Source organism: Alkalilimnicola ehrlichii (genome assembly GCF_003399765.1).
Taxonomy (GTDB): Bacteria; Pseudomonadota; Gammaproteobacteria; order Nitrococcales; family AK92; genus AK92.
In genome coordinates, this window is sequence record NZ_NFZV01000001.1 from 57,408 (window position 1) to 114,571 (window position 57,164).

The following is a 57,164-nucleotide window of genomic DNA, read 5'->3' on the forward strand; positions in this document are numbered from 1 at the left end:
GCGTGGCGGTAGCGCTTGATCAATGACTCATTAAGCAATAGCTAAAGGCGAGAGTGGTGCCTTCTTTTGGCGGCCGACAGTGGAGCTCAAGGATGAATAGGAATCTTGATATCGATGCCGTAGTGAGTCGCGGCGATGCGCCGAGCCGATTTTATCTCGACGGGCGTAGGGTGAAAGTGACGGAAGTGCGCTACCATTGGCTTGAGCGCGGGCAGCGCTGTTTTCAGGTAATTGGCGACGATGGGGTCAGTTACCTCCTCCGCCATTGTTGGGCTTCTAATCGGTGGACCTTGAGTCCCACGATGCAGGGGGCGGGCACGGGCGGTCACTGACCGTAGCGCAGCCTTTACTCTGTTTCCAGAATATCCTTTCGAATAAAGCGCGCAATGGCGTCGGGCGCGTTAATATCGAGGATAGGTAGCGATGTGTCGAGTTGTTCCGGCGCATCGGTGGCAACGGCGACGATAGCCGGATCGCTCGGGTGCCTTGGCGGGTGGCCGAGTTCGGGGCGCCAGAGTTCGATTTTGGGGAAGTGTTCGCTTTTGAAGCCTTCAACCAAGATGAGGTCCGTGCCGGTTTGATCGAGTCGTGCTAATTGGTCGGCCAGTCGCGGTTCGGTGGGTTGCGGATGCTCGGTAACCATTGCAGTGCGATAAGCGGAACATACGAGTACTTGACTGGCGCCGGCTTTACGAAGTTCGTAACTGTCTTTACCCGGTCGGTCGATATCGAAATTATGGTGGGCGTGCTTAATCAGGGACAAGCGTATACCGTGCGCGGTGAGTAGTGGGATAAGCTCTCGCAGTAGCGTGGTTTTACCCGTACCGCTATAGGCGGCAAAGCCGAGCAGCGGTTTGAGAGCGGTTGCCGGCCATAACGGCTGGTACTTATAGCGCTGACTTGGCATATCTGTAACACCGTAAAGTGTGAATGATGGTTTTAGAGCCTGCGATCAGGGGGTGTACAAAGCTTTGACAGCACCCCGATAGTAAATGCCGAACGATCGTGCCTTTTATGCTAAAGAAGAAGGCTCAACGGTATCTGGCGTTTACTGTCTTAGGTTGTAGGTACCGTTTGAATGAATCCCATACTAAACGAGGTGCTCGTTATGACCAATTATCTACCTTCGGGGCCGGTTACTTAGCCGAGACCTATCCCGAAATTTGGGAGGCTTATGAGCAGCTGGGAGAAGCTTGCGCGAATGTGGGGCCCCTGGATCCGCATGCTCGGCGTTTGATCAAGTTGGCGCTAGCCGTCGCGAGTCGTTCGGAGGGCGCGACGCATTCCCATGCCCGCCGTGCCCTCGCCGAAGGGCTTGACCCCGAAGAGCTTCGCCAAGTTGCCCTGATGGCTATACCGACTATCGGTTTGCCGCAGTCGGTGGCCGCTTTGACGTGGATCGAAGACATCATCGAGGAGCAAGAAGACGGCGGGGCCGACGCTTAGGAGCGGAGCCGGTCGCTAGCTCCTGCCCGCCGTCAGCCAAACGGCCAAGGTTGCTTGGTAAACGCTACCGCTAAAATGTAGCCAAACGCTAACAAAGCGCCGATAAAGGCTGCAATGCGGATTTTCTGCGTTTTTCCTCGTTTTAGGGCAATCATGCCTAGTCCGATATAGACCAGGAGGCCGAGCACTTTGGCGCCTAGCCAGCTGTGCGGCATCGACACAATGGCAACTAAGCTAAGCGCGCTGAGCAGTAGCACCGTGTCGATAACATGCGGAACGATTTTTACCCAACGCTGCTGTAACCGTTCGGGGCTAAAAAACATCCAGCTGCCGCGGACGATGAAAAATGCCAAAGTGAGCACTGCCGTGCTCATATGGAGGTGTTTGATGAGGCCGTAGTACTCGAACATGCGTTAATCTCGTCGCTCTTCTTTCAGCCCGCCTATCTTTGCCTTGTTTACCTATAAAAGCAATATTGTTTGTAGGGTTTTGCTGCCGAATTTGTGAAATTCGTCGAGCGGGCTTGGATGCTCGGTTTGCTTCTCGGCAGTGTTGCTGCTCGCGTTACAGCCCCATATCGCATTTGAAGGCAGGCGATCTGCGGAGTGTCATATCATGGCAATGAGTTTTAACGATGTGGTTGAGGCGGGAATGATGGCGGAGGCGCCGGTGCGCTTATTGTTCCTGTTTGTGAAAATCGAAGAAATAGGCACTCAAAACGCCGCCGGACCGCGCAGCCGCACCTTAGAGCCCGTTATGGTCACCGATAAACTGGCTGCGCCTGATCTGGATTTCGACGGTCTGATCGAAGAAGCAGATAAAATCAGCCCCGGCTGGGATTTCGTACTGATCTCCAGCCTCATGCGGGGCGATGGCAATATTCCCCACTCCGACGAAGCCGAGCCGCATTTGCAGCAGATGGCGAACTCGGTAGTGAGCGGAGGAGACCTGTCGCACTATCTCGTGTTCGACCGCGAAGAGAACCCCATCCGTATCGAGACGAGCCCAGTGGGCGGGACTGCTTAACGGGCTTAGCCAACGGGTTACATTACACCTCGGGTGTGGCTATGTGACCCTTTTGGCATCTTTAACTCGCTGATTCAGCGCCCCTTTTATTGCCTTTCCGTTTTGTGACGCTGCCCTCGGTGTTGGCAGCAGGCTCCTTCCTATACTCGCTCTCACCGCAAGGGGCTACCGAATCCGGTTTCTTTCGCCCTTGCAAGTACGGTGAAAGGGCCGGGAGGGAGCGTGGTTCGTCGATTTTCTCAGTATCTTAGGGCAATTGCGATTTGGCCCTTGGCGGGCGGTGCGCTTGTCCTGCTGATGGCAGGAGCGCCTGCCGTTGTTGCCGAGCAGTCCTTATCCTCGGAAGTCGTAGAAGCTTTGGAGGCGGGCAACTGTAAGCAATTGATGCGGTTGAACCGTCGGTATTGGCGGTTAGCCGAGTCGACGCCCTCGGAAGCTATGTACCAGCACACTGCGTTGGCGTTGGAATCCGCCATCTTGGGCGACCCGCTATGCGGTCGCGCCGATGCCGAGTTGATACGGGTCGAGCCTCAACAGGGCGTTAATTTCTTTAATCCCCACGAGTTCCATGTTTTCCGCTCCGGGAGACCGTCCCGATGAGCGGTTTTAGTCGCCGTTTACGGTTGTTGATTCTGGTATTGAGTGTGGCGCTGGCTGTGCCGGTAGCGGCTGCCCCAGGTGATGTGGTAAATCGCTCTGCGGCGGACTTGCCGCCTGTGGCCCCCGAAGTTGCCGAAGCGTTTATCGACGCTTTGTTTAGTCGTTGGAACGGACACAACTTGGGTGGCTTGTTAGCTGCCGACTTTCCCGATCGTCAGCTCCTGCTCGATGCTTTCCCGAACGGTGTCCCGGCGGATGCTCGGTTACGGGTAATCGACGTCAGTGCGGTACGGACCTTATCGCAGGCGCGGATAGAAGGGGGCGTTGAGAGTACCGTTTCGGCGGTTGTGCGCGCTCAGCTCGAATATGAAGATCCGCGGCAAGGCTTTCAACGGCACGAAAGCGTGGGCGAGTACACCTTTAGGATCGTGCGTCGAGCGCCGCGATGACGAAGTCGTTGCGTCTCCTCTGTGTGCCGCTGATATTGGCGGCGCTCTCCGGCCAGGCGTTGGCGACGGAGTGGCGATTAACGGGAAGCAATACGCTGCGCTTCGAGCATTACCACATCACAGGCGATGAATCCTCCAGTCCGTACGCCCACAGTGGCAGCCATTTCTTTAATGATCTGAATCTAAGCCTCACGCGACAACAGGCGTCGGGTTCCCTATGGCGATTTAATTTTGCCGGCGTTGCCAATTATTCCGACTACCGGCATTCCGAAACGGGCTTGATCCCCGAGCGGATGTCTATGTTGTACGAGCGCACTGACGTGGCTTTGCCGTTTCGCGTTGAGCTCGGCGACCAGTACATGAACGTTAGCCGGTTGACGTTGCAGCGCTCGATGAAGGCAATGCGTCTGGAGCTAATGCCTCTGTCCGCGGTCGATGGGCGTAAGCACAGCTTGACCTTATTCGCCGGCGCCGCCGAAACCGATTGGTTGTCTTTCGATGCCAGTGCCAGCCAGTATCGGGGGGCGTCATGGGCGATGGCCGACAATGCTTTAGGCCGGTTAAGCGCAAATGTCGTTTATCATAGTCGAGAGAACGACGAAGGCGTGGTGGAGCATAGCGAATGGGTAGGTAGCTTACTGGCCGAGCGCTCGTTCAACTTCTCCCACCAACGTTTGCACGCCCAAGGAGAATGGGCGCGCCATTTTACCGACCATGAGACGCATTGCGATCGCAACGGGCAAGATCGTGCGGTGACCGCCAAGATCAGCGGCCAGGACAGATTGCGCCCTTTGAGTTACGAAGTCAGCTACGAGCGGTTCGGCGAGGACTATGCGCCGGCCGGTACAACGCTTAGATCGGACTACCGGGGAATTGCAGCTCAGGCGGGGCTTGGTCTAGGCGGCGGCTATGAAGTGAGCGGTCGCGGTCACTGGGTTACCTATGGCGTCGATAGCCCGAACCCGGTGCATGCGGAAACCTTTGGCGTCAGTATGAGTGGTCCGCTCAACCGCTGGGCGCCGCGGCCGATACTGGGGCAAGGCGAGGTTACGCTGCAAACGCGCAACAGCGAATCGGGCCATATTGACACGCAGGCGACGACTACGCGTTTGAATTTAACCCTCCCGAACCGGGGGGAAACTCGGATTGGGTTGTTGTGGTCGGAGTTTGATAGTCGGCATACGGTTGGAACGGATCGGATCACTCGGAGAGTAAGCGTCAACCACGGTCGGAAAGGCGTTTTTGGTCGTACCGAGCTGGATCTACGGGCCGGTTTCGCTTACCAAGAGGTTAAAGGGAACAACCCGCAGCAGACCCTAAACCCGACGCTGTCTTTAACGGCAGCCCGTGCCGGTCACAGCATCGGAGCCAATCTCGGGTACCACCGCTTCGATACGGATGTGACGGCCGATGCCGGTGTCGATACCTACACCTTCGGGATGAACTACCAGTACCGCGACGGCCCCCATACGGTCGGTATTCAGGTCGATCACCACTTACGCGATCCGGAAGCCGGCGAGGAGACGGAGTCATGGCGTGCTGGGGTGTTCTGGCGCTATAGCTTCGATCATGGTTGGTAGGCGGCTATTTTTTCGGCACCGGTAGTTGGTTGTTGCTGGGGAAGGCGTTGACCGAAAGGGCCTTCGGCTGACGCTAAGCATCGCTATAGGCAATAGCGTCTGGGCCCAGGCCCCATAAGCAAATTCCCGCTAACGCACGATGAAGCCAAGAAAACGCCGTTCAATGAACCGCAGTCGTTTCCGGTTGCAGCATGACCTTGATGCAACCGTCCTGTTTGTCGCGGAACATCTCATACGCCTGTGGCGCTTGTTCGAGCGACATCCTATGCGTAATGACAAAGCTTGGGTCGATGTCCCCGGTAGCGATGCGTTCCAGCAGCGGTTGCAGGTATTTGTGAACGTGGGTCTGGCCGGTTTTTACGGTCAGCGCTTTGTTCATCAAGGCGCCGACGGGTAGCTTGTCGGCTAAGCCGCCGTATACCCCGGGAACCGATACCGTACCGCCCTTACGGCAGGCCATGATGGCTTGACGTAAAGCCGTAGGCCGTTCGGTTTCCAGCATCATCCCCTGTTTTACCCGATCGTACCATCCTTCTAAGCCTAAGCCGTGAGCTTCCATACCGACGGCATCGATACACGCATCGGGGCCGCGCCCGGCTGTCATATCGCGTAAGGCTTCGACTACCTGCAAAGTATTGCCTACATCGCTTGGTCGTAGCGGTTCCGCTCCCGATTCGCGCACGGCCATCGACAGGCGCTCGTCGACGTCGTCGATAGCGATGACGCGAGCACCCAGCATCTTAGCGCTGGCAATGGCGAACTGCCCTACCGGGCCGCAACCCCAAACTGCAACGGTGTCGCCCGGTTGGATATTGCACTGCTCGGCGGCTTGATAACCGGTGGGGTAAATATCCGTCAGGAATAACACTTGCTCGTCGCGCAGGTGATCCGGAACCTTCATCGGCCCAACATCGGCGAAGGGGACGCGTACAAATTCCGCCTGACCGCCGGCATACCCGCCTAGCGCGTGAGAATACCCGAACAGGCCGGATGGCGAATACCCCCACATCTTTTCGGCGATGACCGCATTCGGATTAGAGTTGTCGCACAAGGACCATAGGTCATGCTCGCAGTAATAGCAGTGTCCGCAAGCAATCGGGAAGGGGACGACGACCCGATCGCCTTCTTTTAGATTGCCGACCTTATCGCCAACGGCTACCACCTCGCCCATAAACTCGTGGCCGAGAACATCGCCTTTTTGCATGGTGGGAATGCAACCGTCGAACAGGTGTAAATCCGAGCCGCAAATAGCGGTGGCCGAGATTCGGACCACCGCATCCCGCGGATTGACGATGCCCGGATCCGGCACCGTATCGACACGGACGTCGTTTGATCCGTGCCAGCAAACCGCTCTCATGTCGATCTCCTCTCTTTGGCTTAATGGCGCAATGTGCCCGACGTCGGCGGAGCGGCCGGCGTCGGTTCGGCAGTCGGCATCTCGCCGGCTTCCATGAGCTGTTTAAAGCGCCGTATATCTTCCTGAATCTCCTGCTTCGTAATGCCATTGAAGTAGCGCGCCATCGTGGTCCCGAGTTTGCCCCCGGGTGGGCGATAGCACATATCGACTTCGACTTCCGTGCCGCGACCTTCCGCTAAGGGCCGAAAGCGTATTTCGCCCTCGTTTTGGAGTTGCGAGCCTTCCATGGAGCGCCAAGCGATTTTCTCGTTCGTCCGGTCTTCGATTACTTCTGCATCCCATTCCAGGGTTTTGCCGAACGGGGCTTCGGCGACCCAGTGCGAACGCCGCTCATCGAACTGAGTGACATCGACGATGTGACGCATAAACTGCGGTAGGTGCTCGAAGTTTCGCCAGTAGCTATAAAGCTCGTCGGGCGAACGATCGATGGTTATGCCGGTGGTGACGCGTATCTCGCTGTCGCCGATAAGCCCCTTATCGGAAGGGCTGGCGGAGCTGCGGCCGAGTTGCTCATACATGGCGCAATGGCCGCTCGCGCCGCGATATATCAGCACCCCGCCGATGGCGCCCATGGCAAGCCCGAGCAGCCCTCCTCGGCGCATGCCCCAAATCGCGGCAAGTGTACCTCCGGCCAGCGATGCCCAGCGCTCGGTATCGCCGACGTTGTGGCCGCTTTGTTGCATTCGGTCGGCTTGTTCATGCGCCATTTCCATACCCTGGTTGGCGAGATCTTGTATCCGGTCTTTGTCCATACGTGAATCCTCCCGCGATTAACACGCTGGCGCCGCCCGGTACCGCATAACGCATTACCGAGAGTGGCGCATTCAGGGTGGAGTTAGGGACAGGGACGCGGATTGCAAGCGAAGTCAGCAGCTTGGCAGAAAGAATAGCGTGCGGCGATGGATTTCCAGTCGCCGCACCTTATCGGATTGTTTGGAAGCGATTACCGATGGCGCTTATCGGCACTGTTCTGGCCGCCGTATTGAAGTAGAAAACCGCGCAGTCGTGTGACGATTTCCAACAGGTTCTCGCCGGTTCGAGTCGTTTGACGCGCGGAGTCCGCCGTTTGTCGAATATGATCGCTAATCTCAGTAATGTTCTTATCGATTTCTTCCGCGGCGGTGGATTGTTGTTGCGTGGCGGTGGCGATGTGAGCGCTCATGTCGTTGATGTCCTGCATCATACGTTCCGTGGTTTCGATACTGGTGCCGGCCTCGGAGGCCAGCTCGCGCACGGTGAGCGTTGTCTTGCGGCCAAGTTCCATGGCGCTAACGGCGGCTTGTGCGCCCCGCTCCAGCCGTTCGATCATCTCCGCGATCTCGTTCGTCGAGGTGCCGGTGCGGTTGGCTAAGGTTCGGACTTCGTCTGCGACGACGGCGAAACCGCGCCCTTTGTCGCCGGCTCTTGCCGCTTCGATCGCTGCATTGAGTGCCAACAAGTTAGTTTGTTCGGCGATACTGCCGATCACATCGAGAACGCTTCTGATGCGTTCGCTTTCCTCGCTAAGATGATTGATAGCGTCGGCGGCTTGTTCGACCTCGTTGGCCAAGCTTTCCATAGCTTGCGCTGTGCGCAAGACAACGGATTTGCCCGCCTGCGATCGATGTTTTCCTTCAGTCGCTAGATTCGCAGCCTCCGCTGTTTTGGCGGCAATTTCTTGGACCGTAGCGGTCATTTGGTTCATCGCCGCAGCGGCTTGTTCAAGCTCGCCGCGCTGAATGATGATGGCGTTACCGGTTTGTGCCGCACCGGCTTCCATGGACTCGGCGGCCTTTTGTAGGTGATCGCTGATATCGCCTATCCGGCCCAGAACGGTTTGCGCTCGCGCTTCCGTCATCGCAAGTGCCAGTTCGAATTGCGCCACTTCGTCTTGTCCGCGGCCGTAGACCAAGCGCCCGATAGCATCGTCGAAAATAGGCTTCGTGGCCGCCGCGCGTTTGCGCAAGCGCTGGGTCAGCAGATGGGCGCCGACCCCGGCGAGTCCTACGCCGCCGAGCGTTAAAAGCAGCGTTAAGCCGCCGGAGAGCTGCGCGCTGCCTAGGGCAAGCCCAAGCAGTAAAGCACTGGCCAGGCTGGCTGCCGTTTTGTTTCGCTGATCGAGCAGTGTGTCGAGCCGGAAACGGCGGCCCCGGTTGATGTGTTGGTACAAACGTTCGGCGTAGATCACTTGGCTACGGGCCGGGCAAGTTCGGACCGACTCGTAGCCGATACAGCGGCCGTTTTCATAGATAGGAGAAACGTAGGCGCTAACCCAATAGTGATCGCCGTTCTTGCAACGGTTTTTCACCATGCCTATCCAGGGGCGGCCTGCTTGTAGCGCGGTCCACATCGCAGCGAATGCCGCCGACGGCATATCCGGGTGACGAATAATGTTGTGCGGTTGGCCGAGGAGTTCATGCCGACCATAACCTGCGACCTCGCAAAAGGCGTCATTGACATGGGTTATAGTCCCATGCAAATCCGTGGTACTGATTAAGCGTATGTTGGGAGAATACAGACGCTCTTGGCCGGTCACAGGTAGGTTCTTCCGCATGAAATTTCGAGGCTCCTCCGCTGAAAGGACGGATAACAGGGTTTTACTTGCGGCGAGAGCGCGAAGCTGCTTTCTACCTATTAAGGAATAATTGATTATAATCAAATAATACCAAGGAGGTAGTCAAGAATGTCACAGCTCTGCTAGCCGAATCCGCTACTGGGATCGGCCGATTGCCCCAACTCCATAGGGCTATGACGACCGTTTGTGGGAGAGTCATGAAGATGGGGTATGGAATGAGAGCAGCATTGCAAGGGCTTGTGGCGCTTGCATTGGCGGCCGGTTGGTCCGGAGGGGTTGTCTCTGCTGTGGCTGATGAGGTGCGAGATTCGCCGCAGGACGTTGCCGATTCGGCGGCGCAACTGGAGCAGCTATTGGCTAGACAGGTCGGAAATCCTGTCGTTAATCCGCGGGGAGAAGAACTTGGCGAAGTCCGAGAGGTGGTTCGAAACCCCGTCACCCAGCAGCTGTTTGTCGTTGTTACCACCGGCGGCGTACTTGGGATCGGAGCGCGAGATGTCGTGGTGCCGGCTGACGCGTTTGCCGTGACGGAGGGAGAACTGCTGCTTCGCCAGGATCTGAGCCAGGAGCAGTTTGAGCAGTTTGCCGACGATCTTGCGGAGCACTACGAGGAGATGGCGCAAGGCCAAAGGCCCTAGTGTCCCGGCTGTCCAGGGCGCACTTCATGAATCAAGTGCTTGCGTGATTGGCCTCTAGCAGGCTCCAATCTTCGGGTTCAGAGCCATGCCTGCTTGTGGCGTCGAGGCCAGGGGGGTAGCATCGCTGAAAAACACGAGCAACTGATGGACGGCGCAACGCATGAATACTGAGGTCTCCGGCAGCGAGCGGCGCTTTGTGGTATTTCCGCCCGTTATCACAGCTCTGCTGGTGTTGAACGGGGCGATTTTTTTATTCAACCGTATTTTGCCGATTTTCTGCTCGCTCACTTCGCGCTTTGGCCGCTGGGCTCGCCTGAGTTGGTGATGTCTCCCGCAGGGCCTGCTCTGATCCCCGAGTTTCAGCTCTGGCAGTTGGTTACCTACAGTTTTTTGCACGGCGGTACTTTTCACCTGTTCGTCAATATGTTTGCTATGTGGATGTTTGGCGTCCAGATTGAGAACCTATGGGGGTCTCGGCGCTTCGCTTTCTATTTCTTCGTATGCGTGATCGGGGCTGCTTTAGTGCAGTTGGTCGTGGCAACGCTTGCCGCAGAACAAGGCGACGTCTACCCAACCGTAGGCGCCTCTGGCGGCGTATTCGGTATTCTGCTTGCCTTCGGGGTGTTGTTCCCCAACCAGCGGATTATGTTGCTATTTCCCCCTATTCCGCTGAAAGCGAAGTGGTTCGTTATCCTCTTTGGCTTGTTTGAGCTGGGTGCAGGTATTTCCGGCTCCAGTGCCGGCGTTGCCCACTTTGCTCACCTTGGCGGCATGCTCTTTGGTTTGTTGCTATTGCTGCTTTGGCGACGATCTTGATGTACGCACCGACGAAGACCGACGCACGATTTAGGTGACAATTTGTCGAATATAGCGATAGCCTCTTTGCTTGTTTCCGCTTGTCCCCATGTAGCCAAAGGTGCAATCTCGATGACTGATGACTCCGAGCTGGGCGCGCTGGCGTTGTCGGAAAGGGGCGGTGTTTTCCTCATGCATTCGGGAAGCGGTTTCCCATGCAATTTATTGTCTGTGTTCTTTCAGGATGAAACTTCGGCTCAAAGGAGGGCCTGTTATGGCAGAGCAGACGCAAACGGTACGTGAATTTAATCAGCAAATGGATCGAATGGTTTTGCCGGCCCAGCGGGTTGGCGCGCTGATGATGAATAATATTGAACGAATGGCGCAGTTCCAGCTTAACACTATGCAGGCTTACAGCCATATTGCCTTCCGGCAATGGCGCGATGCGCTGGAGATTCGCGATCAACAAAGCTTGCGCGAGTTTTTTGGTAAGCAGAGCGAATGCATGCGCGAAGTCGGTAAGAAAATGGCCGAAGATACGGAAGTGTTGGCGAGTATCGGCCAGGAGTTTGCGCGTCAGGCGCAACATGTTGCCGAGGAGAACGTACGCACGATGACCGACATGACGCATGCGCTAGAGCGCGCGGCCCAACAAGATGCGCAGCGGGCAGCGGAACGGTCCGGCAGCCGGCGTTCGGCGAATGCTTAATGGAATGAGGGCTTAGCGGTTGTGGGGGAGCGATCAACGCGGTTTTTCGCGTTGCTCCCTTGAAGATCTGGATCGGCAGCCCTATAACCTAAAATAGGTTGGGGAGTGGGAAGTTTTGTCTAAAGAAGGGCGTCCCTTTGTAGCTGTCTCGCTGCTCCCCGTCTGCTTTTCCAGATAGAAAGGACCGGCTCACGCTTTCGCGTAGAGCCGGCCAACGACAGCAGCCCATAGGAGAAAAAGTGTCCCCGGCACGCGGGCCTTGACCCGCCTTTCAAGTGCCCCGTGCCGGAGACGGGGAACGCTATTCCTGTCTATACATCAGACAGCCTTACCGTTTTGGGAGGGCTAACCTCCCGCTTCGTCTATAGGAGGTAGCTTGGCCGTGTTCTGGCTGAGCGTGCCTCCTTGCACCTGGTTGGGTTCCGGCTGGCTTGTCAGCCGCTTGCCGGCACCCTGCTTCCCAGTCGTATTTTGTATAAAGCAGGAATGATGCCAACTCGTGTGATTCGTGTGGTTATGCGGGTTTCCGGGCATCCATTGTCTAGTGCAGCAGCTAAAAGCGTTGTCTTTGCGCGACAGAGACCACAGATTTCACCAGGAAGCGCTTGATCTGGTTGAAAAAGCAACTGTCTCTAAAAAGCGACAGTTGTGAGGTGGGGCTCTCAACGCCACCTCGGGGGTGACCTTAAGAGCTCCGCCGACCGCGAGCGCTCCGTGGGTTGTGGAGTTCTTGTCATGGAACCGAAGCCGGCTAGTTGGCAAGCAAGCAGCCCAGGTGAGGCTTGAGGTGGCTGATCGGCTTCCTGCCTATGATCCGAAGATGTAATTAACGTAAGTGGACAAGGAGCAAGTCCTATGAAGAAGTATCTTGCAGTGGCAGCGGCGATGGGCTTTGCACCCGCGCTTGTCTCCGCTCAGGTGGCGCATGGCGGCGGTGCCGCTACTATGACGGGCCCGGTGGAAGGTGATAGGGAGATTACTCTCTTCGGTTCCGGTCGTAGCGACGTCGATTTCGATAACAATACGATCTCGGTGAATGGCTCATTTGCCCAATACCTGACGGACGAGTGGTCGTTAGGGGTCCGTCAAGGTATTGACTACATCGACCGGCCTGACGAGAGTTCGATCTGGCAGGGCTCGACGGCGTTGTTTACACAATGGCACTTCGGTGCACCCGATGCGATGGTGCGGCCGTTTGTCGGAGTTAACTTCGGCGGTTTCTACGGCGACAATCTTACCGACACGTGGGCAGCTGGTCCTGAGGTCGGTGCGAAATGGTATGTCCAACCGCAGACGTTTATTCTGACCCAAGTGGATTATCAGTTCACTTTCCGCAATGCGGATGATCTGGACGAGGACTGGGACGACGGTCGTTTCAATTATCACATAGGGGTTGGTTATAACTTCTAGTTCATTGTGGCGGGTGCTCAGGGCGGTTCTTCCTCGCATTGGGCCTCCGCTGTTTTAGGTGCCCCCGGGTATCCCCAACCCTCCGAAGGGGTAAAGGATATCCGAGGGGCTCCTTATGCGACGTTCTAAGCGCGAAGGCATACTAGTAACTAGTAGGGTTGGCTACGCACTCGTGCTGCATATAGGAGAATGGAGAGGCTTAGGTCGACAACGACAAAAATTGCCACTACCAGGATGACCTCCGCAAAGCTTAATCCTAGTACCGGCATGAGTATCAGAGCCGGGAGCAAGGCCTCGGGGATCTGATCCAACCCACTGGCAAAGCTGCTAGGGGGGTAGCCAAGACGCCTTTTGACAAAGCTTGAGAACAGATCGCCTAGCATGGCTGTAGCAGCTATGAGCAGCCCGATGGCGACCGAAAAGCCGAACAAGCTTGCGGCCAAGGTGGTCAACAGGGCGGAAGCGACTACCCCGAGGATGGTTTTTGAGGGGCCGAATAAAGGTCGTCCGTCATCATATAGCCGTCCTCCATCCAGAGCGTATAGGAAACGTGTGCCCGCGATATTGCGAGCCAGTATCGGTGCGCCGTTGGCGATTAGCAGTAGTAGCAGAACCTTTAACGCAAGCATGTTTCGTCACTCTGCCTCGGTCAGCGAACCAGAACGAATACCATAGGGGCCGCGGGCGGCGTCCCATAGTCGTCTGTAACAGAAACATTGGGTCGCTTAGGCTTTGCAACAGTATTTAAGGAAGTGCTAGATGTCTCTTCGTGTTGTTTGGGCGCAAGGATTTAATTCTTGTTCGATCTTTTCTTGACAGCCCGTTTGTTGGGAGAGCGAGCTATCTTCAAGCCGACTTTGGTGATTTTGCCGGCCTCCAGTTCTCGTACTACCAGCTGGAAGCCTTCAAATCGGATGCGGTCGCCAACAACCGGCTGATGCTTGAAACGGCTGTATAAGTGGGGGCCGATCAGCTCGGAGGCAGCGCCTTTGTAAGGCAGTTTTAAGCCATAAGCATCGGCCAGATCGCCCAGCGGCGTATCGGCGCTAATGACGAACTCCCCGAAGAAGCGGTGTTCTTCCAGGCGCTCCTGCTCGGCGCTGGCGCCAAACAACCGATCTAGTGCGGGAAGTTCCCGCGAGGTGGTTAAAAGGTATACGTAGTCGCCGACTTGTAGGGTTTGATGGTGCGGTTTATCTAGCGGCTCCCCATTACGAATTAGGGTTAATAGGCGCGCCTGTTTCGGTAACGGAACGCGGTTGGCTGGCCAGTTGACGACTTCGGAGCGCGGTTGAAGCTGATAGCCGACGAATTCATGATCGTGTTGGCCTGGAATGTCTAACTCCATGCGCTGCGATGCGCCGGTAACATGAGGCACTTCGATGCGTAAGAACCGAGCTAAGGGCGCGATGGTCCAACCTTGGGCGATGAGCGAGACCAAGACGATAAAGAAGGCAATGTTGAAGTAATCGCGCGCACCTTCGACGCCGGCGAGAATGGGGAAAAGGCCTAACAGGATCGGTACGGCGCCACGTAGGCCCACCCAGCTGATAAAGACTTGTTCTCGCCACGGGAAACGGAACGGCAGCAGGCAGATAACCACGGCCAAGGGGCGTGCCACCAGAATCAATACTCCGGCAACTAACATGGCTTGACCGGCTACCGGTAATAACTCCGAGGGCGTGACGAGCAGCCCGAGCATGAGGAACATGCCGATTTGACTCAGCCAGGCAATGCCGTCATGAAAGCGGCGGATGTTTTGTGCTGCCTGATGGGGGCGGTTGGCAAGAATAATGCCCGCTAAGTAAGCCGCAAGAAAGCCGCTGCCGCCGATAACGGCAGCGATGCCGTAAATGAGTAGGCCGCCAGATAGGGCGAGTAGCGAGTACAGCGAAGGCGTTAACGGCAAGCGGTTTATCAGTGCTGTGAGGCCCCTTCCGCCGATAATGCCAATCAAGGCGCCAATGCCCATCTGGCTGGCAAATTCGATTGCCATGCCCCAGCCGAAGCTTGTGTACTGACCGAGCAAGAAGTCGATGAGTGCAATGGTCAGGAAAATGGCCATCGGGTCGTTGCTGCCCGATTCGATCTCCAAGGTGGCCTGCACCCGCTGTTTGAGTTCAAGCCCACGGGAGTGCAACAGGTTGAAGACTGCGGCCGCGTCGGTAGAGCCGACGATAGCGCCGATCAGCAAGCCAGCCATCCAATGAATGTTAAATAGCCAACTGACGAATAGGCCGGTTACGGACGCAGTTATAACGACGCCGACGGTGGCCAGCGACAAAGCCGGTTTGAGGCCGACGCGGAAACTGCTGGTCTGGGTGCGTAGGCCGCCGTCAAACAGAATGATGGCAAGCGCCAGGCTTCCGATCAGATGCGCGCCCTGAATATCGTCAAAGTGGATGCCAACTGGCCCTTGCTCGCCGACCAGCATCCCAATGACGAGGAATACCAATAGCAACGGGGCGCCAATACGGCTGGAGACGACGCTCGCGAGGATGCTGACCGTTAGCAGTAGTCCAACACCGAAAATGAATTGGTTGGTGAGCTCCAAGAAAACCGCCTTTCGTCTCTAATGCCGTCTGCGCTGACCGGGTTTGCCGTGCATTGTTTTAGACGTCGACAAGAGAAAGATTATAACAGGAAAAGCGACAGCCTTATCTTCAGCCCATCATGAGAGTCTGACGTACGTCTTCGGGTTCCGTATAGGGCGCGATTAGGGCTGTTTCTAGTAAGCGATTAGGTTTATCGGTGCGGATCAGGGGGAGGGCAGGAGCAAAGGGCGGTGAGCTTACTACGCGCCCTTGTCTGCCTTCAACCGACATCCAGGCTTCCGGTCGCATAGCGCATGCGTTCGGCCCCGACTGGGGAGGGGGTGTTCGCCGGAATGTTAGATGGCGTTGTTTTTTCTTGCGCCCGCTGTTGTTGGTTGGTGAATAAGCGATTGTCGGCAGCTTCGATTAATATCTCCGGTAGATCGCCATCTTCCGGAAAAGCGGCTGCGCCTATGCTGGCCGTCAAGTCGAAACTGTGACCGTCGACTTCAAATGGATCTTTCAACGCCTCCTGAAGGCCAATTTTCAGTTTTGCCAGTGCTGTGCCGACATCGGCATCGCTGAAGATGATCATAAACTCGTCAATGCCGGCACGAGCGACTGTGTCGCAGCGCCGCAGCCGTTTCTGTAACCGTTGCGAAACCGCTTTTAACACCTTGTCTCCCGTCTCGTAGCCGTGCTGCCTATTCAATAAGCCGAAATCGTCGATATCCAGCAAGATGACAGCGGCACCTATGCGGTGTCGTTCGGCGTACAGCAGGGTTTGCTCCAGGCGATCGAAGCCTAGGGCGCGGTTAGGAAGTCCGGTCAGTGGATCTCGGTGTGCCATGAAGCGCATCTGCTCTTCCGTTTTGCGTAACATAGCTTCTACGGAGTGGCGTTCGAGCACTTCCCTGCTAAGCTCGGCACTGCGTTTGGACAGTCGTTCTTCGGCGTCGGCCAGAATCGCGCGCGAGACGCCGAGAATACTGCCAAGGGTAAGCAGACTGAAGCCTAAAAAGATTAAGGCCGTTGTGCTGTGATCGGTCATTAACCAGTTGGCATGTTGAGCGGCGGCGAACGCGAATAGCAACAGCACCATTAAGCTGACCAGGACACCGCCCGTTTTTACTCCTTTTATAAAGAAGGCAGCAGCCGGAAACAGGGCGAACCAATAAGGCCCTGTTTGATCGATACTGGCAAAGACGCCTTTCATAAGGACGATGAACAACACGGCGAGCACAATATTCTCGCTAGCATTTATGCGACGGGTTTTATGGAGAAAGACTAAGTTGCCGACGATGCCGGCTAGCATGAGGCTGTTGATCAGCGCTAACCAGTAGATGCCTTCGATGATATATAGGGTGCCGAGTACCGGGATGAGGATAAGACCCATGCCGGAGAAACCGACGACGAAAAGGTACTGTCGTAACTGGGCATCGGTGACCCCACCGTAGAGGCTACCGAAGAATCGATGAAAGAGCTGTGCCGCCTGCATGGTCTAAGTCCTTGACTCTAAAGGCTGTGGTGTGCTGAGTTGCGTCCCGTAACTCGGAGGCCGGTTATCTTTTGACCTTAATTTAATACTTAGTATACCAACTACATAACTTCTTCTGGCAAGTACTGTTTTCAATTGCGTGTATCCGAAAGATACTCATGAGTCTTAAAGTGGCCTTTGTTTCTAGTCAAGGAGTTATGGCAATGTGGAGCGATATGGGGCGCTGCCGTGATAGCCTGACAGCGCATGGCAACGAGCAAACGACGAAACAACGGGGTAACTTATGGCGCAGGTGAGCCGCGAGGTGGAGCGGCAGGAGTCGACCGCTTTAGTGGATCGGTTCGGTCGTAGTAAGCAGAAGTTACGTATTTCGATTACCGACCGGTGCAATTTCCGTTGCGGCTACTGTATGCCGGAAGATCCCGAGTGGCTGCCGCGAGAGGCTTTGTTGAGCTATGAAGAGTTGCTGCGTCTTGCCAAGCTGTTTGTAACGGAGCTGGGGATCCGGCGAATTCGCGTAACCGGGGGCGAGCCGCTGCTACGTAAAGGCGTCGATCGGTTTGTGGCGAGTTTATCGGCATTGCGCGAGGCGGGTCTTGAGCGGATTTCGATGACGAGCAACGGGGTCTTGCTAAGGCGTTATGCGCCGGCGTTGGTTGCGGCCGGTTTGGACGATGTGAACGTGAGCATCGATGCGATTTCCCCAGCGCGTTTTCAGGCGCTGACAAAAGGAGATCTGCAGCCGGTGCTGGCCGGCATCGAGGCGGCCCAAGCGGCGGGTTTGCCGGTCAAACTCAATGCCGTGGTTATCCGCGATCATAATGAAGACGAGATACTGCCCTTAGTGCGCTGGGCGTACCGCCAGCGTGTCCCCTTGCGGTTCATCGAGTTCATGCCGTTGGACGGCAATGGGGCCTGGTCGCCACAGAAGGTGGTGCCGGAGGCAGAGATTATTGAGCGTCTGTCGCCTCACTTCGCTATTGAGCAGCTACCCAGGACGCGCGAGCCCGCGCGCTATTATCGCGTTAACGGCGACTATCGCTTGGGCGTGATTTCCACGGTCTCGAATCCATTTTGCGAAAGCTGCGACAGAGTGCGGCTAACCGCAACGGGCGAGATTTTTCCCTGCTTGTTCTCGCCGGTTGGGGTCGATCTGAAAGCGCCGCTACGTGCCGGTGCGGGCGATGCGGAACTGGTTGAGCGGATTCGCGCAGCCGTTTGGCAGAAGGGGCGGGGGTTTGCAGTCTCGGCCGGTTATGTGCAGCGTTCGGTCAGTATGCACTCACTAGGCGGTTGAGCCCGCCGCACAGGCGATTAATCGGCCATGGCTTGTCGCAGCACCTCGATAACGGGTGCCGTATCCGGGCTAATGCCGCGCCAGATAAAAAAGGATTCCGCAGCTTGCTCGACGAGCATGCCCAAGCCGTCCAGCGCTAATGCCGCGTCATGCTCAAGAGCCCATTGCTGGAAGACGGTGGGTATATCGCCATAGACCATGTCGTAGCAGCTTGCCCCTTCTCGTAGCAGCGTGTGCGGTAAGGGCGGTAGTTCTCCCGTCAGGCCGGCCGAAGTGCCGTTGATCACGATATCGAAGCGCTCGCCGAGCGCGTCATAGCCGCAACCTTTGACCGGAAGCTTGGCATTAAACAGTGCGGCGAGTTCGATCGCTTTGGTTTCGGTGCGATTGGCGATCGTGATGCTTTCCGGCAGCTCTCCCAGTAACGCTGGTAATACTCCGCGAACTGCTCCGCCTGCGCCGAGTATCAAGATCCGCTTTCCGGCCAGGTGGACCGCGTGATTGTTGCGGAGGTCACGAACAAGCCCTGTTCCGTCGGTATTGTCGCCGAAGATTCTCCCGTTGCTCTCGAACAAAAGCGTATTTACCGCCCCTCCGGCACGGGCTCTTTCGCTTACGCTGTGGGCAACTTCTCGGGCATCTTGCTTGAAAGGAACCGTGATATTAAGCCCCTTGCCACCGCTGTCGCGAAAGGCCTCCAACGCTTGTTGGAATTCGCCGAGAGGAACGAGGATCTTTTCATAGCTCAACGCCTGCCCGGTTTGCTCTGCGAACAGCTGGTGGATTTGCGGCGATTTGCTATGAGCAACAGGGTTGCCCATCACAGCGTAGCGATCGCTCATAAACACTCCCTCCGAGCAGTTAGTTGCCGAAAACGGCGCGCAGGATATAGAAGAAAACGATAGCCAGAATCCCGCCCGCCGGCAGCGTGACAACCCAGGACATAAAGATCATCCGGACCACGCCCAAGTTCAAGGCGGCAATGCCGCGAGCCAGACCCACGCCTAGTACGGCGCCGACTAAGGTATGGGTCGTAGAAATGGGTAGCCCTAGCCCGGATGCGAACACGACGACGCTTGCTGCCGAGAGCTCGCAGGCAAACCCGCGGCTCGGTGTGAGCTGGGTAATATTCTTGCCCACGGTGGCGATGACTTTGTGCCCCAGCATCAGCAGGCCAAGCACGATACCAACGGCTCCTAACACCAATACCCACAACGGCATGACGGCCGCTTCTTGAACCTGCCCGGTGTGGACCGCGCTGACGATGGCCGCGACCGGACCGACGGCGTTGGCCACGTCGTTCGAGCCATGGGCGAAGGCCATCGCACAGGCTGTAACCACCATGAGGATGCCGAACACGCGCTCGACATTCGCATAATGGAACTCGCGATCCGCCTGCGGATCGAGTTGCAGGCGTTGAATGAAGAATTTGCCGATAAGCATAACGACCAGGCCGACGGCGAAGGCGTAGGCATAGGCTTGCCCGGTGCTTAGCTCAAGCCCGACATGAGCCAGCCCCTTCAGCATGGTCATCAGGGCCATAACGAAGCCGGCCAGGAACATATACAGCGGAACGTAGGTTTTCGCCGCTTGCAGAGGATCTTTGCGGTCGAGAATCAGCCACTGCACGCTGCGGAACATCGCATAAGAAACCGTGCCGGCGAGTAACGGCGAGACGACCCAGCTCATCGCGATGGTGCCGATTTGCCCCCAATGAACGGCGTGCCAACCCAAGGCTGCAATGCCGAAGCCGACGATGGCGCCGATGATCGAGTGGGTGGTGGATACCGGCCAGCCCATCCGTGACGCCACCAGTAGCCAAACACCGGCGGCAAGTAGGGCGGCAAGCATGCCGAATACGAGGGTCTCGGGTGTGCCAGCGACCAAATCGGTATCGATAATGCCGCCGCGAATCGTGGAAGTGACGTTGCTGCCGGCCAGTACCGCCCCGGCAAATTCGAAGATGGCGGCGATGATGACCGCTTGCTTAATGGTCAGGACGCGGGAGCCGACCGAGGTGGCCATGGCGTTAGCCACATCGTTAGCGCCGATCCCCCAGGCCATAAACAGGCCAAACGCAGCGGCCAAAATCAGATAATAAATGCCGAATTCCATGGGAGCCTTTTATTTTGCGAGCATCAGCTGTAGGCGGCTACCGACTTTCTCGGCCGCATCGGCAAGATCGCCCGTCCAATCGAGGATTTTATAGAGGAACATGACGTCGACGGGCGGGAGATCCTTTTCCAGTGTGCGCAAGGTCGCCCGCAGGGCGATCTGCATGTTGTCGGTATCTTTTTCTATTTTCGACAGCTCCGCCAACATGCTCTGTACCAACTCGACTTCCGAACCGCGAAAACCGGTTTCCACCAGCTCGTCGAGTTCGTTAACCGTTTTGGTCGCCTGTTCGGAGGCATCGATCGAGCGATGCAGATAGGCCATGAACGGCTCAACCATCGGCTTGGGTAAGTACATGTCGCGGCCGCGTACCAAGCGGCGATGTCTTTCGCCTTGTTGGCGATCTTATCCTGCGCCCGTAGTTGTTCGAGCAGATCGCGCCGGTCCATGGCAAGAAAAAGCGTCCGGGGGAGATCTAGCCGTAACGCGCGTTTAAGATCGTCCGCCTCATCCTCAAGCTGGGAAACTCGTTCCTGTGCCTTGGCAACGGCGTCGTAATCGCCTGCCGCGACGGCCTCGAAGAGCGGAACCAGTTGCTGAGCGCATTCCAGCACCTTGCTCATGTGCTTTTGCAAAGGGCGAACAGGCGAGGTGCCGAAAATCCCGGAGAAATAGCTCTTAGGACTCATGGGGTATCCCCTGACGGTATAGTTAGGGCGTTCGCAACCAATGAGCTGCGCGCTTTGCGAAGTAGGTGAGAATACCGTCGGCCCCGGCGCGTTTCATCGCCAGTAGCGCTTCCAGCGCACACTTGCGCTCGTCGAGCCACCCGTTTTGAGCGGCGGCCATCAACATGGCGTATTCTCCGCTCACTTGGTAGACAAAGGTTGGCAGTTGAAACTCGTCTTTCACCCGGCGTACGACATCCAGGTACGGCATTCCCGGCTTAATCATTACCATGTCGGCGCCTTCCTCGAGATCCAACATGACTTCCCGCAACGCTTCGTCGCTATTGGCCGGATCCATCTGATAACTTTCCTTGCTACCGCCCTTGAGATTGGCGGCAGAGCCTACGGCATCGCGGAAGGGGCCGTAGAAGGCGGAGGCGTACTTTGCGCTATAGCTGAGGATGCGAGTATTTCGGTGGCCGGCACTTTCTAGTGTGTCTCGGATAGCCCCGATGCGTCCGTCCATCATGTCGCTGGGGGCAACGACATCGGCGCCGGCTTCGGCGTGACTTAAGGCCTGTTTGACGAGGACGGCAACGGTTTCGTCGTTGAGAACATAGCCTTGATCGTCGATAAGGCCGTCTTGCCCATGGACGGTAAAGGGGTCGAGCGCGACGTCGGTGATTACCCCTAATTCCGGAAACCGCGCTTTCAGCGCCTTGACCGCCCGTTGCGCGAGGCCATCGCTATTGTAGGCTTCGCGAGCATCTTCGGTTTTACGTTCCGAGGGCGTGACCGGAAACAACGCTACGGCAGGTATGCCAAGCTCCATCAGCTCTTCGGCTTCCTGGAGCAACAGATCGATCGAGACTCGCTCTATGCCGGGCATGGAGGCGACGGGTTGCCGTTGTTTAACGCCCTCAAGCACAAACATCGGATAGATCAAATCGTCGACGCTGAGGCTGCTTTCTCGGACTAATCGGCGTGAGAAAGCATCCTTTCGCAGGCGCCGTGGGCGCATTCGTAACTGACGGTTATGGTTACGGGCGGTCATAGACGACCTCCTAGTCGCATTCATCGGCAGTGGCCGATTATGCCGTGCAATCGTCGCGGGTCAAGCAGTAAATGGCTGTATCCGCTGTCGACAGAGGTAATCGGCGGCCTTTACACAAGCTTCTTTGGCCTAAGGCGGGGTTCCGGACCCATATCAAACGAAGACGTAATTGGTCTTGGAGAGGTTATCGAATGTCCTGGATCAACTATTTTCGGTTGATCTTTTTAGTTCTGCTACTGAGTGCCTTAGCGGTCGGTGTGTTGTTACTACGAGAATACGACATTACCGACGTCCGCGACCTGTTTGCGGCGATGGGAGCGTGGGCGCCGAGCGTATTTCTGCTGGTTTATATTGTGGCGACGATCATCTGGCTGCCCGGGCCTGTGCTCACTATGACGGGAGGCATGTTGTTCGGGCCCTGGTGGGGAACCCTCTACTCGCTCATTGGTGCGACCGTGGGGGGCGTCTTAGCGTTCATGATTGCGCGCTATTTAGCTCGCGATTGGTTCGAGCGCTCGATAGGGCCACGTCTGCGACCGGTCAAGCGCGGTGTCGACGACGAAGGTTGGCGGTTTGTACTGGTGGCCCGAGTGACCCCGGTCGTTCCCTATGCGGCGTTGAACTACGGTCTTGGGTTAACGCGGATTAAGTTACTGCCTTATACCGTTGCTAGCGCAGTAGGGATGGTTCCGGCGACCTGGGCTTACTCCTACCTAGGAGATGTCAGCGCGCGTATTCTAGGAGAGGAGCCGGCAGGCCCTCAGCCTATTTTACTGGCGCTAGCCGTGTTAATGATGCTGCTTTTCCTGCCCCGCTTCGTGGGTCGGATCCGTCATCATATGCGCGAAGAAGCGGAGCGTTCCAATGACGATCTTTCGTGAAAACGCACGCTTTGTGGTAGCAGGCGAAAGTCTTTAGCAATTCGGTGCCGTAGTGTGACGGTGGGCACGCGCTCGGGCCATAAAAGAAAGAAGATCAACTACTAGATTGACTCCCGTCAAGGGGTCTTTGCGCAGGAGCACCTATGCTTAATACATGCCATAGAGACCCCGGCTGTTGTGGCGGACGAAGAACGGCAGTCATTGGCCGCCGCAGCTCATGACAAGTGGCTGAAAGGGATGCCAGCCCTTCGATGTTATCGCGACCGTAGAGGGTTCGCCGCGCGGGTTAGGAGCGCCCGAGCTTGTGGGTGGATCAGCTTTTGGTAACTGCTAGGGGGTGATGTCCCCCTCAATGACAGCGAGAGTCAATCATGAAAAACATTTACTGATCGTCATTGCGCTCCCCCTATTGTTTTCCGTAGGCCTGGCTCAGGCCGCCAGCATTGAACGGGGGCAGGCTCGTTCAACGTCCTGCGCTGCGTGCCATGGTGCAAAGGGCATCAGCGCCCTGCCGACCATGTACCCCGACCTTGCGGGGCAGTCGGTGGAAGAGCTGAAGCAGGCTTTGCAGGACTTCCGCAGCGGAGAGCGAAGCGATGCCGTTATGCGCGCTCAGGCGCGCGGGCTATCCGACCAGGATATCGCCGACCTCGCTGCGTACTATGCCAGCCTAGAACCGCGTAAATAATAACCAGAACGCGGTGTTGTTCGGTGGCGGAGAGTGCTTGCGAGTTCAGCTCTTCCGCCGCCGCTCCTTTTTCTCTGCGGCCGGATAGGTCGTCGTTCTAGGTGACTCCGGATCGTCGGAGAGATCTTCTGCTAGGCGTCGAACAAGCGCGGTTTCGCCCACTCTAGCACTCGACGTACACGAGGGGCTGCCAGCGCATAGGCGTGATCGTAGTCGACCCAGCGGTATTCGTGATGCTCAGGCCGGCCAAGTTCCGGTGCAATTCCCATAACGACTTTATCCGAGCGTGTTTCGGCGATGTAGTACCGAGCCAGTTTGCCGCGAGCATAGGGCCCGGTTTCCACGAAGTCGTACCCCCAGCGGAAGTCGAGATCATGCAGCCCGGTTTCTTCTTCCACTTCCCGTAAGGCCGCTTGCAGAGGGGTTTCTCCGGCCTCCGTGCGGCCTTTGGGAAAATCCCAGTATTGGTAGGCGCGGAGCATAAGCAGCAGCCATTGGTCACGCTCCCGGCGTACGGGAATAACGCCTGCAGAGAGCACCTTGACCTTCTTCACCCGCACGCCCTCTCAATTAACTCGCTTGGTGGTAGGCGGGGCTAAGCTCGTGTACCGCAGCGATCATCGCCCCGGCGTGCTCTGGGTTAACCTCCGGATGAATGCCGTGCCCCAGGTTAAAGACATGGCCCGAGCCTTTGCCGAAGCTGGCTAAGATGGTCGCGACTTCTTCGCGAATAACCGCGGGTGAGGCATACAAAGTCGAGGGGTCGAGGTTACCTTGCAAGGCGACGCGATCGCCGACGCGTCGGCGCGCGTCGCCAATATCGGTCGTCCAGTCAAGGCCTAGGCCGTCGACGCCAATCGCCGCCATGTCTTCCAACCATTGGCCGCCGCCTTTGGTAAAGAAAACAACCGGCACTCGCCTGCCGTCGCGCTCCCGAATCAGGCCGTCGGCTATCTGGTGAGCGTAGCGTAAGGAGAATTCGCGGTAAGCGCTCGGCGACAAGGCTCCGCCCCAGGTGTCGAAAATCATAAGCGCTTGGGCGCCGGCTTCGACTTGCGCATTGAGATAAGCGATGACTGCCTGCGCAGTTTTGTCGAGCAGCGTATGCAGTGCCTGCGGCTGATCGTAGAGCAGGCCTTTGATCGTGCTGAAAGTCTTGCTGGAACCGCCTTCCACCATGTAGGTGGCGAGCGTCCAGGGGCTGCCGCTAAACCCGATCAGCGGTACCCGCCCGCCCAGTTCGCGTCGAATCAAGCTAACGGCGTCGGTCACATAGCGCAAGTCGCTGCCGACGTCGGGCACCGGAAGGGCTTGAATCGCGGCGGTATCGCGCACGGGACGCTCGAATTTCGGGCCTTCGCCTTGTTCGAAGTAGAGCCCCAGCCCCATGGCGTCGGGGATGGTCAGAATGTCTGAGAATAAGATGGCCGCATCCAGCGGAAACCGATCCAGCGGTTGCAGCGTGACTTCGCAGGCCAGCTCGGGATTTTGGCACAGATCCATAAAGGAACCGGCTTGGGTACGCACGGCGCGATATTCCGGCAAGTAGCGGCCGGCTTGGCGCATCATCCAAACCGGGGTGCGTTCGACGGGTTGGCGCAGTAGCGCCCGAAGTAATAAATCGTTCTTGAGTTCAGCCACAATCGGGTCCGTTCGGCGGAGGCGCGAATAGCGCCGTGACAAGCAGATCAACGTTCACCGCAGTGTAGCATCGACGCGACGTTGGGCGTAGCGGCGTTTGCATAAAAAAGCCGGCAGACCGCAGTCTGCCGGCTTTTCGAGTGGAGCCGTTATAGCAGGGGCTCGTGCGAAACCCCGTTAGACGCCGAGGTAGTTCAGGATGCCTTTCGCGGCCTCCCGACCTTCCCAAACGGCGGTGACGACCAAGTCGGAGCCGCGCACCATATCGCCGCCGGAGAAGATCTTTGGGTTGTCGGTTTGGCCGAAGAATGTTTCGTCCTTGCGAACCTTTACCCGATCTCGCTCGTCTACCGTGATGTTGTGCTCGCCGAACCAGTCGGCCGGGCTCGGCCGGAAGCCGAAGGCGATGATGACGCGATCGGCCGGAATCACTTCTTCGCTGCCCGGTACCGGTTCGCCGCCGGCGGCCGCGCTCGTCGGGGGCACCCAGCTGCGTGGTGATGACTTTCACCCCTTCGACCTTGCCGTCGCCCACGATTTCGACCGGCTGCCGGTTCCACAGGAACTGCACGCCTTCTTCTTTAGCGTTGTGTACCTCGCGGCGCGAGCCGGGCATATTGGCCTCGTCGCGACGATAGGCGCAGACGACGCTCTTCGCGCCCTGGCGGATGGAGGTGCGGTTGCAGTCCATGGCGGTGTCGCCACCACCGAGCACCACGACGCGCTTGTCCTTCATGTCGATGTACTCGCCGGGCTCCTGATCGTAGCCTTGCAAGCGATTGATGTTGGAGATCAGGAACGGCAGCGCCTCGTAGACGCCCTCTTTCTCCTCGCCTGGGAAGCCGCCCTTCATGTAGGTATAGGTACCCATACCGAGGAAAACGGCATCGTACTCGTCGACCAGCTGCTGGAAGGGAATGTCTTTGCCGATCTCGGTGTTGAGGCGGAACTCAACGCCCATGCCTTCCATCAGCATGCGGCGAGTGCGCACGACATCTTTCTCCAGCTTGAACGGCGGGATGCCGAAGGTCAGCAGGCCGCCAATCTCCGGGTATTTGTCGTATACCACAGGCTTTACGCCGTTGCGGGCCAGGATGTCGGCAGCACCGAGGCCGGCCGGGCCGGCGCCGACAATGGCGACGCGCTTGCCGGTATCGACCACGTCGGAAAGATCCGGCCGCCACCCTTGCTTGACCGCTTCGTCGGTGATGTAGCGCTCGACGGAGCCGATAGTCACTGCGCCGAAGCCGTCGTTGAGGGTGCAGGCGCCTTCGCAGAGGCGATCCTGCGGACAGACCCGACCGCAGACTTCCGGCAGAGAGTTGGTCCGGTGCGAAAGCTCCGCCGCTTCGAACAGATTACCTTCCGCTACTAGCTTGAGCCAGTTCGGAATATAGTTGTGAACAGGACATTTCCACTCGCAGTAAGGATTGCCGCAGCCTAGGCAGCGATCTGCTTGGCTGCCGGCTTGCTCCTTGTCGAAGTTGCCGTAGATTTCGCCGAATTTTTGTACGCGAGCCTCGGCCGGTTCCTTGTCAGGATCCTGCCGGGGTACGTCGAGAAATTGGAATATGTTAGCCATCGTCCCCGTCTTCCAACGCTGATGCCGGTAGCTGTAGACGGAGGCGGCATCGGCCGCCTCCGCGCTTTCGATCAGGCAGCTTGTCGTAAGGTGTCGAGCACCGTTTTGATATCCGCCGCCTTGGGTTTGACCAGCCAGAATTTGCCCACGTAGTCGCGGAAGTTATCCAACACTTCCTGACCCCACGTACTACCGGTCTCGGCAACGAACTCACGGATCATGTTGCGCAGGAAGTTACGGTGCGCATCCATGTGTTCGGACTGAATCCGGTGGATGTCGATCAGTTCGTGGTTGTAGCGGTCGACAAAGGTGTTATCCAAGTCGAGCACGAAGGCCAAGCCGCCTGTCATGCCGGCGCCGAAGTTCAGCCCGGTCGAGCCTAGCACGCAGACCATGCCGCCGGTCATGTACTCGCAGCCGTGGTCGCCCACGCCTTCGACAACCGCATAGGCGCCGGAATTGCGGACCGCAAACCGTTCGCCCGCAGTGCCGGCCGCCAGCAGCTTGCCGCCGGTTGCACCATACAGGCAGGTGTTGCCCATGATGGTGGTGTCCTGCGTTTTGAAGTTGCTGCCTTCTTCCGGCCGAATCACCAGCTTACCGCCGGCCATGCCTTTACCGACATAGTCGTTGGCGTCGCCGTTGAGGTACATGTGCAGGCCGCCGGCGTTCCAGACGCCGAAGCTCTGCCCGGCGGAGCCGTTCAGGCGCAGCACGATCGGGGTGTCTTCCATCTCGTAGTTGCCGTGCCGCTTGGCGATCTCGCCGGAAATGCGTGCGCCGATCGAACGATTGTCGTTGCGTACGTGGTAGTGGAACTCGCCGCCGCTCTTGTTCTCGATCGCCGGCAGCGTGTCGGCCACCATTTGTTCGGCCAACTCGCCGCGGTCGAACGGTACGTTGCGCGGCGTGATGCAGTACTGCGGCTGCGTCGGGTCGGCGCCGCCGTCGGACAGAATCGGGCTGAGATCGAGCCGCTGCTGGCGCTCGGTTTCGCCCGGCAGCACTTCCAGTAGGTCGGTGCGGCCGATCAATTCTTCTACGCTGCGGACACCGAGCTTGGCCAACCACTCGCGGACTTCGAGAGCGACGAAACGGAAGTAATTAGCAATCCGCTCCGGCGTGCCGATGTAATGTTTAAGGCGCAACACCTTCTGCTGGGTGGCAACACCCGTGGCGCAGTTGTTAAGGTGACAGATGCGCAGGTATTTACAACCCATCGCCACCATCGGCGCGGTGCCAAAGCCAAAGCTCTCGGCGCCGAGAATCGCCGCCTTGATGACGTCGAGGCCGGTCTTGAGGCCGCCGTCCGTCTGCAGGCGAATCTTGTCGCGCAGGTTGTTCATGCGCAGCACTTGGTGGGTTTCGGACAGGCCAAGCTCCCACGGCGAACCGGCATATTTAACCGAGGTTAGCGGGCTCGCGCCGGTGCCGCCGTCGTGGCCGGCGATGGTGATCAGGTCGGCATAGGCCTTCGCCACACCGGCGGCGATCGTGCCGACGCCGGCTTCCGAGACCAGCTTGACCGAGACCAGTGCAGCCGGGTTGACCTGTTTGAGGTCGTAGATAAGCTGCGCCAAGTCCTCGATCGAGTAGATGTCGTGGTGCGGAGGCGGCGAAATTAGCGCCACGCCCGGCATCGAGAAGCGCAACCGGGCGATCAGGTCGTTGACCTTGTGGCCCGGTAACTGGCCGCCTTCGCCCGGTTTTGCGCCCTGCGCGACTTTGATCTGGAGTACTTCGGCGTTGACCAGGTAATGCGGCGTTACGCCAAAGCGGCCGGAGGCAATCTGCTTGATCTTCGACATGCGCTCGGTGCCGTAACGGGACGGGTCTTCGCCGCCTTCGCCGGAGTTGGAGCGTGCGCCGATGCTGTTCATAGCAATCGCCAGCGACTCGTGCGCCTCGGGGGAGAGCGCGCCAAGCGACATGCCGGCGGAGTCGAAACGCGGCAGTATCTGCTCGAGCGGTTCGACATCGTCGAGCGACAGGCTATCGCCGGCCGGTTTCACTCGCAGCAAATCGCGTAGCGTCGCCGCCGGGCGTTCGTTCACCATGTCGGCGAACTGCCGGTAGACTTCGTAATCGCCGGTTTCCACCGCTTCCTGCAGGGAGCGCACCACGTCCGGATGATAGGCGTGGTATTCGCCGCCGTGCATGAATTTCAGCAAGCCGCCTTGGCGCAGGCCGCGGCTGGCTTGCCAGGCTTCTTGGGCCAGCTGTTGCTGGTCGCTTTCCAGATCCTGGAAGTTCGCGCCTTGGATACGGCTGGTGGTGCCGTTGAAGCACAGCTCGACGACTTCGTCGTGCAGGCCGACGATCTCGAACAATTGGGCGCCACGATAGCTGGTGATCGTGGAAATACCCATCTTCGAGAGGATCTTGTACAGACCCTTGTTGATGCCTTTCCGATAGTTCCGGCATAGCTCGACCAGCGGCGCGCCTTTCAGCGTGCCGGTGCGAATCAAGTCGGCAATGCACTCGTAGGCTAGGTACGGATAAACCGCCGAGGCACCGTAGCCGATCAGGGTTGCGATCTGGTGCGAGTCGCGGGCGGTGCCGGTTTCGATTACCAGATTACAGTCGCAACGCAGGCCTTCGTTGACCAAACGATAATGTACCGCGCCGGTGGCCAGCAGGGCGTGTACCGGCAGGCGGTCGCGGTCGACGTTGCGGTCCGACAGTACGATGATGACCTTGCCGGCACGTACGGCGGCGACGGTTTCTTCGCAGATCCGTTCGATCGCAGCCTTCAGGCCCTCTTTAGGCGCGTAGTTAAGATCGATGACCTGCGCAGCGTAATCCGGGTCGTCTTTGCTAAGCAGTTCTCGTATCTTGGCATGCGAGAGCACAGGCGAGTCGGAAATTAGGCGCTTGGCGTGCGCCTCCGTTTCCTCGAACAGATTGCGCTCACGTCCGAAGCAGGTCTCCAGCGACATAACAATCTGCTCGCGCAGCGGATCGATGGCCGGATTGGTGACCTGTGCGAACTGCTGGCGGAAGTTGTCGTACAGCGAACGAATCTGTTTGGACAGTACCGGCAACGGCGTGTCGTCGCCCATCGAGCCGACCGCTTCCTGGCCGGACTCGGCCAGTACGCGGACTACTTCGTCGCGCTCCTCGAAGCTGACGTTGAACAGCTTCTGATAGGTGCGGGACTGTGCCGGCTCCATCGGTTCCGGGCCGTCTTCGTTCTGCAGGTTGGAACACAGGCTCTCGGCGTGCTCCTGCAACCACTTTTTATACGGTTGTCGACTCTTGAGGCGAGCGTCGATGTCGCGCGGCAGCAGCAAATCGCCGGTCTGAGTGTCGACAGCGAGCATTTCGCCCGGTTTGAGCCGGCCTTTGCTGACCACATCCTCGGCCGTGTAGTCATAAACGCCGATCTCGGAAGCCAAGGTGATGTGGCGATCCTTGGTGATGACGTAGCGGGCCGGGCGCAGGCCGTTGCGGTCCAGCGAGCAGGCGGCATAGCGGCCGTCGGTGAGCACGATACCGGCCGGGCCGTCCCACGGCTCGCAGTGCATGGAATTGTACTCGTAGAACGCACGCAGATCGGCGTCCATGGAGTCGACGTTCTGCCATGCCGGCGGAATCAGCAGCCGTAGCGCACGGAAGATGTCCATGCCGCCGGCCAGCATCATGTCGAGCATGTTATCCAAGCTGCAGGAGTCCGAGCCCTCGGTGTTCACCAGGGGCCGGATGTCGTCCATGTTCGGCAGCAGCTCGGTTTCGAACTTCGCCGCCCGCGCATTGGCCCAGTTCCGGTTACCTTGCACGGTGTTGATCTCGCCGTTGTGGGCGAGGAAGCGGAATGGCTGTGCCAGGCGCCATTGCGGCCAGGTGTTGGTCGAGAAGCGCTGGTGGAATACGCATTGAGCGGACTCCAGGCGCTCGTCGCGCAGGTCCGGGAAGAATACCGGCAAATTGGCCGGCATGATCAGGCCCTTATAGGAAATGACCTGGCTGGACAGGCTCGGGACGTAGAACGTCTCGTCGCTCGCCTCTAGCGCCTTCTCGGCCCGTCGGCGGGCGATGAACAAGTGGCGGTCGAAGCTGGCCTCGTCCATGCCGTCGGGGGCGTTAACGAACACCTGCTCGATAACCGGCAGGGTTTTGAGCGCTTCTTCGCCGCAGGCCTCTTCATTGGTAGGGACGCTACGCCAGCCGGCGACGGTCAACCCCTGCGTTTCTAGTTCGCGGTTGAGTACGCTGCGGGCTTTTTCCGCCTGCGTATTGTCCTGGCTGAGGAATACGCACCCTACCGCATAGCTCTGCGCCAGGGCGAAGCCGAGTTCGTCGGCTACCGTGCGCAGGAAGCTGTCCGGCTTTTTCATGAGCAGACCGCAGCCATCGCCGGTTTTGCCGTCAGCGGCAACCGCGCCGCGATGAGTCAGGCGCGCCAGGGCGTGGATAGCGGTTTCTACCAGCCAGTGGCTCGGCTTACCGTCCATATGGGCGATTAGGCCGAAGCCGCAATTATCCTTTTCGAAACTTGGCCGATACAGACCGGGCTTTTTGCTGTTTGCGTAACTCACGGGGAATAAAGCCTCTGAGTTATTGGGAACGGTCATTGAAAGTCGCCTAAATGGGCGTGATTCGCTGCTCCTATAGGGCGCTGGACCACGTTTGGCCATGAGCGACCCTCCCCTGACCGAGGACAAAGGGCCGAGCAGTATACAGTTTTGCTAAGATGCGTTCAAACCTGTGTTATGTGAAGGGTTTTTGGTTTCGAAAAACGACCGGTCGGCGGCGTAGTTAAAGGGCAAATGGTAAGGGGGGAGGCGTGTTTCCTTAAGCTGGCTATTCAGAGTGTCGGAATCCCGGTTAGGTAAGGCGCCGCGGATCGAATAATTTTTCATGCTCGTCAATGGCGAAACGGTCCGTCATACCCGCAATATAATCGGCGACGGCTCGTGCGCGGCCGGCCTCCCCGGTTTGGGTTTCTAGAATGTCGGCTCGCTCTTGCTGCTGGGGTGGCAGTAAGTTTGGCGAGTTGAAGAAGGCATCGAAGAGTTCGCGAATAATGCGTTTGGATTTCGCGTTCATTCGATTGACCCGATGATGGCGATAAAGGTTCCGGAACAGGAACTGTTTAAGCTCCGTGTGGCGATGCCGCATAGCGTCGCTGAATCGGAGCAACGGCTTGGACTGGGCGCGGACGTCGTCGATGCTGCCCGGCTGGGCGTTGGCGATGGCCGCACGGCTGGCTTCGATAAGATCGGCGACTTGCAGGCTGATCATGTGCCGTACGACTTGATAAATGACCCGCCGGGCGGGAAGCGTTGGGTGCTCTCGGTGCACTCGCTCGAACAGTTCTCCTAAGAGCGCCGTTGCTTTGACTTCCTCGACGGTAATAAAACCGGCACGCAGGCCGTCGTCCACATCGTGGCTGTTGTAGGCGATTTCGTCGGCTAAGTTGGCCAATTGCGCTTCTAGGCTGGGTTGCGTGCCGTTTATGAAACGCTCGCCGAGGGCCCCCAATTGCCTTGCGTTCTTCTTCGAGCAATGCTTCAGAATGCCCTCGCGGGTTTCGAAGCTTAGATTGAGGCCGGCGAATTCCGCATAACGCTCTTCCAGCTCATCGACAACCCGTAACGATTGCAGGTTGTGTTCGAAGCCGCCGTAGGGACGCATGCAGTCGTTGAGCGCATCCTGGCCGGCATGGCCGAAGGGGGTGTGGCCCAAGTCATGGGCGAGTGTGATGGCTTCGGTCAGATCTTCGTTAAGGCCTAGTACCCGCGCGATGGTGCGAGCAATCTGCGCAACTTCGAGCGTGTGCGTTAAGCGTGTACGGAACAGATCGCCTTCGTGATTGACGAAAACTTGGGTCTTGTATTCCAGCCGCCGAAAGGCTGTGGAATGGATGATCCGGTCGCGATCGCGTTGAAACTCGCTACGGTATTCCGGTGCCGGCTCGGGAACCCGCCGCCCCCGGCTGTGGGTGGGGTCGGCGGCATAGACCTGTAGCGTGCGCATCCAAGGGGCGGTAGGTTCGCTCATGCGGAAGCGGTTCGGCTATAGTGATTTAACGTTCGGTTCAGTGCCGCGGGCTCGAAATCGGCGCTTAGAACGGCGTTGCCGATGGCCTTTAACAAGACCAAGCGTAATTTCCCGCCTAGCGCTTTCTTATCCACTGCCATCAGCTCCAGAAAACGTTCGGGCGTCATCGGCGGTGGCGTAAGCGGCAGTTCGGCTGCGGCCAGCAACGCTTCGGTCGCCCGCTGCTCCGCTTCGTCAAGCCAGCCCAGCTCGTGGGACATATGGGCCGCCATTGCCATGCCGGTAGCGACGGCCTCCCCGTGTAGCCAGCTTGTATAGCCGGTTTCGGTTTCGATGGCGTGGCCGAAGGTGTGGCCGAGATTGAGTAGCGCCCGCTGATTGGCCTCACGCTCGTCCGCCGCCACGACTTCGGCTTTGTTGCGGCAGGATTGCTCAATTGCGTAGGCCAGGGCTTCCGGGTTGCGTTCAAGCAACGCCTCAATGTTGTTTTGTAGCCATTGGAAAAAGGCCCGATCTCGAATCAAGCCGTACTTGATCACCTCCGCTATGCCGGCCTTGAGTTCCCGCTCCGGCAGGCTGAGCAGCGTGTCGGTATCGGCGAGTACGCAGCGGGGTTGATGAAAGGCCCCGATCATATTCTTGCCGAGCGGATGGTTGACGCCGGTTTTGCCGCCGACCGAGGAATCCACTTGGGCGAGTAAGGTCGTCGGGATTTGAATAAAGTGCACGCCCCGCTGATAGGTTGCGGCGGCAAACCGGTCAAATCGCCGATCACGCCACCGCCGAGGGCAATCAGAGTCGTCTGCCGATCCATCCGCTGCGCCAACAGCGCATCGTAAATTTGTAAGGCGCTATCTAGCGTTTTGTAGCGCTCGCCGTCCGGTAGAATCAGTTTAGAAACCTGAAACGCAGAAAGCGCTGTTTCGACGCGCTGCATATAGAGAGGAGCGACGGTTTCGTTACTAACGATCAAGACTTGTTGGCCGGGGATGTAGGGTGTCAGCAATTCCGGGCGGCTCAGCAAGTCCGGGCCGATATGAATAGGGTAGCTGCGTTCGCCGAGTTCGACGGTTAGGGTTTTCATATTCGCTAAAGGCCTATGTCCGACCATAACTAGATTGGGGTGATGACTTCAATTGGCTAACGATGGCTTTGACCACGGTGTTCGGTTTGCCGTGATCGGTGTTGGCGATGATGTCGGCAATTTCCCGATACAGGGGGTCGCGTTGGGCCAGCAGCTCCGCTAAACGTGCTTGCGGGTTAGCCGTTTGTAACAGCGGACGGTTCTTATCGTGCCGAGTTCGAGCCAGTTGTCGGTCGACCGATGTTTCCAGATAGACCACGGTCCCCCGTTCGGCCAGATAGCGGCGATTGGCTGGTGTGACGACGGCGCCGCCGCCGGTGGCGAGCACAAGCCCTGGTTGTTGGGTCAATTCGTCGATGATAGCCGCTTCCCGCTGGCGAAAGCCTGTTTCCCCTTCTAACTCGAAAATCAACGGAATACGGGCGCCGGTGCGTTCTTCCAGAGCGCGGTCGCTGTCGACAAACTCAAGCCCCAGCGTTTGCGCCAGCCGCTTGCCAACAGTGCTTTTACCTGCCCCATGGGGCCTACGAGAAATATACGATCGGATTCCATGGCTATATCGACTACTTCATGCCGATGCTCACTATAACGTAGTTCGCAAGTTTGCGGGGAGAGGGCTGGGGCGGTTATTCCGCCTTCTGTATGAGCCGAGCGAAGCGCACCACACCACCCTGCAAGAGCGAGATAAACAAAAAAGCCACCCGAGTAGGGTGGCTTCTCGTGTCCCGCCAGCGGGCGTTACTGATTGACGCTCAAGGACTCGCTGAGCAACTTCGGCGTTACGAAGATCAGCAGCTCGCTGCGGTTGTCGACCCGCGAGGTCGAGCGGAACAAAGAACCCACCAACGGTAGTTCGCCGAAGAAGGGAATGCGGCGAACGCCTTCGGTATTGGTACGTTCGTAAATGCCGCCCAGTACGACCGTCTCGCCGTTATCCACCAACACTTGCGTGGTGACCGACTGGGTGTTGATCGCCGGCCCCGCCGGGGTGTTCGCGCCGGGGCTGTCTTTGCTGACATGCAGATCGAGCAGAACCCGGTCGTCGGGGGTGATCTGCGGGGTTACCTCCAAGCCTAAAACCGCTTTCTGGAAGGCGATGCTGGTGGCGCCGCTGGCCGTGGCTTGTTCGTAGGGAATCTCGACGCCTTGCTCGATCGAGGCTTGCTGCTGGTTGGCCGTAATGACCCGCGGGCTGGAGACGATATCGCCCCGGCCTTCGACTTCCATTGCCGACAACTCAAGTTGCAACAGCTCGGTACCGATGCGGCCGACGGCAACCCCAATGGAACCCCGCTGGCCTTCGACGGGCATGTCGACCAGCAGGCCGCCCGGGACGTTGAAGTCGCCCGCACCCAGGCCGATGTTGGAGCCGCGGGTACCGCCTATGGTGCCCGTATGGTCGCTGCCGACATCGCCGCTGCGGGTGTAGCCGAAACGTACGCCCAAATCGCGCGTGAAATCGTCGTTGGCGATAACGATGCGCGATTCGATTAATACCTGGCGTACCGGCACGTCGAGCTGGGCGATCAGGTTGCGGATGTCGGTCAGGTTGCTTTCGGTGTCGCGAACGATGAGCGTATTGGTGCGCTCGTCCAGCGTGACCGAGCCGCGCTCGGATAACAACGACGTTTCGCCACTGCGAATCAAGCTCGCAATGTCGCTGGCTTTGGCATAGTTCACTTGCATGAATTCCGCCCGTAACGGTGCCAGAGTGCGAATTTGCTGCTGGGACTCCAGCTGCTGACGTTCGCGGGCGGCAATCTCCTCGGCCGGGCCGATCAGCATGACGTTGCCGGTTTGGCGCTTATCGAGGCCGCGGCTTTGCAGAATAATATCCAGCGCCTGATCCCAGGGAACATCTTGTAGGCGTAAGGTCATACTGCCGCCGACACTGTCGCTGACCACCACATTGAGGCCGGTGAAGTCGGCGATCAGCTGGAGTACGGCGCGAACTTCGATGTCCTGGAAGTTAAGCGACAAGCGGTCGCCGCTGTATTCCTGCTCGGCGCGCTGGGCGCGCTCTTCTTCAGTGATCGGCTGTACTTCGATAGTCAGGCGGCTGCCGCTTTGGTAGCTCATGTGATCGAAATTGCCAGCATTGGAGATCACAACGCGCACGTTGTCGCCCCGTTGGCGCGTGTCGATGGTTTGCACGGGAGTTGCGAAATCCGTGACGTCGAGGCGTCGCTCCAATCGTTGCGGAATCCGGGTGTTAAGTAAATTAGCCACTACGCGATCGCCTTCGGCGCGAAGGTCGACCGGAATGTTGGGGTCGGCGAGTTCTAGGATGACTCGGCCGGTACCGTCCGGGCCGCGACGGAAGTCGATGTCGGTGATGCCGTCGCCGGCGCGCGCCGCGGTGCGCTGGCGTTCGGCCGTCGAGCTACCGCCTTGGGAGCGGGGTGGCTGCATGACTAACTGAATTTCATTGCCTTCCGCGCTGATGTCGTAAGGAACCATTTGGGCTAGGCGAATCACAACGCGAGTACGTCCGCCAGCTTCGGCGGTAGAGACGCCCTCTACCGCGCCGACACCAATACGCAAGCCCCGCTCGGACAGTGCGTTGCGGGTATCGGGTAAATCGAAGGCAATGCGCGCCGGGTTTTCCACCAAAAACGGTTCCGGCGCATCGATCGGTTCAGCTAGCGTGAAGGTGACCTGTACTGCGTTGCCGGATAAGGTGGTGTAGTCGATCCCAGTCAGCGAATTGGCGCTGGCGTGGGAGGAGCCGAAACCTATTAGCAGCAGAATCAGTGTCAGCCAACAAGCGCTGGAATGAGTTCTTCTTTGCATCGTTATTACCCCCAAGGTCAATCCCTTACTGCCAGCGCGGCGTCTCTTCTGATCCAGCCGCCTTGTCCATCTCTTACTAGTTCTCGAACTTCTATGCGGTTTTCGCTGATCCCGACGATTTCGCCGTGATTCTGGCCCACATAGTTCCCGATGCGAACCCGGTGTACGGTGCCCGAGGTATCGCGAATTAGGCCCCATAACGTGCGTTCCCGCTCAATAGTGCCCATCATCCGCAATGAGTCTAGCGGATGTTCTTCTAAATGTTCTCGCGGTCGATGCGGATCCGGTCTCGGTCCGTCCGTGGGGCGGCGGCTGCTCACCGCCGGTTGGGGCGGTGCGAACGGATCGCGTAGCCCGACCGAGAAGTACTCGAAAGACTCGAAAGGGCGCATCTCCGGAATAGGTTCGATTTGGCCGCCGGGGCGTTGCTTCACTTCCCGGATATAGTCGTCGAGGTTATCGGCATCGCGCATGCAGCCCGTATTCAACAATAAAGCTGCCAGCAGCACCCCCAAAAAAGAAGGCGTGATGTTACCGTTGCGGCCGAAGCCCCGGACGCGGTACTTATCCCGTTTCATCGTCCGCTATCCTCTTCCAGATACCAGTAGGTTCTGGCCGTCAGTTCCATTGTCAGTTCGTTATCGGTCGGCCGAATATCCAAATTATGCAGTGTCACAATGCGTGGCAGGTTGGCTACGCCGCTGACAAAATCGCCAAACTGGTGATAATCGCCACGCACGCGGATGCGGACCGGCAGCTCGGCGTAAAAGTCACGCTGTACTTCGCGATCCGGCTGAAACAGCTCGAACTCAAGGCCGGCTGAGAGCCCGGTTTGGGATATATCCACCAGCAGTTTGGCCACTTCGGCACGGCTCGGTAGTTGCCGCAGCATGGTGCCGAAAGATGCCTGCATCCGTTCGAGTTGTTCTTCGTAGGCTTCGAGGTTGGCTGCCCGTTCGGCGCGCAGCTCGAAGGTGCTGCGCAATTCTTGCTCTCGCATCTGGACGCGTTCCAACTGCGCCGCTTGATCTCGCCAGCCGAACCACCATCCCAGCGCAACGATCAAGGCGGCAAGTACTACGGCAAGGGCAATCTTGACGGGCAATGGCCCGTTGGCGAGTTCTTGAACATTAACGTTGTTCAGATCCGAGAGGTCGACGTTGAGGGAGCGTAAATCCATTATTCGGCTCCTTCTTCGTCGTTAGGGGTGGTTTGCTTTACCCGCAGGGTGTACTCGCTGACGCGCCGGTTGTCGCGGCTGCGCACCTGGATGACGTCCAGGCTCGGCTCGGCGAGCCAGTCGGAGCTGTCGAGGTTCTCCATGTAGGTGGAAACGCGTGCGTTCGACTCGGCTATACCGCTGATGGTAAGGCTGTTGCTGTTTTGTTGAATCCGGGTCAGATGGACGCCTTCCGGTACGGTGTCGGCTAGTTGGTGCATCAAATGGACGATCTGGGGCCGGCCCTGCTGAAGGTCCTGAATCACATTCATGCGTGCAATCAGGCTTTCTTTGGTGGCCTCTAAATCGCGGATGCGCGCAATTTCTCGGTTGAGTGCGTTGATTTCCCCTTGCAGTTGGGTATTACGACTTTCCCAGAAACCGATCTCGTGGTTGTAGTAAGCGTGGCCGGCAAACCAGATGATTACGCCAGCCACGGCCGCTCCGCCAAGCATGGCTAGAAAGCGGTCGCGATTATCCTTGCGTATTTCCTCGCGCCAAGGCAGGAGGTTGATCCTAGTCATTTTTAGTCAAAGCTCCTCATCGCCAGCCCACATGCTGTCAGCAGTGCAGGGGCATCTTCCGTGAGTCGTTGTGTCGGGACGCGGCGGGCCACCGTCATACTGCCGAAGGGGTTGGCTACGGAGGTGGGGGTCCCTGTTTCTTCTTGGATAAGTTCGACGGCGCCGGGAATGGCTGCGCAACCGCCTGCCACCAGAATGTGGTCGACGCTGTTGTGTTGCCCTGAGCCGAAGAAAAACTGTAGCGAGCGTGTTACTTGCTGCGCCATGGTTTCCTTGAACGGAATGAGGACTTCTTCTTCGTAGCCGTCGGGTAAGCCGCGGCCGCCATTGCGTTTGGCGCGCTCGGCTTCTTCCTGCGACAGGCTGTAGCGCCGCATTAGCTCTTCGGTGAGCTGCTTACCGCCAAAGACCTGTTCACGGGTATAGATAATCCGGTCGCGGTCGATAACGGTTAATGTGGAAAGGGTGGCGCCAATATCCATGACGGCGACAGTTGCCGGTTTGGCTGGAAGGTGTTGGCTGATGAGGGTTGCCGCCGTTTCCGTCGAATAGCTTTCGACGTCGACGACGCGCGCCATAAGGCCGGCGTCTTTCAGGGCGCCGATGCGAACTTCGACATTCTCGCGGCGCGAGGCAACGAGTAGAACATCGACCTCGTTGGGATGCTCCGAGGGGCCCAGGATTTCGAAGTCGATGTTGACCTCTTCCTGGGGGTAAGGCACGTGCTGGTCGGCTTGTAGCTCGACGTGCCCCTCAAGGTCGGCACCGGTGAGAGTCGCCGGGACGGTGATGATCTTGCTGATAGCCGCCGAAGGCGCACCGCCACCGCCGCCATCTTGCCGCTTGTGCCGGCGCGCTTGACGGCGACGCGGATGGCCTTGGCAACGGCGTCGGCGTCGGCGATATGCTTTTCTACAACAGCATTGGGAGGTAGAGGTTCGACCGCGTAATGTTCGACTCGAAAACGATTGCCCTGTTGTTTCAATTCGAGCAGTTTTACTGCGGTGGAGCTAATATCAATGCCGAAATCCGGTGTGCGCTTAGTTCCGAACAGGCCCACTTTATTTTCCTTATAGGTTGTCGGCTTGCGAGAGATAGCTGCGTAATCACATTCAATGATATGCGCAACTATAGGTCAAGACGTGAAAAACAAAAAATCACGATCAGTTAACCGTTGCCCCCTGTTGCCCTGTTATACTCGTAGCGTCCATGCCGGGACCAACCCGGATGTTGCGTAACTTATTCTGGAGCCCATGTCCGTCGTGTTATGCCAAAAGGCTGTTGAACACTCTGTAACGGTTTGGGGCTCTCATGCCCGGTTAAGCGTACTGCCGGCCACTGCGGCGGCCGATACAGCGACCGGCCAAGGCTCTTATGCCGGAGCCGTTTATGACCGGCGGTCACGCAACGCGGCATCCGCACTACACGAATGAAGCACCCATGAGACGCGCTATCCGTTATCTTATAGTACTATTCTTGCTCTTTTCGCTTGCAGTTTCCATAGCTGGAGGCGTTGCCTACTTCATTTTGGCGCCTAAGTTGCCGGAGGTGGAGTCGCTGCGCGACGTTAAGCTGCAAGTCCCGCTGCGGGTTTATTCTCAGGATGGGAAGCTGATTAGCGAGTTTGGCGAGCAACGTCGCGCGCCGCTACGCTACGAAGATATCCCCGAGCAAATGATCCAGGCCTTCCTGGCCGCCGAGGACGAGCGTTTCTTCACCCATCCTGGCGTCGATTACCAAGGTTTGATTCGCGCCGTCTGGCACATCGTGCGTACCGGCGAGATGGGGCCGGGCGGTAGTACGATTACCATGCAGGTAGCGCGCAATTTCTTTTTGAGCCGAGAGAAGACATACCTCCGTAAGGCCAACGAAATATTGTTGGCTTTGAAAATCGACAGAGAGCTCAGCAAGGAAGAAGTGCTGGAGCTTTATCTGAATAAAATTTTCTTAGGTCATCGGGCCTATGGCGTTGGTGCTGCCGCCCAAGTTTATTATGGCCGTTCGGTCGATGAGCTGACTTTGGCCGAAGTCGCCACCATTGCAGGCTTGCCGCAAGCACCCTCGGCGGCGAATCCGGTCAGCAACCCCCGAGCGGCGTTGCACGCCGGGGGTATGTGCTGCGTCGCATGTTGAGCTTGGGCTATATCACTCAGGCCGAGTTCGACGAGGCGATGGCAGCGCCCTTGACGGCGCGCGTTTACGGCTTAAGCGCCGAGGTTGAGGCACCGTATGTTGCCGAAATGGTGCGAGCGGAAATGGTTACCCGTTTCGGTACCGAAGAGGCCTACACCGGTGGTTATCGCGTGTACACCTCGCTCGATTCGAACATGCAGCGAGCCGCTAACAGTGCGTTGCGAAGTGCGTTGTTGAGTTATGACGAACGGCATGGCTACCGTGGGCCGTTGGCTCAACTTGAGGCCGACGTGCTTGAAGACCCCGAGCAGCGTGCAGTGGCGATGGCTCCATATCGTCCGGTAGCCGGATTGTTGCCGGCCGTGGTGGTGTCTTTAGAGGTGGGTAAAGATGTCGAGCCTTCCGGCGAGGAGGAGGCGAAAGGCGTTCGCATCTATCTGCCGGCTTACGACGAGGAGCGCGTGCTGCCGTGGGAAGGCATCAGGTGGGCTAGGCCTTTTCTCAGTCGCAATGCGCAAGGACGCTTCCCGAGCGCGCCGGGCGACGTGTTTGATATCGGAGACGTGATCCGAGTTCGCGAGACAAGTAGCGGTCTGCGGCTTGCGCAGGTGCCGGAGCCGGAAGGGACGTTGGTGGCTGTATCTCCCAAAGACGGCGGTATCTTAGCGCTGGCAGGGGGCTTCGATTTCTTCCACAGCCGATTCAACCGTGCGACGCAAGCGCAGCGCCAACCCGGTTCCAGCTTTAAGCCTTTCGTTTACGCGGCGGCCTTGGATAAGGGGTATACGCCGGCAACCATCGTTAACGATGCGCCGGTCGTATTTGAGGATGCGGCGTTGGAGGGAACTTGGCGACCGGAGAATTATAGCGGCCGTTTCTACGGGCCGACGCGTCTGCGAGATGCTTTGGCTTTCTCGCGAAACCTGGTGTCGATCCGCGTTATGCAAAGCATTGGGGTTGGTTATACGGTGGATTATATGGAGCGGTTCGGCTTCGACCCGCAACGGATGCCGCGTAACCTTTCCTTGTCGTTGGGTAGTCCGGACGTCACGCCGTTGGAAATTACTTCCGCTTATGCGGTGTTTGCTAATGGCGGTTATCGGGTTGAGCCATGGTTTATTGACCGTATTGAAAGAGCAGATGGCGAGGTGCTTTATCGGGCAGCACCGCTAATTGCCTGTGACGACTGCATCGAGAGCAGCGATTCCGACGAAGGTTGGACAGAAGTGGGCTTCGATACCGCTGCGGCGGACGATATGGCGGCCGTCGAAGAGCTACACCGTTTGCCTATGCCGGAACCTTCGCCTGCGCCGCGGACATTATCGGCGCAGAACGCGTACCTAATGAACTCCATGTTGATGGATGTGGTTCGGCAAGGTACAGGGCGGCGACTGTTGCAGCTAGGGCGTTCCGATCTGGCAGGCAAAACGGGTACCACTAACGAACAAAGGGATGCTTGGTTCGTGGGTTATAACGGCGATGTCGTGGCGACGGCATGGGTAGGGTTTGATCAATCGTTACCCTTAGGCGCCGGCGAAACCGGTTCTAGCGCTGCATTGCCGATGTGGTTGGAGTTCGTACGGGTAGCTTTGGACGGTAAGCCGGAGCGTGTCTTGCCGCAGCCGGAAGGTATCGTAACCGTGCGAATTGACCCCGATACCGGTCTCGTGACAAGTGCCAACAATCCGCGGGCGATTTTCGAGATCTTCATGGAAGATAATGTGCCCGCGGAGGATGGGGGAGACCGGCCGAGCAGCGGCAACGGCGGAGGGCCAAGCGACTCGTTGTTCTAGTGGGCTTTAGAAGCGTGGGGCGTCTTGGCGGCCGGCAGGCGGTGTGGGCGCCCTTACCCGATCGATGTCGAGTCTGTGTGGCGGCGCTTCAGTTCTTTCATCGTCCGCGGTCGGTTTGCCGACAGTGCCTGCGGGTATCTTCGGTTTCTCAGCGGGAGAGACAGGATGGCGAAAAAGGTGAACCCAAGGGATGAACGTATGCGCCAGCGGCTTACCCTGGAGGCGGCTAGAATTATGGCTGAGGAAGGGGTGAGCGATTACGCCTTTGCCAAACGTAAGGCCGCCGAGCGTATCGGTGCGCCGGATACGCGAAACCTCCCCGGCAACCGCGAGATTCAAGACGCGTTAGCGGACTATCAACGCCTGTTTCAAGCAGAAGACCAGCCTGCCAGAGTACGTTATTTGCGTGAGCAAGCGGTGGCGGCGATGGAGTTCTTCAGTCCCTTCCGGCCCCGTTTGGTTGGCTCGGTCTTGAACGGCACCGCGAGTCAGCACTCGGATGTTAATTTGCATGTATTTGCGGATACGCCCGAGGAAGTCGTGTTGTTTCTCATGGAGCACAACATTCCCTTCGAGACGGCTGAGCGGCGGCTACGGTTTGGCCGCGAGGATTACGTCATGGTGCCTGTGTTTCGGTTTGCGGCGGGCGACGTCATGGTCGATCTAACGGTATTCGAGCCGGAAGGCCTACGAGAAGCGCCGCGCAGCCGCGTCGATGGGCAGCCGATGCAGCGTGCTAATTTGCCTGCCGTACGGGAGTTGTTGAGCGCCTGAGAATGTATGCCGGGCTCTTTGCCTGAGTCGCGTGGCATTATTTTCCGTGCCCTATTAGCAGGAGTATGCTGCCTACTGGCCAAGCGCTGAATCAAAAAGCCCGGGTTTTGAAGGCCCGGGCTTTTTTTTTTCATGCGTCAACTGTCTTTTAACGCTTGTCGATGGAGACGTAGTCGCGCGTGGCGGCGCCAGTGTAGATCTGGCGCGGGCGGCCAATACGCTGCTCCGGATCGGCGCTCATTTCCATCCACTGTGCGATCCAGCCCGGGGTCCGGCCCAACGCGAACAGAACCGTGAAGAACTCGGTCGGAATGCCCAGCGCACGATAGATGATGCCCGAGTAGAAGTCGACGTTCGGGTACAGTTTCCGCTCGACGAAGTACTCGTCCTGCAGCGCAATTTCTTCCAGGCGCATGGCCAGTTCGAGCTGCGGATCGTTACTCATGCCCAGTTCGTTCAGAACTTCGTGGCAAGTCTTGCGGATGATGGTCGCTCGCGGATCGTAGTTCTTGTAGACCCGGTGGCCGAAGCCCATAAGACGGAAGGGATCTTCCTTGTCTTTGGCTTTGTCGATGAACTTCGGCACGTTGCTGACATCGCCGATCTCTTCCAGCATGTTCAGCACCGCTTCGTTGGCACCGCCATGGGCAGGCCCCCAAAGCGCGGCGCAACCGGAAGCGATAGCCGCAAACGGGTTGGTGCCGGTGGAGCCGGCCAGGCGCACGGTGGACGTGCTGGCGTTCTGTTCGTGGTCGGCGTGCAGAATCAGCAGCTGATCCAGTGCTTTTTCCGCAATCGGGTTAACTTCGTAATCTTCGTTCGGCCGCGAGAACAGCATGTTCAGGAAGTTCCCGGTGTAGCTGAGCGTGTTCTGCGGGTAAATGAAGGGCTCGCCGATCATGTGTTTGAAAGCGGCGGCGGAGATCGTCGGCATTTTGGCGATGATGCGGTGGGCGCAGATTTCGCGGCTGGCCGGGTCGTTAACGTCGATGCTTTCGTGATAGAACGCCGACAGCGAGCCAACGACTGCCGTGAGCATTGCCATCGGGTGAGCGTCGTAGTGGAAGCCATTGAAGAAGTTCTTCAGGCTTTCGTTCACCATGTTGTGGCGGGTGATCGAACTGGTGAATTCGCTTAGCTGATCGGCGGTGGGCAGCTCTCCGTAGAGCAGGAGGTAAGAGACTTCGAGGAAAGAGCTCTTTTCTGCCAGTTGATCGATCGGATAGCCGCGATAAAGCAGTATGCCTTCGTCGCCGTCGATAAAAGTAATGTCGCTACGGCAGCTTGCCGTGGAAGTGAAGCCTGGGTCGTAAGTAAAGTAGCCGAACTGGCTGTATAGGCTTTTGATGTCGACTACATCCGGCCCGTGGGTGCCGCTACGGATAGGGAAATCGACAGTCTTGCCCGAAGCGTTGTCGGTTACTGTGAGGGTCTTCTGCGACATGGAACGCTCTCCTAAACTTTAAACCGTGAACCCACGGTATGAAATGCCGAAAAGCGACCACGCTCGGCCGCTGCTGCCTGCAACGCCAGTCTCTTGACTGTAGGCCTCCTTACTTTTCCACGGGAGGCTCATGCGATAGGCAAATAAAGGCATTGCCCTGCCGGCGCCGGTTCGCGCGCTACATTCCTCGAAAAGCAGGTCATTAGGCCGCGCAGATAGTACCAATAAACCCCTATGGCGGGAAGCGGCTGCGAGAAAGGAATGTGAAATTGTTTCTATAACAGAGGTTTATGATGTGCCCAAGATGGGTGCAAGGACGGTTTTGGGGGGTGTTGCGAACAAAAAAGCGCCCGTAAAGGGCGCTTTTTAGGAGCTTGGGTAGGCTTATTTGCCGCGGCGAGCGGAGAGGCCGCCAAACTTCTTGTTGAACTGGTCGACACGACCGCCGCTGCTGAGAACCCGTTGTTTACCGGTGAAGAACGGGTGGCTCTTGCTGGAGACTTCCAGCTTCACCAGCGGGTACTCATTCCCGTCTTCCCACTTGATGGTGTCCTTGGTTTGCACGGTGGACCGGGTCAGGAACGCGAAATCGCTCGAGATGTCCTGGAACACCACCTCTCGATACTCGGGATGGATGTCTTTCTTCATGACTGACTGCACCTTAATGCTCAACGCCCGGAAGCACCGGGAGGCCGGAATCCGAAAAGGGGGTAAGGATAGACGCACTTGCGCTTCTGAGCAAGTGCGCGTTTAGTGTGCCCGCTCACTTTTCGTGCGCTCGGCAGCGCTTTTCTGGCTGAATTCGATGATTTGGGCGCTAGACGCGGGCGTGCTGTTGCCGTCGCGAGCGTCTTCCAGCGCTTTGAGCAAGCCGCGCTCGCCGAGTAGCGAGTCCCACATCATCGCCGAGATTCGTAAACAGGCGGCTAACGGGTTGGAGGCACAATCGCGGGTGCGGTCGATACGCCATTGTAGTCGACGTAGGCGGTCCTGACGGTCCGGCGGCGCGAGGCGAATAAATTGCTCTATATACTCCGCCCGGCGGGCTTCGAATTCGGCCGGATCGCGATTGGCCAGTTTCGCCCAGGCGTCGAAATCAAAATCGGGTTCTTGCGCGGTCCGTTGCATATAGCCTCCATTGCCCAAAGCCGGGTCGTCCTTAACAGGAAAGATAGCATAGGCTTAAGGAAATACTGAATAATTAACGTTGCCGAGTACCGTCTTGTGGCGCCTTTCATCCCCGCCGAGCGGGAGCAAATCTTGGTTTTGAATCCTTCAGAGAAAGCCGTTCCGCTGCTGTAAGCAATGAGGTCTGCCAGCTGCGCACAGGATCGCGCGAGTATCGTGCCGGCTGAGCCGTCCGCGGGTTGGTGGGCTTGCCTAACGCGTGAATAATTTGATCAATGTTTCCTTAACCCTGGCGACGAAGTTACGTATAGTGCCGCCATCTCGGTGTATAGGGTTGCCGACACCTCCTCACAAGATGTCGTGGGTCATGGACTATGGATACAGCGAAACAGCCAAAATCGGATTCGTCAGCTTAGGTTGCCCTAAAGCTTTAGTGGATTCGGAGCGCATTCTTACCCAGTTGCGAGCCGAGGGCTATCATCTGGTGCCGACCTACGACGATGCCGATTTGGTCGTGGTGAATACCTGCGGCTTCATCGACGCGGCCGTGGAAGAGTCCCTGGATGCCATCGGGGAGGCGGTTGCCGAGAACGGTAAGGTCGTCGTTACCGGTTGCTTGGGAGCGAAAGAGGATGTGATTCGGGAGAAACACCCGCAAGTTCTGAAGGTGACAGGCCCTCACGCGTACGAAGAGGTGGTCGGCGCCGTTCACGAGCATCTCCCGCCCCGGCACGATCCCTTCACCAGCTTAGTTCCGCCGCAAGGCGTTAAGCTTACCCCGCGCCACTACGCATATCTCAAAATATCGGAAGGCTGCAATCACCGTTGTACGTTTTGCATCATTCCGTCCATGCGTGGCGATCTGGTGAGTCGGCCTATCGGCGAAGTTTTGGACGAGGCTAAGCGGCTGGCGGATGCTGGAGTGAAAGAGCTCTTGGTGATTTCCCAGGATACCAGTGCCTACGGCGTGGATACGCGCTACCGTACCGGCTTTTGGCAGGGGCGCCCGGTGAAAACGCGCATGAAAGAGCTTTGCGAGGCCCTCTCCGCGCTTGGCATTTGGGTGCGGCTGCATTACGTCTACCCCTATCCGCATGTGGACGACATTATCCCGTTGATGGCCGAGGGCAAGCTGTTGCCCTACCTTGATGTGCCTTTGCAGCATGCCAGCCCGCGCATTCTGAAAGCGATGCGGCGTCCCGCATCCAGCGAAAATAACCTCAAACGGATTCGAGCGTGGCGTGAAATTTGTCCGGACTTGACCATCCGGTCGACGTTCATCGTCGGTTTTCCTGGGGAAACCGAAGAGGATTTCCAGGAGTTGTTGGATTTCCTCGAAGAGGCGCGCTTGGACCGGGTCGGCTGTTTCAAGTATTCCCCGGTTGAGGGGGCGGCGGCCAACGAGCTGGCCGATCCGGTGCCGGAGGCCGTTAAAGAGGAACGTCTGGCGCGCTTTATGGACGTTCAGGCTCGGATCAGTGCGGAGAAACTGGCGGAAAAAGTTGGTCGCACAGTCAAAGTGCTTGTCGACGAGGTGGATGCGGAGGGTGCAATCGCCCGTAGTAGCGCTGACGCGCCGGAAATCGACGGCAGCGTCTACGTTGTCGACGGCCAGAATCTAACCGTCGGCGACCGGGCTGAGGTGCTTATTGAACACGCCGATGAGCACGATCTTTGGGGGCGTCGAGTTTAAGAAGTCGGTCGGCCGTTAGCAGGTTGCCGAAAATGATTCTTCGGTAACCTGTTAGTACTGGCGAAGGGTTAAGCGATCGCCCCGTTGGGTGAATTCCAGGTGCTTGAGAAAGCTCATGCCCAGGAGGATCTCGTCGGCGTCCATGTGGGGGTTGATGGATGCACGAACGTCTTCTAGCGCTATAGGGCCAAGTTCGACCTGTTCGAGTTGCGTGCGGTAGCCGGTGATGATGCCGGCTGCCGTGCGGTACTGTTGCGGGGCGCCCCTCTCCAGCCCAAGCCGCTCGGCGATCCGCCCAGGAATGGAAATATCGCTCGCGCCGGTGTCGAGCATGAAGGTGACTGCTTCGCCGTTGATTCTTCCCGTCGCGATATAGTGGCCGTAACGGTTGCGTTGTAACGTCACTTCTCGGGTGCCGTCGACCAAGGTCTCGCCGCCGGGGTTGCGATTAGGGTTTTGCTGTCCTTCCAGCCAGTAATTAAAGCCGCCCGTGAGTAATAACAGCACCAGGATCCACATGGCGATGAACATCATCGTGCCGGCGCGTTTGGCATTCGACTGCGGGGTTTGTTGGTGATTCATGAACGGGCCCTCCGCTCGTTATAGTACCCGATTAAAGGGGATGGGCGCGCGGCGCATGCATGCTCAGGCGTTTGCCGATAGAAACAATTCGAGTGTTTCGTTGAGGTACAAGCTGCCGACTTCGGTAGGGCGTACGATGTCGGCGACTCGTTCGAGTAGGCCTCGGTCGATGGCTGCTGTCGCGGGGGCTTGAAAATGCCGCTCCCAATCAAGGCCGGTGCGGGCTTCGCAAAACGGTATGGCGAAACCCTCGCGTAAACGCAGCGCGTTCATCATAAATTCCAGCACAATGTCTTTTTCCGACAGGCGTTTTTCACCTTGCAAGACAGAGGCTTGGCCGGCGTGTTGTTGGTAATCGCGCGGGTGTTTGACTTTCCAGTACCGATGGATGCCGTCGGCGTTGCTGATTTTGCCATGTGCGCCGGCGCCGATGGCCAAATAATCGCCAAATAACCAATAGTTGAGGTTATGTCGACAGTATCGTCCTGCTTGGGCATACGCGGAAACTTCATACTGCGTATAACCATGCTGGGCTAACAGGGCTTGACCGGCTACGTGCATGTCATACACCGCGTCCTCGTCCGGCAGTATCGGCGGTCGGGCGTGGAATAAGGTGTTGGGTTCTAGCGTTAGTTGGTAGTAGCTGATATGAGCCGGCGCGAGCTCGATAGCCTGGCGAAGGTCCGCTTGAGCCGCGGCAAGGTCCTGCTCCGGCAGGCCGAACATCAGATCTAAATTGAAGTTGTCGAAGCCTGCTCCGCGGGCAGCTTCCGCTGCGCGCAGGGCTTCCTCTGCGCCGTGGATTCGGCCTAGTCGTTGCAGTTGCTCTGTACCAAAGCTTTGGATGCCGATCGATAACCGATTGACGCCGGCCTCGCGAAAGCCCTCGAACCGGGCCTGCTCAACCGTACCCGGATTAGCTTCCAGGGTGATCTCGGCATCGGCTGCGAGGTTGAGGCGCTCTCGTGTCTCCGTCAGTAAGCGAGCAATGGCTGTCGGCGGAAACAGGCTCGGTGTGCCGCCGCCGAAGAAAATGCTGCTAACCGGTCGCGAGCCGGCCCGCACCGCTTCGCTGTCTAGATCCTTTAGCAAGGCGTCGACATAGGCGTCTGCGGGCAGGTCTCGTTTCAGCGCGTGCGAGTTAAAGTCGCAATAAGGGCATTTCTGGACGCACCACGGTAGGTGGACGTATAGCGCGAGCGGCGGTGGCGGATTCATCGCCCCAGAACCTGCTCCAATTGCGCCAATAGCTGGCGTACGGCCTGGCCTCGGTGGCTAAGGCGATTCTTGCTGACCGGGTCGAGTTCGGCTGCGCTGAGGTGTTCCTCCGGAACGAAGAACAGCGGGTCGTAGCCGAAGCCGTTGCTGCCCCGAGGGGCTGTCAGCACGCGCCCCGGCCATTGGCCGTGGCTGATGATCGGAATGGGGTCTTCGGCGTGCCGCAGATAGACGACAACCGCATGAAACTGCGCGCCGCGCTCGGTTTGCGGAACGTCGGCGAGGTTTTTTAGCAGTAGCGCGTTGTTTTCTTCGTCGCTGGCGTTTTGGCCGGCATAGCGCGCGGAGTAAATGCCCGGTGCGCCGCCCAAAGCGTCCACCGCTAGGCCGGAGTCGTCGGCGATTGCCGGTAGCCCTGTGGCGCGGCTGGCATGTCGTGCCTTGATGAGGGCATTCTCGACAAAGGTCAGCCCGGTTTCCTCGGCGGCACTTACGCCGTAATGGGATTGCGGTTTCAGGTCTATCGGTAAACCTTCAAGCAAGGCGGCGAGTTCCGCCACCTTGCCTTGGTTGTTGCTGGCAAATACGGTTTCTTGCATGGGCTGTTAAAGCTCTTCCGCGAGTGCTGCTTTCTGGATCGCGATCAGCTCGGCTATTCCATTGGAGGCCAGTTCCGTCATACGGTTCAATTCGTCCTGGCGAAAGGCATGGCCTTCGGCAGTGCCTTGCAGTTCGATGAAGGCACCGGCGTCGTTCATGACGACGTTCATATCGGTTTCCGCCTCCGAGTCCTCGGCATAATCCAAGTCCAGTACCGGCGTGCCACGGTAAATGCCTACCGAGACGGCCGCTACCTGGCCGAACAGCGGTTGCTTACGCAGTAACTTGTTGCGGCGTAAATGGGCAATGGCGTCGGCCAAGGCTACATAGGCGCCGGTGATGGCCGCGGTACGGGTGCCGCCGTCGGCTTGAATGACATCGCAATCGAGTACGATTTACGCTCGCCGAGCGCTTCCAGGTTGACGGCGGCGCGCAAGGCACGGCCGATCAGGCGCTGGATTTCCTGGGTACGGCCCTGCTGTTTGCCGCGGGCGGCTTCGCGGTCGCTGCGGGTGTGGGTGGCGCGCGGCAGCATGCCGTATTCGGCCGTTACCCAGCCGCGGCCACTGTTCCGCATCCAGGGTGGAACTCGGTCTTCAACGCTCGCATTGCATAATACATGGGTGTCGCCAAACTCGATCAGGATGGAGCCTTCGGCGTGCTTAGTATAACCGCGAGTGATACGGATCGGTCTCAATTCGTCGGGGCGACGACCACTTGGGCGCATTGCCTACCTCATAGCTGGGTGGGAGAAGCGGGCAAGCCTAGCATAACGGGCATGGCCGGGGGGATACGATATCAGGCCCGGCTGGTTTTTCCCGCTTCAAGAATGCGTAAGATCTCGGCTTTATCACCGGGGCGTCGACCGGCCGCAAAGAGGAAATCGCCATGATTCGGAGCATGACTGCGTTCGAGCGTCAGGAATACCAGGGCGAATGGGGAAAACTGACTTGGGAGCTGCGCTCCGTCAACCATCGCTATCTCGATATTTATCCGCGTTTGCCGGAAGAGTTGCGGCACCTGGAGCCGGCCTTGCGCGAGCGGTTATCGGCTCGTTTGTCCCGGGGTAAGGTGGAATGCAATTTGCGTTTCCGCCCGGTCGCGGGGGTGAGTGCCGATGTCGAGCTGAATTGGCCGTACGTCGAAAAATTGCTGTCGGCCTCGAATGCGCTGGGCGAACGTATCGGAGGTGCGACCCCGATCAACCCTCTTGAGCTGATGCGTATGCCCGGCGTTATGAAAGATGTCGAGCAGGATATGGAGCCGATCAGCAAAGCAGCGCTTGCGTTATTGGAGAAAACATTAGACGGTTTCGTTGCCGGCCGCGAAAGAGAAGGGGTCCGCTTGGCCGAGATCGTGCGCGATAGGGCGCACAAAGTGGCTGAACTGGTGGCGAAAGTGCGCGAGCGGCGACCGCAGGTCAATGCTTATGTGCGCGAAAAGCTCATGGCGCGAATTCAGGACATGGAAGCGACGGCCGATCCCGGGCGGATCGAGCAGGAGTTGGTGATTGTCGCTCAGCGGTTGGATGTCGACGAAGAGTTGGAGCGTCTGGCGACCCACGTGACGGAAGTCGAAAGAGTGTTGACCAAGCGGGAGCCGGTTGGTCGGCGGTTGGATTTCTTGATGCAGGAGCTGAATCGCGAAGCGAATACGCTAACCTCTAAGGCGGCGGATACCGAGACCACCAACGCCGCGGTTGAAATGAAAGTGCTCATCGAGCAGATGCGCGAACAGATCCAGAACATCGAATAGCAAACGAATACGTCGGGTACCCCTTAATGACGGGCACACTTTATATCATCTCCGCCCCATCCGGAGCAGGCAAAACTAGCCTTGTGTCGGCGTTGGTCGAGGCCTGGCCGAACCTTGCCGTTTCGGTCTCCCATACCACCCGATCGCGGCGGCCGGGGGAAGTCGATGGGGAGCATTATCATTTCGTCGATGTCGAGCGCTTTCAACGTATGGTTGCGGAGGCTGCCTTCCTTGAGCATGCGAGTGTGTTCGGCAATTATTACGGTACGTCGCAGCCGGCGGTAGAGGCGCGTTTGTCGCAGGACGTCGATGTGATATTGGAGATCGATTGGCAAGGCGCTCGGCAAGTAAGAGCGGCGATGCCCGACAGCGTTTCTATCTTTATCCTACCGCCTTCGCGCAACGAGCTGGAAGCCCGGTTGCGAGCGCGTGGGCAGGATAGCGACGAGGTTATTGCCTCCCGAATGCGGGAAGCGGTCAGCGAAATGTCCCACTACGGCGAGTACGATTATCTGGTCGTGAACGATCGTTTCGACCAGGCCCTGGCCGATCTTTCTGCAATTGTTCGCGCTCGCCGCTTGCGCTGCGCCGCACAATCCCAAAGAATGAAGGATGTGTTGAGGGATATTCTCGCGTAGCTTAGGGGTGTCGTGTGTCGTCGTCGCCTAAGCGCCACGGCGCTGCAAGTGCGGGCTTCCCAGCAAGCGTGCATAGGCGCTAGAATTGAACCCTTGACGTTAGAATTTGCTTGTATACCTTGACGGAGGCGAGATATGGCGCGAGTGACCGTGGAAGATTGTTTGGACAACGTCGATAATCGTTTCGAGTTGGTCCTGGTCGCCTCCAAGCGGGCCCGGCAGGTCGCTAACGGTTCGCAGCCGTTCGTGGAGCTTGAGAACGACAAGCCGACCGTAGTGGCCTTGCGGGAAATCGCCGAGGGCTACGTCACGCGGAAAATTCTCAAGGCGGACGAGAATCAGGCAGCACTTGCCGGAGCGGCTGAAACGGCTGAGGGCGGGGATGCCCCCGGCGCCGATCAGCCGCAGGCTTAAGCGGGCAGCAGAGGGCGTATGGGGCGTAGTGACCCCTTAGTTCCAGAGGAAGTCGGCAGCGACGACCCCGCGCGCAAGGCTAGCGATCTATGCTCGTTGCTGGATCACTACCTGGAGCCGAAGCAGGTACGGCTTGTTTACGAAGCGTACCGCTTCGGTGCGGAAGCGCATGCGGGGCAGCGCCGCTTATCCGGCGAGCCTTATATTACCCATCCGTTAGCGGTAGCTAAGATTTTGGCGGAAATGCGGCTCGACTATCAAAGTATAGTGGCCGCCATCCTGCACGATGTCATCGAAGATACCCCTACCGCGAAAGACCACGTTGCGTCCGCCTTCGGGGAAGACGTCGCCGAATTAGTCGACGGTGTCAGTAAACTCACCCAAATCGACTTCAAGAGCAAGGCCGAAGCCCAAGCCGAGAACTTCCGCAAGATGGTCCTGGCGATGTCGCGGGATATTCGCGTCATTTTAATTAAGCTCGCCGACCGTCTGCATAACATGCGCACGATTTGGGTGATGCCGCCTCACAAGCGGCATCGAATCGCGCGCGAAACGCTCGAAATCTATGCTCCCATCGCCCAGCGGCTCGGCATCAACACCTTGCGGATCGAACTAGAAGATCTCGGCTTTGCCGCGCTCTACCCGATGCGCTATCGCGTGCTGAAGGAGAAGATGCGCCGCCAGCGAGGGCATCGCAGCGAGATCATCGATCAAGTCACCGATACCATTAGTATTCGCTTAGGCGAGGCCGGCATCGATGCCCGGGTGGTGGGGCGCGAGAAGCATCTTTGGAGCATTTACCAGAAGATGCGCGATAAAAACCATAACTTCAAAGATATTTTCGATGTTTATGGTTTTCGCATTATCGTTGATAACGTCGATACCTGTTATCGCGTTCTCGGCGTGCTGCACAGTCTGTACAAGCCTAAACCGGGCCGCATCAAAGACTATATCGCTATTCCTAAAGTAAACGGTTACCAATCGCTGCACACGAGTTTGGTCGGTCCTCGGCGGATGCGAATTGAAGCGCAGGTGCGTACCGAGGAAATGCACCGGGTTGCCGAGGCAGGTATTGCCGCGCATTGGCTGTACAAAGAAAGCGATACGGCCAGCAATACGGCCCAAGCCCGCGCCCGCGAGTGGGTGAAAGGGCTGCTGGAAATGCAGCGTAATGCCGGTAATTCGCTGGAGTTTATCGAAAACGTCAAGATCGACCTCCAGCCCGATGAGATCTACGTCTTTACGCCTAAGGGCGGGATTTTGGAATTGCCGCGTGGGGCTACGGTTATCGATTTTGCCTACGCTGTGCACTCCGATATCGGCGACGGCTGTATTGCCGCCATGATCGACCACCGCTTGGCGCCACTGCGCACTCCGTTGCAGACCGGCCAAACGGTGGAAATCATTACCGCGCCGGGTGCTCGCCCGAATCCGGCTTGGCTCGATTTCGTGGTGACGGCAAAAGCGCGCACTGCCATTCGGCATTCGTTGAAGCGCTTACGCGGAGAAGCCGCCGCCGCGTTGGGTCAGCGTCTTGTGGACCAAGCCCTGGCGTCGTTATCGCAAAGCTTGAGCGATCTTTCTCAGAGTCAAGTCGACAACGCGCTGGATGCGTTTGGCGTAGAGAGTCTGGAAGCGCTGTTCGAGACGGTAGGCCTTGGCCAGCAAATGCCATGGCTAGTGGCCCAACGCTTGTCGGGTATCGCGCCGGAAGCCGTGCGGGAGGGGGTTCAGCCGGGTAGCCAGAGGCTTTACATCAAGGGCACCGAAGGCGCTGTCGTTACCTTCGCCCGATGTTGCCGCCCAATTCCGGGCGATCCGGTGGTTGGTTTTGCCAGTGCCGGCCGTGGGGTGGTGATTCATCATCGCGACTGTCGCAACGTCAAAGAGTACCGCAATCACCCCGAAAAATGGGTCGATGTGCAATGGGAGCCGGCAGTCGAAGGCGATTTCCCGGTACTGGTTGCCATTGACGTGGTGAACCGGCGCGGTGTGCTGGCCGAGCTGGCGGCGAACATTTCCGAAATGGAGTCGAATATCGAAAGCGTCGCTGTCGACGAGAAAGACGGTATGGTCACGACCATCCGCTTCGTGCTTAGCGTTCGCGATCGCGTTCATCTGGCGCATGTCCTGCGCCGACTGCGTTTGCTCAGTAGCGTTACCCGGATTACCCGCCGAAAAGGTTGAGTCGGCCTTTGTTTTTTCTTACAAGCTTCCGTCTATCCCGTAAGCTTCGTCTATCTGCAATAATGGCCCGTGTTTTACGGATTGGCTATTGCAGGAGAGTATTCGATGAGCCGCGAGATTATCCAGACGGAACGCGCCCCGCAGGCAATTGGCACCTATTCGCAGGCCGTTAAGGTCGGCGATACCGTTTATCTCTCCGGGCAGATCCCGCTGGTGCCGGAAACCATGGAGTTGGTGACGGGCGATATGGCGGCACAGATTCGCCGCGTATTCGACAATCTAGCGGCAGTGTGCGAGGCCGCAGGCGGACAGTTAACGGATATTGTAAAGCTGAACATCTTCCTGACCGATCTCGGCCACTTCGCGCTGGTTAACGAGATCATGGCCGAGTATCTGCAGCAGCCCTACCCGGCTCGCGCCGCAATCGGTGTGGCCAGTTTGCCGAAAGGGGCGCAGGTCGAGATGGACGGTGTGATGGTGCTGGGCAGTTAAGCCGGGTGTCTTGGGTATGGCGGTAGCCTGCACATTAAAGCCGGTGACGGAGCTGAGAGGCGTTGGGCCGCGGCTTGCCGAGCGCTTGGCAAAGCTTGGAATCAGTCAAGTTCGCGATTTGTTGTTTCATTTGCCTCTGCGGTATGAGGATCGAAGCACACGCGTACCGATCGGGCGCCTGCGGGCAGGTGAGCACGTGCTTATCGAGGGCGTTGTCGAACTCTGCGAGGTTGCGCCGGGTCGGCGGCGTCGGTTGCTCTGTCGTGTCAGCGATGGCACCGGCAGCTTGACGCTGGTTTTCTTCCATTTCTATCCCAAGCTACAGGCCGATTTAGCACGTGGCACGACCATTCAGTGCTTTGGCGAAGTGCGCGATGGTCCGGGTATGCCGCAGATGATTCACCCGGAGTATCGCCATGCCGATGCGAACGACGAGGCGTGGGAGAGCGAGGGGCTGACGCCGATTTACCCCAGCACGCAAGGTTTGCAGCAAAACAGCCTGCGACGCCTGGTTAAAGATGCCTTGCTTTACGCGGAAACTGAGCAAGGGCTGCCCGATCTGTTGGCCGGGTTGGGGCTGGAACTGCCGGGGCTGTATGAATCGCTCAGCTATTTACATTGCCCGCCGACCGATGCGCCGCGCGATTTGTTGGAGAACGGCTCCCATCCGTGCCGCCACCGCCTGGCATTGGAAGAGCTGGTCGCGCATCACCTTACCTTGCGACGGCTGCGTGCGAGCATGCAGCAGTTAGTGGTCGCTCCGGCTTTGCCGCCTGCCGATCGCCTAAAGAAGCCTTTTCTCTCTCAGTTGCCGTTCCAGTTGACGCAGGCGCAGGCACGTGTGGTTGCCGAAGTGGAGGCGGATCTGGCGACCGAGCAGGCGATGTTGCGTCTGGTGCAAGGCGACGTCGGTTCCGGTAAGACGGTTGTTGCAGCTCTGGCAATACTCGGTGCGGTCGAGGCCGGTTGGCAGGCAGTGGTCATGGCGCCGACGGAGCTTTTGGCCGAGCAGCACATGCGAAATTTTGCGGCTTGGCTGGAACCGTTAGGGGTCGAGATGGCGTGGTTGTCAGGGCGGCTGAGCGGCCGATCACGGCAAGCGCAGTTACAGGCAGTAGCCGACGGTCGTGCGCAGGTGGTGGTCGGCACGCATGCGTTGTTTCAGGAAACGGTCAGTTTCGCCCGGCTCGGCTTGGTTGTGATTGACGAGCAGCACCGCTTCGGCGTGCATCAGCGGCTGGCATTGAGGGAAAAAGGGCGCGAGGCGGGCGTGCAGCCACACCAATTGATCATGACGGCCACGCCCATTCCGCGTACGTTGGCAATGACTGCGTATGCTGACCTGGATGTGTCGGTGATTGACGAGTTGCCGCCCGGGCGCACGCCAGTGCGAACGGTCGCAGTGGCCTCCAGTCGGAGGCCGGAAGTCGTTGAGCGGGTACGCGCAGCGTGTGCCGAGGGGCGGCAGGCCTATTGGGTTTGCACGTTGGTGGAAGAGTCGGAAGTGTTACAGGCCGAAGCGGCGGAGGTTGCGGCGGAGAATCTGGCCGAGGCCTTGCCGGAGTTACGGGTGGGGTTGGTGCATGGCCGTCAGAAAAGTGCCGAGAAAGAAGCGGTGATGGCCGCGTTCAAGCGCCATGAGCTCGATTTGCTAGTGGCAACTACGGTGATTGAGGTCGGTGTCGATGTGCCCAACGCGAGCCTCATGATTATCGAGAATGCCGAACGGCTAGGGTTATCTCAGCTGCATCAGTTGCGCGGCCGAGTCGGGCGTGGCGCGGCGGCCAGCAGTTGCGTTTTGATGTATCAAGGCCCGCTGTCGCGGACGGCTAAGGAGCGTTTAGCGGTGATGCGGGAGACGACCGACGGTTTTGAGGTCGCGCGGCGCGATCTTGAGATCCGCGGCCCCGGCGAGTTTCTGGGAACCCGGCAGACCGGCGCTTTGCAGTACCGTGTCGCCGACCTGGAGCGAGATGCAGGATTGCTGCCGACAGTGCATAGAATCGGCGATCGTTTGCTGGCGGAATATCCTGAGCGGGTCGACGCTTTAGTGCGGCGCTGGGTGGGGGATGCGGAGCGCTACGGGCAGGTATAGGAACGCTGCGGCA

At 58.1% G+C, this 57,164-nt stretch carries 49 protein-coding genes and 6 pseudogenes; 23 read left to right on the forward strand and 32 right to left on the reverse strand.

Annotated elements, in window-relative coordinates:
- The first annotated feature begins 92 nt into the window (after nt 1-92).
- On the forward strand, nt 93-332 hold the full coding sequence (locus CAI21_RS22840) for a hypothetical protein (protein ID WP_147305008.1): 240 nt from the start codon (nt 93-95) through the stop codon (nt 330-332).
- A gap of 14 nt (nt 333-346) precedes the next feature.
- Here the strand turns inward: CAI21_RS22840 and mobB are convergent, their stop codons facing one another.
- Nucleotides 347-907 carry a molybdopterin-guanine dinucleotide biosynthesis protein B gene (mobB, locus tag CAI21_RS00260; RefSeq protein WP_116300449.1) on the reverse strand — a complete coding sequence of 187 codons (561 nt, stop codon included), beginning with the start codon at nt 905-907 and terminating at the stop codon, nt 347-349.
- A 167-nt stretch (nt 908-1,074) separates the two neighbouring features.
- Between mobB and CAI21_RS00265 the strand changes: the two genes are divergently transcribed.
- Nucleotides 1,075-1,446: a carboxymuconolactone decarboxylase family protein gene (locus CAI21_RS00265; RefSeq protein WP_220347706.1), complete on the forward strand. Its 372-nt coding sequence runs from the start codon at nt 1,075-1,077 to the stop codon at nt 1,444-1,446.
- A gap of 32 nt (nt 1,447-1,478) precedes the next feature.
- On the opposite strand, the gene CAI21_RS00270 is transcribed toward CAI21_RS00265, so the two are convergent.
- Entirely contained in the window at nt 1,479-1,856 is a 378-nt protein-coding gene (locus CAI21_RS00270) for a SirB2 family protein (protein ID WP_116300451.1), read from the reverse strand.
- A 205-nt stretch (nt 1,857-2,061) separates the two neighbouring features.
- Between CAI21_RS00270 and CAI21_RS00275 the strand changes: the two genes are divergently transcribed.
- The 4 genes from CAI21_RS00275 (at nt 2,062) to CAI21_RS00290 (ending at nt 5,101) form a co-directional block, all read left to right on the forward strand.
- Complete coding sequence (locus CAI21_RS00275; protein ID WP_116347358.1) at nt 2,062-2,472, forward strand: ribonucleotide reductase subunit alpha; 411 nt, start codon at nt 2,062-2,064, stop codon at nt 2,470-2,472.
- A 222-nt stretch (nt 2,473-2,694) separates the two neighbouring features.
- Nucleotides 2,695-3,072: a hypothetical protein gene (locus CAI21_RS00280; protein ID WP_116347356.1), complete on the forward strand. Its 378-nt coding sequence runs from the start codon at nt 2,695-2,697 to the stop codon at nt 3,070-3,072.
- Nucleotides 3,069-3,521, forward strand: a complete 453-nt coding sequence (locus CAI21_RS00285) for a hypothetical protein (protein WP_116300454.1) — start codon at nt 3,069-3,071, stop codon at nt 3,519-3,521. Before CAI21_RS00280 ends, CAI21_RS00285 begins: the two co-directional genes overlap by 4 nt.
- Nucleotides 3,518-5,101 carry a hypothetical protein gene (locus CAI21_RS00290; RefSeq protein ID WP_116300455.1) on the forward strand — a complete coding sequence of 528 codons (1,584 nt, stop codon included), beginning with the start codon at nt 3,518-3,520 and terminating at the stop codon, nt 5,099-5,101. The genes CAI21_RS00285 and CAI21_RS00290 overlap by 4 nt, the downstream gene beginning before the upstream one ends.
- Before the next feature lie 160 nt (nt 5,102-5,261).
- Here CAI21_RS00290 and CAI21_RS00295 read toward each other — a convergent pair whose 3' ends face one another.
- From CAI21_RS00295 to CAI21_RS00305, 3 genes are all read right to left on the reverse strand, one after another.
- A complete protein-coding gene (locus tag CAI21_RS00295) occupies nt 5,262-6,458 on the reverse strand; it encodes a zinc-dependent alcohol dehydrogenase (protein WP_116300456.1) in 1,197 nt (398 codons plus the stop codon).
- A gap of 20 nt (nt 6,459-6,478) precedes the next feature.
- Complete coding sequence (locus CAI21_RS00300) at nt 6,479-7,270, reverse strand: SRPBCC family protein (protein WP_116300457.1); 792 nt, start codon at nt 7,268-7,270, stop codon at nt 6,479-6,481.
- Nucleotides 7,271-7,461: 191 nt separating this feature from the next.
- Entirely contained in the window at nt 7,462-9,051 is a 1,590-nt protein-coding gene (locus CAI21_RS00305) for a methyl-accepting chemotaxis protein (RefSeq protein WP_116300458.1), read from the reverse strand.
- 236 nt (nt 9,052-9,287) lie between these two features.
- Here CAI21_RS00305 and CAI21_RS00310 point away from each other — a divergent pair, with 236 nt between their 5' ends.
- The 4 genes and pseudogenes from CAI21_RS00310 to CAI21_RS00325 all read left to right on the forward strand — a co-directional run bounded on the left by CAI21_RS00310 (nt 9,288) and on the right by CAI21_RS00325 (nt 12,624).
- A complete protein-coding gene (locus CAI21_RS00310) occupies nt 9,288-9,710 on the forward strand; it encodes a PRC-barrel domain-containing protein (protein WP_181919193.1) in 423 nt (140 codons plus the stop codon).
- Between the two features lie 160 nt (nt 9,711-9,870).
- A pseudogene (locus CAI21_RS00315) lies at nt 9,871-10,526 on the forward strand (rhomboid family intramembrane serine protease).
- Between the two features lie 253 nt (nt 10,527-10,779).
- Nucleotides 10,780-11,214, forward strand: coding sequence for a phasin family protein (locus CAI21_RS00320; protein ID WP_181919194.1), 435 nt, complete (start codon nt 10,780-10,782; stop codon nt 11,212-11,214).
- A gap of 855 nt (nt 11,215-12,069) precedes the next feature.
- A complete protein-coding gene (locus tag CAI21_RS00325) occupies nt 12,070-12,624 on the forward strand; it encodes a porin family protein (protein WP_116300461.1) in 555 nt (184 codons plus the stop codon).
- A 149-nt stretch (nt 12,625-12,773) separates the two neighbouring features.
- On the opposite strand, the gene CAI21_RS00330 is transcribed toward CAI21_RS00325, so the two are convergent.
- The 3 genes from CAI21_RS00330 to CAI21_RS00340 form a co-directional block, all read right to left on the reverse strand.
- Nucleotides 12,774-13,253: a CDP-archaeol synthase gene (locus CAI21_RS00330; RefSeq protein WP_116300462.1), complete on the reverse strand. Its 480-nt coding sequence runs from the start codon at nt 13,251-13,253 to the stop codon at nt 12,774-12,776.
- 161 nt (nt 13,254-13,414) lie between these two features.
- Nucleotides 13,415-15,178: a potassium/proton antiporter gene (locus CAI21_RS00335; RefSeq protein WP_116300463.1), complete on the reverse strand. Its 1,764-nt coding sequence runs from the start codon at nt 15,176-15,178 to the stop codon at nt 13,415-13,417.
- 260 nt (nt 15,179-15,438) lie between these two features.
- Nucleotides 15,439-16,656 (reverse strand): GGDEF domain-containing protein, encoded by a 1,218-nt coding sequence (locus tag CAI21_RS00340; protein ID WP_116300464.1) that lies wholly within the window; start codon nt 16,654-16,656, stop codon nt 15,439-15,441.
- Between the two features lie 283 nt (nt 16,657-16,939).
- Between CAI21_RS00340 and moaA the strand changes: the two genes are divergently transcribed.
- Nucleotides 16,940-17,953: a GTP 3',8-cyclase MoaA gene (gene moaA / locus CAI21_RS00345; protein WP_116300465.1), complete on the forward strand. Its 1,014-nt coding sequence runs from the start codon at nt 16,940-16,942 to the stop codon at nt 17,951-17,953.
- Between the two features lie 17 nt (nt 17,954-17,970).
- Here moaA and aroE read toward each other — a convergent pair whose 3' ends face one another.
- The 4 genes and pseudogenes from aroE to hemB all read right to left on the reverse strand — a co-directional run bounded on the left by aroE (nt 17,971) and on the right by hemB (nt 21,790).
- Complete coding sequence (gene aroE, locus CAI21_RS00350) at nt 17,971-18,795, reverse strand: shikimate dehydrogenase (protein ID WP_116300466.1); 825 nt, start codon at nt 18,793-18,795, stop codon at nt 17,971-17,973.
- A 19-nt stretch (nt 18,796-18,814) separates the two neighbouring features.
- Nucleotides 18,815-20,068 carry an inorganic phosphate transporter gene (locus CAI21_RS00355; protein WP_116300467.1) on the reverse strand — a complete coding sequence of 418 codons (1,254 nt, stop codon included), beginning with the start codon at nt 20,066-20,068 and terminating at the stop codon, nt 18,815-18,817.
- 9 nt (nt 20,069-20,077) lie between these two features.
- A pseudogene (locus tag CAI21_RS00360) lies at nt 20,078-20,757 on the reverse strand (TIGR00153 family protein).
- A 22-nt stretch (nt 20,758-20,779) separates the two neighbouring features.
- The gene (hemB, locus tag CAI21_RS00365; protein WP_116300468.1) at nt 20,780-21,790 is read right to left on the reverse strand and encodes a porphobilinogen synthase; all 1,011 of its coding nucleotides are present in this window, start codon (nt 21,788-21,790) and stop codon (nt 20,780-20,782) included.
- A gap of 191 nt (nt 21,791-21,981) precedes the next feature.
- On the opposite strand from hemB, the gene CAI21_RS00370 reads away from it, so the two are divergent.
- Nucleotides 21,982-22,671, forward strand: coding sequence for a TVP38/TMEM64 family protein (locus tag CAI21_RS00370; RefSeq protein ID WP_181919195.1), 690 nt, complete (start codon nt 21,982-21,984; stop codon nt 22,669-22,671).
- 352 nt (nt 22,672-23,023) lie between these two features.
- Entirely contained in the window at nt 23,024-23,359 is a 336-nt protein-coding gene (locus tag CAI21_RS00375) for a c-type cytochrome (RefSeq protein ID WP_116300470.1), read from the forward strand.
- Between the two features lie 131 nt (nt 23,360-23,490).
- Here the strand turns inward: CAI21_RS00375 and CAI21_RS00380 are convergent, their stop codons facing one another.
- From CAI21_RS00380 to CAI21_RS00435, 13 genes and pseudogenes are all read right to left on the reverse strand, one after another.
- On the reverse strand, nt 23,491-23,913 hold the full coding sequence (locus CAI21_RS00380) for a bis(5'-nucleosyl)-tetraphosphatase (protein WP_309544618.1): 423 nt from the start codon (nt 23,911-23,913) through the stop codon (nt 23,491-23,493).
- Nucleotides 23,914-23,929: 16 nt separating this feature from the next.
- A complete protein-coding gene (gene hemE, locus CAI21_RS00385; RefSeq protein ID WP_116300472.1) occupies nt 23,930-25,000 on the reverse strand; it encodes a uroporphyrinogen decarboxylase in 1,071 nt (356 codons plus the stop codon).
- Between the two features lie 177 nt (nt 25,001-25,177).
- Nucleotides 25,178-26,582 (reverse strand): annotated as a pseudogene (locus CAI21_RS00390) (FAD-dependent oxidoreductase).
- 71 nt (nt 26,583-26,653) lie between these two features.
- The gene (gltB, locus tag CAI21_RS00395) at nt 26,654-31,156 is read right to left on the reverse strand and encodes a glutamate synthase large subunit (protein ID WP_116300473.1); all 4,503 of its coding nucleotides are present in this window, start codon (nt 31,154-31,156) and stop codon (nt 26,654-26,656) included.
- A 253-nt stretch (nt 31,157-31,409) separates the two neighbouring features.
- Nucleotides 31,410-32,585 (reverse strand): deoxyguanosinetriphosphate triphosphohydrolase, encoded by a 1,176-nt coding sequence (locus tag CAI21_RS00400; RefSeq protein WP_404840841.1) that lies wholly within the window; start codon nt 32,583-32,585, stop codon nt 31,410-31,412.
- Nucleotides 32,582-33,669: pseudogene (aroB, locus tag CAI21_RS00405) on the reverse strand (3-dehydroquinate synthase). Before aroB ends, CAI21_RS00400 begins: the two are co-directional and overlap by 4 nt.
- A 13-nt stretch (nt 33,670-33,682) precedes the next feature.
- Entirely contained in the window at nt 33,683-34,144 is a 462-nt protein-coding gene (locus CAI21_RS00410) for a shikimate kinase (protein WP_258868885.1), read from the reverse strand.
- The gene (locus CAI21_RS24425; RefSeq protein ID WP_258868868.1) at nt 34,078-34,221 is read right to left on the reverse strand and encodes a hypothetical protein; all 144 of its coding nucleotides are present in this window, start codon (nt 34,219-34,221) and stop codon (nt 34,078-34,080) included. The genes CAI21_RS00410 and CAI21_RS24425 overlap by 67 nt, the downstream gene beginning before the upstream one ends.
- Before the next feature lie 186 nt (nt 34,222-34,407).
- Nucleotides 34,408-36,462, reverse strand: coding sequence for a type IV pilus secretin PilQ (gene pilQ / locus CAI21_RS00415; protein WP_181919196.1), 2,055 nt, complete (start codon nt 36,460-36,462; stop codon nt 34,408-34,410).
- A gap of 17 nt (nt 36,463-36,479) precedes the next feature.
- Nucleotides 36,480-37,040 carry a pilus assembly protein PilP gene (locus CAI21_RS00420; protein ID WP_116300475.1) on the reverse strand — a complete coding sequence of 187 codons (561 nt, stop codon included), beginning with the start codon at nt 37,038-37,040 and terminating at the stop codon, nt 36,480-36,482.
- Nucleotides 37,037-37,642, reverse strand: coding sequence for a type IV pilus inner membrane component PilO (locus CAI21_RS00425; RefSeq protein WP_116300476.1), 606 nt, complete (start codon nt 37,640-37,642; stop codon nt 37,037-37,039). Before CAI21_RS00425 ends, CAI21_RS00420 begins: the two co-directional genes overlap by 4 nt.
- Nucleotides 37,642-38,205: a PilN domain-containing protein gene (locus CAI21_RS00430; RefSeq protein ID WP_116300477.1), complete on the reverse strand. Its 564-nt coding sequence runs from the start codon at nt 38,203-38,205 to the stop codon at nt 37,642-37,644. Before CAI21_RS00430 ends, CAI21_RS00425 begins: the two co-directional genes overlap by 1 nt.
- A 2-nt stretch (nt 38,206-38,207) precedes the next feature.
- Nucleotides 38,208-39,265: pseudogene (locus tag CAI21_RS00435) on the reverse strand (pilus assembly protein PilM).
- 380 nt (nt 39,266-39,645) lie between these two features.
- Between CAI21_RS00435 and CAI21_RS24430 the strand changes: the two are divergent.
- From CAI21_RS24430 to CAI21_RS00445, 3 genes are all read left to right on the forward strand, one after another.
- Nucleotides 39,646-40,338 (forward strand): transglycosylase domain-containing protein, encoded by a 693-nt coding sequence (locus CAI21_RS24430; protein WP_258868869.1) that lies wholly within the window; start codon nt 39,646-39,648, stop codon nt 40,336-40,338.
- The gene (locus CAI21_RS00440) at nt 40,320-42,131 is read left to right on the forward strand and encodes a penicillin-binding protein 1A (RefSeq protein ID WP_258867938.1); all 1,812 of its coding nucleotides are present in this window, start codon (nt 40,320-40,322) and stop codon (nt 42,129-42,131) included. Before CAI21_RS24430 ends, CAI21_RS00440 begins: the two co-directional genes overlap by 19 nt.
- Before the next feature lie 165 nt (nt 42,132-42,296).
- A complete protein-coding gene (locus CAI21_RS00445; RefSeq protein ID WP_181919197.1) occupies nt 42,297-42,905 on the forward strand; it encodes a hypothetical protein in 609 nt (202 codons plus the stop codon).
- 148 nt (nt 42,906-43,053) lie between these two features.
- Here CAI21_RS00445 and CAI21_RS00450 read toward each other — a convergent pair whose 3' ends face one another.
- The 3 genes from CAI21_RS00450 to CAI21_RS00460 form a co-directional block, all read right to left on the reverse strand.
- Entirely contained in the window at nt 43,054-44,349 is a 1,296-nt protein-coding gene (locus tag CAI21_RS00450) for a citrate synthase (protein ID WP_116300478.1), read from the reverse strand.
- A gap of 384 nt (nt 44,350-44,733) precedes the next feature.
- Entirely contained in the window at nt 44,734-44,997 is a 264-nt protein-coding gene (locus CAI21_RS00455; protein ID WP_116300479.1) for a type B 50S ribosomal protein L31, read from the reverse strand.
- Nucleotides 44,998-45,099: 102 nt separating this feature from the next.
- Entirely contained in the window at nt 45,100-45,477 is a 378-nt protein-coding gene (locus CAI21_RS00460) for a DUF3135 domain-containing protein (protein WP_116300480.1), read from the reverse strand.
- Nucleotides 45,478-45,844: 367 nt separating this feature from the next.
- Between CAI21_RS00460 and rimO the strand changes: the two genes are divergently transcribed.
- Nucleotides 45,845-47,170: a 30S ribosomal protein S12 methylthiotransferase RimO gene (gene rimO, locus CAI21_RS00465; RefSeq protein ID WP_116300481.1), complete on the forward strand. Its 1,326-nt coding sequence runs from the start codon at nt 45,845-45,847 to the stop codon at nt 47,168-47,170.
- A gap of 51 nt (nt 47,171-47,221) precedes the next feature.
- On the opposite strand, the gene CAI21_RS00470 is transcribed toward rimO, so the two are convergent.
- The 4 genes and pseudogenes from CAI21_RS00470 to rph form a co-directional block, all read right to left on the reverse strand.
- A complete protein-coding gene (locus tag CAI21_RS00470) occupies nt 47,222-47,752 on the reverse strand; it encodes a retropepsin-like aspartic protease family protein (protein WP_116300482.1) in 531 nt (176 codons plus the stop codon).
- Nucleotides 47,753-47,815: 63 nt separating this feature from the next.
- Entirely contained in the window at nt 47,816-48,970 is a 1,155-nt protein-coding gene (hemW, locus tag CAI21_RS00475) for a radical SAM family heme chaperone HemW (protein WP_116300483.1), read from the reverse strand.
- Nucleotides 48,967-49,569, reverse strand: a complete 603-nt coding sequence (rdgB, locus tag CAI21_RS00480; protein WP_116300484.1) for an RdgB/HAM1 family non-canonical purine NTP pyrophosphatase — start codon at nt 49,567-49,569, stop codon at nt 48,967-48,969. Before rdgB ends, hemW begins: the two co-directional genes overlap by 4 nt.
- 6 nt (nt 49,570-49,575) lie before the next feature.
- Nucleotides 49,576-50,297: pseudogene (gene rph / locus CAI21_RS00485) on the reverse strand (ribonuclease PH).
- 161 nt (nt 50,298-50,458) lie between these two features.
- Between rph and CAI21_RS00490 the strand changes: the two are divergent.
- The 6 genes from CAI21_RS00490 to recG all read left to right on the forward strand — a co-directional run bounded on the left by CAI21_RS00490 (nt 50,459) and on the right by recG (nt 57,151).
- Nucleotides 50,459-51,325: a YicC/YloC family endoribonuclease gene (locus CAI21_RS00490; protein ID WP_116300485.1), complete on the forward strand. Its 867-nt coding sequence runs from the start codon at nt 50,459-50,461 to the stop codon at nt 51,323-51,325.
- Nucleotides 51,326-51,351: 26 nt separating this feature from the next.
- A complete protein-coding gene (gene gmk, locus CAI21_RS00495; RefSeq protein ID WP_116300486.1) occupies nt 51,352-51,963 on the forward strand; it encodes a guanylate kinase in 612 nt (203 codons plus the stop codon).
- Between the two features lie 135 nt (nt 51,964-52,098).
- A complete protein-coding gene (gene rpoZ / locus CAI21_RS00500; protein WP_116300487.1) occupies nt 52,099-52,377 on the forward strand; it encodes a DNA-directed RNA polymerase subunit omega in 279 nt (92 codons plus the stop codon).
- 18 nt (nt 52,378-52,395) lie between these two features.
- Nucleotides 52,396-54,564, forward strand: a complete 2,169-nt coding sequence (spoT, locus tag CAI21_RS00505; RefSeq protein WP_116300488.1) for a bifunctional GTP diphosphokinase/guanosine-3',5'-bis pyrophosphate 3'-pyrophosphohydrolase — start codon at nt 52,396-52,398, stop codon at nt 54,562-54,564.
- Nucleotides 54,565-54,669: 105 nt separating this feature from the next.
- Complete coding sequence (locus CAI21_RS00510) at nt 54,670-55,056, forward strand: RidA family protein (protein ID WP_116300489.1); 387 nt, start codon at nt 54,670-54,672, stop codon at nt 55,054-55,056.
- 16 nt (nt 55,057-55,072) lie between these two features.
- Nucleotides 55,073-57,151, forward strand: coding sequence for an ATP-dependent DNA helicase RecG (gene recG, locus CAI21_RS00515; RefSeq protein WP_116300490.1), 2,079 nt, complete (start codon nt 55,073-55,075; stop codon nt 57,149-57,151).
- Nucleotides 57,152-57,164 lie beyond the last annotated feature (13 nt).

Coding starts and splice junctions, on each gene's coding strand:
- CAI21_RS00450 (WP_116300478.1), bottom strand. CDS start 44,349: ATGTCGCAGAAGACCCTCACAGTAACCGACAACGCTTCGGGCAAGACT.
- CAI21_RS00420 (WP_116300475.1), bottom strand. CDS start 37,040: ATGAAACGGGATAAGTACCGCGTCCGGGGCTTCGGCCGCAACGGTAAC.
- CAI21_RS00400 (WP_404840841.1), bottom strand. CDS start 32,585: ATGAGCGAACCTACCGCCCCTTGGATGCGCACGCTACAGGTCTATGCC.
- CAI21_RS00355 (WP_116300467.1), bottom strand. CDS start 20,068: ATGGAATTCGGCATTTATTATCTGATTTTGGCCGCTGCGTTTGGCCTG.
- CAI21_RS00425 (WP_116300476.1), bottom strand. CDS start 37,642: ATGGATTTACGCTCCCTCAACGTCGACCTCTCGGATCTGAACAACGTT.
- rimO (WP_116300481.1), top strand. CDS start 45,845: ATGGACTATGGATACAGCGAAACAGCCAAAATCGGATTCGTCAGCTTA.
- CAI21_RS00320 (WP_181919194.1), top strand. CDS start 10,780: ATGGCAGAGCAGACGCAAACGGTACGTGAATTTAATCAGCAAATGGAT.
- CAI21_RS00460 (WP_116300480.1), bottom strand. CDS start 45,477: ATGCAACGGACCGCGCAAGAACCCGATTTTGATTTCGACGCCTGGGCG.
- CAI21_RS00270 (WP_116300451.1), bottom strand. CDS start 1,856: ATGTTCGAGTACTACGGCCTCATCAAACACCTCCATATGAGCACGGCA.
- CAI21_RS00275 (WP_116347358.1), top strand. CDS start 2,062: ATGGCAATGAGTTTTAACGATGTGGTTGAGGCGGGAATGATGGCGGAG.
- aroE (WP_116300466.1), bottom strand. CDS start 18,795: ATGAGCGATCGCTACGCTGTGATGGGCAACCCTGTTGCTCATAGCAAA.
- CAI21_RS00305 (WP_116300458.1), bottom strand. CDS start 9,051: ATGCGGAAGAACCTACCTGTGACCGGCCAAGAGCGTCTGTATTCTCCC.
- CAI21_RS00370 (WP_181919195.1), top strand. CDS start 21,982: ATGTCCTGGATCAACTATTTTCGGTTGATCTTTTTAGTTCTGCTACTG.
- hemW (WP_116300483.1), bottom strand. CDS start 48,970: ATGAATCCGCCACCGCCGCTCGCGCTATACGTCCACCTACCGTGGTGC.
- gmk (WP_116300486.1), top strand. CDS start 51,352: ATGACGGGCACACTTTATATCATCTCCGCCCCATCCGGAGCAGGCAAA.
- CAI21_RS00310 (WP_181919193.1), top strand. CDS start 9,288: ATGAGAGCAGCATTGCAAGGGCTTGTGGCGCTTGCATTGGCGGCCGGT.
- rpoZ (WP_116300487.1), top strand. CDS start 52,099: ATGGCGCGAGTGACCGTGGAAGATTGTTTGGACAACGTCGATAATCGT.
- CAI21_RS24425 (WP_258868868.1), bottom strand. CDS start 34,221: ATGGAATCCGATCGTATATTTCTCGTAGGCCCCATGGGGCAGGTAAAA.
- CAI21_RS00470 (WP_116300482.1), bottom strand. CDS start 47,752: ATGAATCACCAACAAACCCCGCAGTCGAATGCCAAACGCGCCGGCACG.
- CAI21_RS00330 (WP_116300462.1), bottom strand. CDS start 13,253: ATGCTTGCGTTAAAGGTTCTGCTACTACTGCTAATCGCCAACGGCGCA.
- CAI21_RS00510 (WP_116300489.1), top strand. CDS start 54,670: ATGAGCCGCGAGATTATCCAGACGGAACGCGCCCCGCAGGCAATTGGC.
- mobB (WP_116300449.1), bottom strand. CDS start 907: ATGCCAAGTCAGCGCTATAAGTACCAGCCGTTATGGCCGGCAACCGCT.
- CAI21_RS00290 (WP_116300455.1), top strand. CDS start 3,518: ATGACGAAGTCGTTGCGTCTCCTCTGTGTGCCGCTGATATTGGCGGCG.
- recG (WP_116300490.1), top strand. CDS start 55,073: ATGGCGGTAGCCTGCACATTAAAGCCGGTGACGGAGCTGAGAGGCGTT.
- spoT (WP_116300488.1), top strand. CDS start 52,396: ATGGGGCGTAGTGACCCCTTAGTTCCAGAGGAAGTCGGCAGCGACGAC.
- CAI21_RS24430 (WP_258868869.1), top strand. CDS start 39,646: ATGAGACGCGCTATCCGTTATCTTATAGTACTATTCTTGCTCTTTTCG.
- CAI21_RS00490 (WP_116300485.1), top strand. CDS start 50,459: ATGATTCGGAGCATGACTGCGTTCGAGCGTCAGGAATACCAGGGCGAA.
- CAI21_RS00340 (WP_116300464.1), bottom strand. CDS start 16,656: ATGCAGGCGGCACAGCTCTTTCATCGATTCTTCGGTAGCCTCTACGGT.
- CAI21_RS00445 (WP_181919197.1), top strand. CDS start 42,297: ATGGCGAAAAAGGTGAACCCAAGGGATGAACGTATGCGCCAGCGGCTT.
- CAI21_RS00455 (WP_116300479.1), bottom strand. CDS start 44,997: ATGAAGAAAGACATCCATCCCGAGTATCGAGAGGTGGTGTTCCAGGAC.
- CAI21_RS00375 (WP_116300470.1), top strand. CDS start 23,024: ATGACAGCGAGAGTCAATCATGAAAAACATTTACTGATCGTCATTGCG.
- hemB (WP_116300468.1), bottom strand. CDS start 21,790: ATGACCGCCCGTAACCATAACCGTCAGTTACGAATGCGCCCACGGCGC.
- CAI21_RS22840 (WP_147305008.1), top strand. CDS start 93: ATGAATAGGAATCTTGATATCGATGCCGTAGTGAGTCGCGGCGATGCG.
- gltB (WP_116300473.1), bottom strand. CDS start 31,156: ATGACCGTTCCCAATAACTCAGAGGCTTTATTCCCCGTGAGTTACGCA.
- CAI21_RS00285 (WP_116300454.1), top strand. CDS start 3,069: ATGAGCGGTTTTAGTCGCCGTTTACGGTTGTTGATTCTGGTATTGAGT.
- CAI21_RS00300 (WP_116300457.1), bottom strand. CDS start 7,270: ATGGACAAAGACCGGATACAAGATCTCGCCAACCAGGGTATGGAAATG.
- moaA (WP_116300465.1), top strand. CDS start 16,940: ATGGCGCAGGTGAGCCGCGAGGTGGAGCGGCAGGAGTCGACCGCTTTA.
- rdgB (WP_116300484.1), bottom strand. CDS start 49,569: ATGCAAGAAACCGTATTTGCCAGCAACAACCAAGGCAAGGTGGCGGAA.
- CAI21_RS00295 (WP_116300456.1), bottom strand. CDS start 6,458: ATGAGAGCGGTTTGCTGGCACGGATCAAACGACGTCCGTGTCGATACG.
- CAI21_RS00430 (WP_116300477.1), bottom strand. CDS start 38,205: ATGACTAGGATCAACCTCCTGCCTTGGCGCGAGGAAATACGCAAGGAT.
- pilQ (WP_181919196.1), bottom strand. CDS start 36,462: ATGCAAAGAAGAACTCATTCCAGCGCTTGTTGGCTGACACTGATTCTG.
- CAI21_RS00325 (WP_116300461.1), top strand. CDS start 12,070: ATGAAGAAGTATCTTGCAGTGGCAGCGGCGATGGGCTTTGCACCCGCG.